This is a genomic window from Paenibacillus motobuensis, from assembly GCF_039521865.1.
Taxonomy (GTDB): domain Bacteria; phylum Bacillota; class Bacilli; order Paenibacillales; family Paenibacillaceae; genus Fontibacillus; species Fontibacillus motobuensis.
Genome location: NZ_BAAACX010000007.1, coordinates 322,147 through 379,817, shown reverse-complemented (window position 1 = coordinate 379,817; position 57,671 = coordinate 322,147). Strand labels below are relative to the sequence as shown.

Genomic DNA, 57,671 nt, shown 5'->3' with positions numbered 1-57,671 from the left:
TCCACTTTCGTTTTTTCAAAACCGACATACACGTGACCTCTACGATAGTCTATAGGTTTATCTATCGTTTTCTCTGTTAAAATATGAAACTAAGGGATACACGTGAAAGATGTAGTTATGTTGTTCATTAAAATAAGATGTGAATTCCCCCCTCCTTTAGGCAACTACTTATTGTTATAATCAAATATGAATCTATTCAGTTCAGCTGACCTGTAAGTATAGTCGGTTATATCTCGTTTGAGGAGGTTTTTATTATGGAAGATATCAAAAAGCAGTTGTCCCCAGATCAGCGCGAAGAACTGCTTAAAACATTGAAGGTTCGTTTTGAGAAAAACATGGACCGACATATAAATCTTGAATGGGCTGGAGTACAAGAAAAGTTGGAAACTAACGCTGAAAAACTGCGGTCACTTTATGAGATGGAGCTCACCGGAGGAGAACCGGATGTTGTTAGCTATGATGCTGAGACGGACGAATTCATCTTTTTTGATTGCTCAGCAGAAAGTCCTAAAGGCCGCAGAAGTGTCTGCTATGACCGTGAAGCACTGGAGTCCAGAAAACAACATAAGCCGGAAAACAGCGTTATGGATATGGCAGCTGCCATGGGCATAGAGCTTCTAACGGAAGAGCAGTACCGGGAGCTGCAGAAACTTGGAAATTTCGATACAAAAACATCAAGCTGGTTGAAAACCCCTTCTGACATTAGATCACATGGCGGCGCCATATTTGGTGATTTCCGCTACGGAAATGTCTTCGTGTATCATAACGGTGCAGAATCTTACTACGCCGGCAGAGGGTTCCGCGGCTCACTAAGGGTGTAATTTGGAGGATCTATTTTATGGAACTAAGACGCATAACAGATCGTGTATTTTATACTATGTTCAACAAAGAGTCAGACAGGCCGATCCTTGGTTATATAAATGGGTAAAAGCGTTCATTAATGTGGTAACTTCTGATATCTCTTTCAACGGAAACATGGAAATCGATCTCGGAGGCATTACTGCAGAATTACATCATATTCCCTCACCGCATAGTGATGATTCTGTTTGCATCTTTGTACCTCAAGAAAGAGTATTGTTTATTGGCGACGCGGTTGGAGTGGATTATTATATTAATTGCTACTTAGATAAAGATAAATTGCGTTCTTTAATTGATGCAATTGAAGGATTTGATTTTGATACTTGTGTAGTAGGACATGCTGAACCAATTAGTAAACAAAGCATTGTTAATATCATGAACTCTCTTATGGAACGTTAAGAGATCTCAGGAGGGCACATACGGCCCACCCCCTTTATAGTTCTTTTTCCGTATACTTCCTTGCTTCAAGTTCTACCAATCCCCTCGATATGATGTAGAATATGGGGTATAGGTTATTTTGGAAAAATGAACACTGGAGGACCACATGGCAACTCTCGATCATCCCTTATTAATGACAAGATATCATATGTTCCATGCGGATTCGGCTCATATATCTTCAGAGGCACTTATCATTCATGGTGTTGATTTGCTTCATCCCGAGGCACTGGAGGAATTTCTATCCGCTTTCGGTCAAGCGATTCAGTCCCCGCGTAAGGAAGTTACAGGCTCCATCTTCATGAAACGTTACGTTTCCGTCATCGCCGGAGCACTGTACGCCTTCTCTTACTACGATCGCTGCTTGGACATTTCCCTTGAGCAGCTTAGGATCGTCTTACAGAAGGATAAGCTGCATTTCCTATTGGCAATCGAGGAGGAATTGCCAGGTATCTCGATGATTCCAGAACGGGAGGAGCGGCGGCGTCTGCTGCTGCAACATATGTACCACACCAATATGAAGCCAGTATGGAGTGCAATTATTCAAGCCACCGGTATCGGCGGATCAACGTTATGGGCTACATTGTCTTATCTCGTTGCTTATTGGAAGCAGGAGGATATCGACAAGCTTGAAACTGCTGAAGCAAGACGATGTCTCGAAGAGGATTATCGTTACTTCACGGACTATGCTTGGATTGACAGCTTTGCAGACTGCCCGATTAACCCCATCTTCTCTCGGTTCAAGTCGGTTGAGATCGATGATCACTCCGTCTTGGTAAGAGCGAAGTGCTGCTTACAGCACTGTCTACCGGGAGATGATCGCCATTGCTATACATGTCCGCACATCAGCGAGGAGAACCGAACACGCAAGTATCGCAATCATCACTAAAAAAAACGGCCGTTCCCAAAGGCTTACTTCTGAAGCCAAGGAACGGTCGTTTCTTTTATTACTCCAAATTCGGTTTGCGCCCTTTGCCATGTGGAATCACCATTGGTGTACCAAACAGCGGGTCTTGTGAAATGATACATTCCATGCCGAATACTTCAGCAATCATCTCTTCATTAACGATATCTTCGGGCTTGCCCGCCGCCCATATCGCATGATCCTTGATGGCCACCATATGATGTGCATAGCGGCAAGCGAGATTAATATCATGCAGCACCATAATGATCGTGCGGCCCTCCTTCTCATACAGCTCAAACAGCAGATCAAGCACATCAATCTGATGTGTCAAATCCAGATACGTAGTTGGCTCATCAAGCAGGATCGTGTCGGTGCCTTGCGCAAGCGTTAAGGCGATCCATGCGCGCTGGCGTTGCCCGCCCGACAGCGAGTCCACTGTACGCTCGGCAAAAGCAGCCATGCCCGTAGCCTGAAGCGCTTGCGTTACTTTCTGTTCATCCTCCTTCGACCATTGGCGCAGCCATGACTGATAAGGATATCGCCCTTGCTTGACTAACTGCAAAACGGTAAGCCCCTCTGGGGCAATCGGACCCTGCGGCAGGATGGCGAGCCGCTTCGCGATCTCCTTGGTCGGTAGTCTGGCAATTTCGCTACCGTCTATGAGCACAACTCCATCCTTCGGCTTAATGAGACGCGCCAAGGAACGAAGCAGCGTCGATTTGCCGCATCCATTGCTGCCGACAAAGACCGTAATCTTCCCCTTCGGGATGGAGAAATTCAATTCATCAAATACGATTGCATCGCCATAGGCAAGACATAAATCCTTTGTTTCCATTGCGATCATACATAGATCCCCCTCAGGTGTCCGATTATTGGTGTCGATGACGGTAGAGTAAATAGATAAAAAACGGAGCCCCGATAACGGCGGTGAACACTCCCGCGGGAATATCGAGCGGTGTAAATACCGTTCGACCAATCAAGTCTGCGATAAGCAGCAGCAGTGCGCCAATCAAGGCCGAACAGGGAAGCACCCCGCCGAAGGACGGACCTACCAGGCGGCGAGCAATATGCGGTGCCATGAGCCCGATGAAGGCGATGGCGCCGCCAATCGCAACCCCGGCGCCCGCCAAGGCTACCGCCAGAATCAGAAGCACGAATCGATGCTTCTGAACAGGACTTCCGACGCCTGCCGCTACATCGTCGCCCAGCTCCTGCACGTTCACATGACGTGCATACAGCATCGCTGCCGGCAGTAGTATCACTACCCATGGCAGCAAAGGCAGGACATCGTTCTTCCATGATGTACCGTAAATGCTGCCCGTCATAAATGTAAGCGACTTCTGGGCTAGAATGAACGGCGCAGACACAAGCAGCATATACGTAATAGCGTTAAACGCTGCATTCATGCCGATGCCAATCAGCACCATCTTGAGCGGCGACACGCCCTTGCTCCACGCTAGCAAATAAATGACGAACGTAGCTACAAATGCGCCAATAATAGAGCCGATGGGCAAGAAATGAATGCTAACTGTGCCTGCAAAGTAATAGAAATAAAGCACCGCACCCAATGTCGCGCCACCTGAGATTCCTATAATATCAGGAGATGCAAGCGGATTGCGAATCATGCCTTGTAGAATAGCTCCGGATACCGCCAATGCGGCACCTACAAGAATTGCAACAACAATCCGCGGCATTCGCAAATTAAAGATAATGACTTCGTGCGAGCTGTCCTTGGCATGACCAAAGATGGCCAGCACTGTATCGAGCACCCCAATCCTTACACTGCCTAAACCCACGCTTAATATAATAACGGCAATAATCACGGCTAATAGGACTAAGCAAGACCAAAGCACCTTACGGCTAATAAGGAACGAGTACCATGGACGTTGGACTGAAATATATTTGCTCATTTTCCATTTCCTCCTTTGCGTGCAACGTAGACGAAGAAAGGAACGCCCACTATAGCCGTCATGACGCCAACCGGTACTTCCTTTGGCATCACGATGTACCTGGCACCGATATCCGCCGTGAGCAGCAGCAACGCACCCAGCGCAATACTATAAGGAATAACCCACTTGTAATCGGTTCCGACCAGAAAACGAGCGAAGTGCGGAACAATAATACCGACAAATGCAATCGGTCCCGCTACGGCAACTGAACCGCCGGCGAGCAGCAGAATAACGATAACCGCCACAATCTTAATCATCCATGTGCGTTGCCCAAGCCCAGTTGCAACATCATCACCCATGCTAAGCACGTTCATCTGCCCAGCCAAGAGCAGGGCGACAATAAGAGCTGCCAGCATATACGGAGCAACCGCCTGCAGCATGCTAAGCTCACGGTCGGCTACTGAGCCTACCAGCCAGAATAAAGTCTGTTCAAAAGCTTTCCCACTCGTTAACTGAATCCCCTGTGTTAAGGAAGAGAAGAAGGCGGTCATCGCTGAACCTGCCAGCGTAATCTTAATGGGCGTCATACCATCTCTGCCTAATGAGCCGAGCCCATAAACTACCGCAACCGCTACGGCTGCACCGAAGAAAGCGACCCAAGTTAGGACGTTATAGGAAATATTCGACACGAGCGCATGGACCGTCACGACAAAGAACGCAGCTCCCGCATTCACCCCAAGAATGGAGGGTGATGCTAGTGGGTTGCGTGTCAGGCCCTGCATATAGGCGCCTGCTACTGCCAGCCCTGCGCCAACAGCTGCCGCAATCAATGCCCGCGGTACCCGTGTGTGCTGGATAATTAAATGCACGTTCGAGCCATTAAATGCAGTATACGATTCTATCACGTTATGAAGCGAAATTTGTGTAACACCAAACAACACACTGCATATCATCGCAACAGCTACCATGACAAATAATAAGATGAGGACCAAAGCCCTGAATCGGCTTGCAATTCTACCACTATTCATGTTGATCTACTCCGTCTACACGCCTTTAATGGCTAATATGTGATACTACCATGCATTAGCTTTGTCATAGATTTCCTTCGTTATTTGGATAACGCGTAGATCATGAGCAAGCCAAATCTTTATAACAACATCTTGACACCTCAAAAATTATACCATACTATTGCCTAGTAATGATAATCATTTTCATTTGAATTTTAGGAGGATTTTCTTCAATGTTTACGAACAGACATCCCGTACATTTAACAAAGCTGTTTGCTGCTTTATGTTCTATCGTTTTCATACTATCTGCTTGTGGACAAGCGAATAACAATTCGAAGCTTGCAGGAGATTCATCTGCCGCTTCGGATGCATCCTATACAATTCAACATGCTATGGGTGAAACGCCAATAAAGGGTACGCCACAGCGTGTCGTTATCTTAACGAACGAAGGCACCGAAGCACTGCTTGCGCTAGGTGTGAAGCCAGTTGGCGCCGTTAAGTCCTTCACAGGCGATCCTTGGTATAAACATATTAAGGACGATATGGAAGGCGTCACCGAGCTTGGCGAAGAATCACAGCCTAATATCGAGCTGATTGCTAGCTTGAAGCCGGATCTTATTATCGGCAATAAGATGCGTCAAGAGAAGATCTATTCGCAGCTTAGCGCTATTGCACCAACAGTATTCTCTGAAACGCTGCGCGGCGAATGGAAGAATAACTTCACCTTATATGCGAAAGCCTTGAATAAGGAAGCCGAAGGCCAGAAAGTGATTGCCGACTTCGACAAGAAGATTGAAGATTTCAAGGTAGCGGCTGGCGACAAGCTGAAGCAAAAGGTATCTGTCGTTCGCTTTATGGGCGGCAAGACGCGGATTTATCTGGAGGATACATTTACGGGGATTATTTTCAAGCAAATTGGCATTGCTCGTCCGGAAACCAACTACAAAGATACGTTCGTTGAAGAGATTTCAAAGGAGCGTATTCCAGAAGTCGATGCAGATATGATGCTGTACTTTACTTACGAGACCGGTGACAACAAAGGTACGCAGCAAGCGGAAGAGTTTATGAAGGATCCGCTCTGGCAGAACCTCAATGTTGTGAAGAACGGGAAAGCTTATCAAGTAGACGATGCAATCTTCAATACAGCAGGCGGTGTTCGCGCAGCAAATCTGATGGTGGATGAGCTGTATAATATCTATGGCATTCAGAAATAAAGAATGAACGAATGAAACATCATATCGAAGGGAAGGAAGCATCCATTGCTCCTTCCCTTTCTTCATGTTAATAGCTTCTTGCACATTCCTCAACTGCGCGATTCACGAACCAATCTCCTTCTAGAGACGGAGGTTAAAATACATCGGCTGCAGGATGCAGGTTTTCTTAGTTGGTATATTATGGATACTAGGATTTAGACACCCCGCAACTAAGATGAGTAGTGTCTGAAACCAAGTTTGCAAAATACTCGACGAGGAGCTGTAGCAAGTGAACAAATTAATCGAATTCAAAGACGTAACGAAAGAATACAAAGTGGGAGAAATATCTATTAAAGCTCTTAATGGAGTGGATTTCTCCATATCCGAGGGAGAGTTCATCGTGATTTTGGGGGCGAGCGGTGCTGGTAAGAGCACGATTCTGAACATATTAGGCGGAATGGATACGGCAAGCTCAGGTCAAGTGTTTGTCGGAGATCATGAAATCACAAAATGGAACGAGCGAAAATTAACTGAATATCGCGGACAAAATGTTGGCTTTGTATTTCAGTTCTATAACTTGATTCCGAATTTGAACGCTCTAGAGAACGTTGAATTCGCCACGGAAGTCTGTAAAGACCATTTGGATGCCAAAGACATATTACATAAAGTTGGATTAACGAATCGCATCAAGAACTTTCCTTCCCAACTCTCAGGGGGCGAACAGCAAAGAGTCGCGATCGCGAGAGCAGTTGCCAAGAATCCCCTCCTATTACTCTGCGATGAACCTACCGGTGCTTTGGACTATGTCACAGGTAAAGCTGTCTTGAAGCTTCTTCAGGATTTGAACAAGGACACGAAGAAGTGCATCGTTATAGTCACCCATAATTCTGCTATTGCTCCAATGGCGGATAAAGTAATCAAGGTGAAGAGCGGAAAGATAGAGAGCATTACGATGAATAAGGAGAAACAAAATGTCGAAGGGATTGAGTGGTAATGATGAGATTATTCATCAAACTATTAAGAGATATTAAACATTCTGTCGGACAGTTTACAGCCTTTGTTCTGGTTATCGCGGTAGGAGCTTTTTTCTATACGGGGCTAGTTACTTTGAGCGGCAATCTTAGCGGCTATACGAAGGTTTACTTTGAAGAACATCATCTAAGCGACTTAAATGTCTATTACGACCAAATCTCCAAAGATGATATTACTGATTTAAGCAAAATTAAAGGTATCAATAGAATCGAAGGACGTTATACCTTTGATGCTACGCAGGTCTTCAAGGATGATAAGACCTCCTTAAAAATGCATTCGCTCCCTGCAATAAATGAAATTAATACACCTGCAATTATTGAGGGCAGTATGCCGTCGCAAAAAGATGACCTCTTATTGGATTCCCATTATGCCAAGGAACGTCATATTCAAGTTGGTGATAAAATCACCATAACTACAAATGAAAAAAACTTGGAATTTATTGTTAGCGGCTTGATTGAAAATGTTGAATATACCAAGAAGAACGGAATCCAGGATCATAAAGGCTACGGGGTAGCTTATATGACTGAAGAGGCGATACCTGAAATCGTGGACGGATTCTACTATAACGAAATAATGATAGAGGCTGAGAAAGGCTACGATATTGAACAATTAGCCGGGTCCATTGAGGCTCAGTCCAAGCTTCTCCCCTATTTGGATCAAGTAAGTAAAGAGCGAACTTTCAACTACTCGCAAGTAACTCAGACAATACATAACAATAAGTTGATGAGCAGGGTTATTCCCTTCGTCCTCTTTATAATTGAAGCAGTTATCCTATTTTTGACGATGTCGAGGATGATAGATTCGCAAAGAAATCAAGTGGGGATTATGAAGGCGTTGGGCATTAAAAATAGAAGCATTATGCTTCATTACATGGGCTATCCTGTGCTGGTAGGAATCATTGGTTCCATTCTAGGTACTGTCATTTCTGCAATCGTATTTATTCCATTAATTACGGCATCGATTGCAAGGTCCTACTCCCTGCCCGACATTACATTCTCACTTTCTTTATTTTCTGTCGTTCCCCCCATCTTATTCTCAAGTGCTTTTGGAATTGTGGCTTGTTACTTAAGTGGTCGATCCATATTAAAAGAACGTGCAGCTATGGCGATGCGTCCTAAACCGCCGAAGAAGATGAGACAGTTGCTTATCGAAAGAATACCGGGGATCTGGAACCATATTTCCTATAGCTACAAGCTCATAATAAGAAATATATTTTTGAATAAACAAAAAGCGTTAGCAAGCTCCTTTGGCGTTGTTGTCAGCACGATTCTATTGATAACGGCCTTTGGCACTCAATCTGCTCTGTTAAAAGTAGCTAATCAAGTGGAAGATGTCTATACGTATGATTTAAAAGTCGATTATGCGCTAGGGACCTCCTCGGATCTAATCAGCCTTCCGACGGGTATTAAAAGCAGTTATGGGTTATCCAACTTCCCCGTGGAGTTGATAACAAATGATGAGAAAGAAAATGCCACCTTAGTCGTTACCGAAAAGGAAAACAATCTCATTCAATTCTTCGACGGAAAAGGTAATCGAATACGACTAGAAGATGGGGGTGTTCTGGTCCCGAAATCTTATGCTGACCAATATCATATTTCAACAGGTGATATGATTCAACTAAAGTTTACAGCACCAGAGCTTAAGGATAAATCTGTGGGTATGAAGGTGTTGAATATTTCTACCCAGTATTCGAATCCATCGTTTTATATTACGCCAACCTATTTAAAGAGCCTGGACATAAATTACAGTCCAACTTCCTTGTTAGTTGAAGCTGATAGCTCCTCAGATTTGGCAAGCATTCGCAGCTTCTTTGAACAAGATCCTTATGTAGATGCCATTGCAGATAAGAGTGATCTCAAGAAGTCAGCTCAATATATTTTGAAGCAGAACAGTTTTGTATTTATCATGTTTATCATTTGTGCTGTCATTCTCTCCTTTGGCGCCATATATACGATCTCTTCCATCAACATTTATGAACGGAGTCGCGAACTGGCAACACTTAAAGTATTAGGGTATCAAAAAAACAAAATCAACCGGCTCATATTTTTTGAAAATATAATATTGACCACATTTGCGGTTATTGTTGCTTTACCAATAAGTGGCTATGTCTATACAATAGTAGTCAAAGCACTGTCTAGTACCCATCAGCAAATCCCGGATCAATTAAACATTCTTATGACTCTGGCCTCTATCCTCCTGGCGTTCTTGCTTACCATTCTATCTAACCTGCTGCTTAGAGGAAAAGTGAACAAAATCAATATGACTGAATCCTTAAAGAGTATTGAATAACTTATGGGTGGTGTCGCCTATGGAGAAGTATGCTAAAGCAACAAGCGTTATTGTTATACTAGCGGTCGTCTTATTTGTAGTCTGCGGTATATCCTTTAATTTAATATTTAGGCATATTTCTTATTCTTTTTACAAGAATGCAGAGCCATCGACTACAAGGGATACATCCATCTCTAGATTAGAAATTGGAGTCAATAAAGATTTAATCGGTTATATCAGAAAAGGAGAAGCCAATAGGACAATCCTTTATTTTGGCGGCTCGGGAGAGATAGCTTACAATGCGGTATTGAAATATGGTGAGATTTTTAAAGATTATACATTGGTCTCCGTAGATTACCCTGGCAGTCAGGAAAGTAAAGGCTTTATGAACCTAGAGACGATGCAGGAAGCTGCGGTAAGGCTTTATGATTATGTGCTTGATTTGGATTCCGCTGCTAAAGACAATATTTATGTTGTAGGATACAGTTATGGTACCGGAATCGCTGCCTATCTTGCCAGCCAAAGAGACTGCGTCGGGTTGGTCTTAGTCGCACCTTACCGTAATGTGATTGATCTTTACAATGCGATCATTCCCGTCTTTCATAGTCCGTTCGGCTGGTTTATTACTGATAACATAAATACCAAGGAATATGCTAAAACAGTATCTGCCAGGACTTTGATCATCACATCCAACTCGGATACGACTATTAAAAGTTCAATTTCGTATTCATTAGCTGATGATTTCAGCCATGCTAGCGTTAGCGAATTCTCGGGTTTAAAACATGAGGAATATTGGTCAAATCCGGAGGTTATATCCACAATCCTAAGTTTTTGTGAGTAATTATAGAATAACTTTTGCCCGTGTATCTCGTTCTATAGCAACAGTATCGTACAAACTGACCATCTTCCCTCATTTACGGTGCAAACAAAACAATAGGACCTGAATTGAACTTGTATATGCGTAGGAAACAAAAGGAGTAACAGAGGAAAAGAATTGGAGGGAATAAAATATTACATTAAAATAGTAATGTAAATTTTAATTTTTAACTAGGAAGTGTGCTCTATGAACAGCAATTTACATTCTAATTGTGAACAGTGCTTTGGATTATGTTGTGTGGCATTACCGTATGCAAAATCAGCGGATTTTGCATATAGCAAAGCAGATGGGGTCCCTTGCCGTAACCTGGGCCTAGATCATCGCTGCACCATCCACGAGCATTTAAGAGACAAAGGGTTTCGTGGATGTGTCACCTATGAATGCTTCGGTGCTGGACAGCATGTCTCGCAGGAGATCTACAAAGGAAATGACTGGAGCGTTAATCCGGGGCTATCTAAGGAAATGTACGCTGTATTCCCCATTGTTCAACAATTGCATGAGATGCTCTACTATTTAGATCAAGCATTGGATTTGGAAGAGACTCGAACCATTAAGAGCGAGCTGCAAGGTATCTATGAGCTGACACTGTCTTTAACTAGACTTAGCCCAGCGGAGATTCTAAACCTCGATGTATCCAACCATCGAAAAATGGTTAATTCGTTGCTGCTCCAAACTAGTGAACTCGTTCGAAAAGATTTTGTCCAAAGCAGCAAGAAAAACATGTCACACCAAGATTTTATGGGAGCGAATCTAAAAGGTGCCGATCTGCAAGGTGTGAATTTGAGAGGCGCATTCTTGATCGCAGCTAATTTGAAGAACGCTGACCTAAGAAAAGCCGATTTTATAGGTGCGGACTTAAGAGATGCTGACTTATCGGGTGCTAATCTGATCGGAAGCATTTTCTTAACCCAGGCTCAAGTGAACTCGGCAAAAGGCAGTAAAAATACCCGATTACCTCATGACCTGAAGGTTCCTGATCATTGGTTGAATTAACTTGATACTATAGTAGTAAAAGGTAATAGACCGCTATACTTGATAGCCAGCCTGGATTAGTAACAATCATTTGATCACCGAATAGCGAGTACGAGCCTGATGAGAGACCGTGTCTGGAGTTCTGCATGAATGACCCTTCGACCGACCCGGAGGGGAAATGTAAGGTGGATTTATATATCCCAATTAAGAAGGGGCGGAATAAGGTTCCGCCCTCTCTTCATTTACTCGTTCTCCTTAGGCCATCCGCCCCATACCCCCAAGTAATTCCCACTCGGGTCGAAGAACTGGAAGGAGTATCCGCCTCCCTGTTTATAAGCCATTTCTTCAACTTCCACGCCTTTTTGAATCATTTCTTCATGAAGCTCTTTAATATTGTCGACCTGAAAAGTAAAAAACAGCTTCCGTTCACCTGATGCCGAGACAAAATTCATTTTCGGCTGTTCATCTGAGCGAATCAAGCCAAATCCGAGACCATTCAAATTTAACCATGCTTCATCATCGCCCTCATTGTACGGAAAACATAAATCAACGCCAAACAGATCCGTATACCACTGCATAGACTCCTTTACATTTCTTACCGGCAGCTCAGCAATCTGAAGATGAAAAGATTTGGCTGTCAAATTCTCCCCCTCCTCCATAATTTCATTCCCGTTAAACCAAGTTGTTTCCTAATAATACCATATAGGAGATGGTAAAAGTACAGTTTAATCGATCCTAAATTCGTAACCTACATATTGATATGTAACCTGAAATCCAAGACTTTCTACGACCGCCACCGAAGGCTTGTTTACTTCCATGCAATCCCAATATGGTACCTGACCATGGTTCAGACAGTCTTTAACAAAACAGTGGGCTATCTTTTGCCCCAGCTTCCTCTTCTGATGTTCTTTAACAGTCTCGATATCAATACAGTGGATATTTCCAACCACGAAACCGGAGAAACACACACTTACGACTTCTCTTTGGTGAACGATACAGTAGCCAATACCTTTATTGATGAAATCTTCAGGACTGGACCAGAATTCATCAACTTTAGAGCGTAGAAAACCAGCATTTATAGCGGTCTTATTCGATAGAAGGTCAGCGTTTATTTTTACAACCTCATATCCTTCCTCAAGCTTAGGCTCATTACTGCTGTTATAATCGTCCGAATGCAACCGATAAACCCTCTGATTCCAGCTTCCTAAATCTCGATGTGCAAACACTCTTTCAATCGTACCGTACCACTTATCATGATTGCCTATAGCTTCGAACCATTCTAATCTAACTTGCTGCGCTTCTGGAATGATAACTGAGTCTATGAAGTTGTTCAGTTCTTGATTGAATAGCTCATTCTGCCCATTGCCTATAAATAAGAATCCGTCATTATTGCCTAACCAGATCATCCCTGATGTCGGAGACATTCGATCATCAACAAATATTCTCCCCGGATTAGCTCCCTCCACAACGGCTACTGCTTCCAATTGTCCTTGTGGATTAAGCAAGTGTCTGCATCGTGTGAACTCACTTCTATCTAGTTCCCATATCATAGTCTTCCCGCCCTTTTCTATTATTCTGCAAAAATCTAGAATTTCATTGAATACTGCGATTACTTCAGACATTAGCATATTGTTCAACAGACCGTTAGGTATTGTATGGTTATAGTTCTTCTTGACATATATGGTGGCCAAACTAGGCTGGGGCTTACTGTGATCGGTATATAGACGTAAAAATTTTGTAGTTGATGAGCTAATCTAAGTTCTAACGGAAATGAGCGACCTTAATAAGGGGATTTATTGTGAAATGGAGCTAATCGGTGACAATAGCGGCAGCAAAAAAGACGGACTGCCTTCCCCTCCTCACCCAGATAAGGCTAGGTAAAGTAAGGGAAGGCTCACATTTCACAAACCTGACGGGTCCACTCTAGTGGATCAACCCTGGATTCTATCCTGAATAATCTGCGACGCTTGATTCTTCAAATCGCTGATTTGCTGCATTAATGAGGACACCTTATCGGCATACTTCTGCTTCAATTCCATATCCTTCAGCGAGGCTAAATTGATATCAATGGTCAGCAGAGCTGATTGAGCAGCCGCTTCGAACAAAATGGCGCTGATGCCGAGATCGGAGATGACATTTTTGTTCGAGGTCTCTGCGATACTATAGGCACATTCAATACCAGTCCTGCACACCTCCATAAGCTGAACCGGGACTTCGATCGCGTTGATCGTAGCCTCATAGATCGTTTGCTTACGGGTTAGCTTCTCTTCCTCCGTCTCCTTCGGCAGCTTCAGAGCAGCCATATAATTGTTAAAAGAGGCGATATCGCCATCAAACAACTCCCTGCACTCCTCGCTCAGGCGGTTCATCGTATGGATCACTGCGAAGATTTGCGGTTCGATATCGGCAAACTTCTCCCCTTGCGACAAATTCCCTACCATCGAGGTCATTGCGGTACCGAGTACAGCTACAAGCGCTGCGACACTGCCACCGCCCGGTGTAGGACTCGAACTGCTTGCCTTACTTACGAAGCTATCAATGGAATCTTGCCATGTAATCTCACTCATGCTTGTCAGCCTCCTCACATTGAATCTCCATAGCCTTCAGTAGATTCTCGTACAAAATAGCGGTTGTTAATGTACCCACACCGCCCGGTACAGGCGATATCGCTTGAACATGGTCAGCCACGTCAGTCGCGACATCCCCTACCATCTTCCCATCCGCTTCATTAATCCCCGCATCAATAATAACCAGGTTTCCATGAACCATTTGCTTATTCACCACTTCGGCTCGTCCAACGGCTACGAAGGCGATCTCGGCATGACTTAAATGCGAAGCGATGTCTGGGGTACGAGAATGACATACGGTCACCGTGGCATTCTCCTGCTGCAGCAAATGAAATAACGGCATTCCTACCGTTTGCCCCCGACCAACCAATGTAACGTTCTTGCCTTCCAGGCTGTAGCCATAATGCTTAAGCAGCTTGATGCATGCCTGTGGTGTAGCAGGATAAAGCCCGGCTTCTCCAGTCACAGTAGCCAATTTATTCGCCGGTGTTACGCCGTCCACGTCCTTCTGTGGTGAAATCGCCTGTTCGATTTTAGCCGCGGAAATTTGCTTAGGCAGGGGTAGCTCCAGCATAATCCCGTGTACCTTCGGATCCTGATTCAACTTAGCAACCAGCTGCAGAACCTCCGCTTCCGTTACCTCCGCCTTAAAATCATGAAGCGTGAACTGAACTCCCAACTTCTCGGCGATTCTCTGCTTGGCCTTGGCATAATAGGCAGAGGCCGGATCTCCTTCAACCAGGATCGTTGCCATATGAGGCTGAATCCCATGGGTTTTCAGTTCCTCTACTTTTGCCCGAATCGTCTCATATTCTTGATCGGCCGCCTCTTTTGCCTTCATAAGCAATGTCATTTTAAGCATCCTCTCCATCATTTTGTTGGACTAATCTATCTACTTACTGCAGAAAAGCAAAAAAAGCATCAACGACCGACCCGTCAAATTGACGAGACGTCCGAAGATACTTTTCCCCAGGCGAACGGAAACGTTTATCAGCCGTATGCTCCCTCGTGGTTAATTCCACTTGCTTCGCCAGTCGCATACAGCACTATTTCTTTCATATTAGCAAAAATTTGAACGAATGAAAACCTGCAGTCGAAAAAATCCCATTTTAAACCAGTCTATGGTCGACAGAACCATTTTTCTATGTTATCTTACCTATTAATAAGGCATTTCGTTCCACCGAGAACGAAGTGCCTTAGCGCGTATTTATACGACTTTTTACATTAAATGTATTAAGGAGGGTGATGTGATGGTGCTCATGCTTCCCCAGCTACGGGGGGCGAAATCCGTAGTCATATAGACGATAGATTTTGAGGGCATTGAATACCAACTATTTCAGAGGAGTGTAGTACAATGAGAACATGTTTTCAAGTTGAAGAACGTATACCTATGAATCGAACGGGATTGAAGCGACTGAGGAACTCGGGGCGGCTTCCTGCTGTTGTATTCGGAGCTGGCACAGACAATCAGAACATTCATTTGTCGACGAAGGAATTCGGAAAATGGATAAGACGAGGCAGTGGCGGTATTATTGAACTGAATCTTGAAAATCATGACTCGATTCCTGTTCTTCTGGAGGCGATTCAGCGCGATCCGGTAACACAGGAATATATTCATGTGGATTTCCTGCGTGTCAAGAAAGATGAGCTTGTACGGACCAAGGTCAACATCGAGTTCGCTGGTACTCCGAGAGGTACGAAGCTGGGGGGAATCGTCCAAACCCAAAGTACCTTTATTGAAATCGAATCCTTCCCGGACAAGATTCCAGGTTCGATTATCGTAGATATCAGTCATCTTGAAATCGGGGAATCCATCCACGTTGGCGACATTGAGCTTCCAGATGGGCTCGTCCTGATCTCGGCCACGAACGAGCTGCTTGTCTCGGTAGTGACTCCGAAGGTTCAGACAGAGGATATCGAGGCAACCGTCGAAGCTTAATATATATCAGGAATTTTATCTCAGGCCCTTCGGATTTCCGGGGGGCCTGATTATTAGGAGGATACATCAGATGGGGAATGTTCCTTCACCCTATACCAATATTTATAAATCTCCGAATACCCTATCTTCTCATATAGTCGCAGGGCAGGCGCATTATTAGCAACCACCGCTAAATAGCTGTACCTAGCTCCATGCTGCTTGCCCCATTGCAGTAAATGAAGAATCATTTGTCCCGCATAGCCCTGATTCCGGTAATCCGGGTGCGTAACGATATCGAATAATCCGAGGTATTCCCTCTCTATCACTCCGAAGCCACAGGCCACGGCTCTACTATCAGCATACAAGCTAATCATAGTTTTACAGCCCTTGATATTGTCGAGCATTGTTGTCATCGTCGGTATATGCCGCTCCCCAACCTGACTCATTTGACAAAAATCATTGATCCACTCCAAGTCAGCCTCTTGGCTTAGCTTCACCGATCTCAATCGCGGCTGCCTGACATGCTTCAGATCCAGCACCTGAACACTAGTCATATCATGTTTTAAATATCCCCGTTCCGCTAACACTTCGTCCAAATGCGCCGGGTGTACAAATGGAGTTATTTTATAAATCACAGGGAGCTGTTGACCCCTGTACATTTTCTCGCACTCGTCTATCTTCAGTTGTAGATCATAGGTACAATCATAGATTGGACTTATCGAATTGGCTCGCTTTGTATAACCATTCGCGAACCGCAGCAGCCATCCATCATACAACAACGTCGATAACGATGGCCAATGATTCAATGATAATTCCTCAATCGATTTACTATCCATCAATGATCCCCCTCTAATCGCATTGAATTATAATACAATTATATGAATAAATATTCAATATATCAAAGCTTCACCTACTCCAGCAATCTTGCATAATCTTAAATTTACTGTTATATTACCAAAGATAGATTCCTAGATAGGAATCATTATTTTTACACAAGCAGGTGAATTGAACGATGGGTATTCTCAAAGAATTTAAAGAATTTGCCTTAAAAGGCAATGTACTTGATCTAGCTGTCGGGGTTGTCATCGGTGGCGCATTTGGTAAAATTGTTGCTTCTCTTGTCAGTGATGTGATTATGCCGCTGGTTGGTATTCTTCTTGGCGGTGTCGATTTATCCGGATTGGTGCTTAAGATTGGGGAAGCAAAGCTGACTTACGGCGTATTCCTACAGACAGTGATCGATTTCCTGATTATCTCAGCAGCTATCTTCCTGTTCATCAAGGCTATTAATAAATTCAAACGCAAAGAAGAGACTCAACCCGCTGCGGAGGAAGCTCCTAAGCCATCGAATGAAGAAGTCTTGCTCACGGAAATTCGCGATTTGCTCAGACAGCAAAATAACAAAGCGGCCGAATAACGATCAGCCAGATATCCTATTAAAACAGGATTTCTGGCTGTTTTTTCGGAAATACTAGAATTTTTTTACTGTAAAATATAGTAATATGTATAGCTATATGGTATATTCTGGATAGGACCAGAGAAAAATGTCGATATTTTAAGACAGCGCGTCCCCTACTTTTATGGAAAGTGAGGTGAACGGGCTTTTTTGTATTGTCATGATGAATCTCTTCTCTGCCAAATCACAAGATGAACCTATTTCATGATCTCACCTGCAACCTGCAAACCCACGCTTATAATCTGTAATTACAATGAAGGAGGGACAAGACAATATGAGAACGTGGATCAAGAAGAGCTGCTTGCTATCATTTAGTTTTTTGTTAGCGCTTACAGCGTATTCGGGATTCTCCTCATCTTCCCCTGTCGCCAATGCTTCCTCTGCCGACTACAACTACGCTGAAGCCCTGCAGAAATCGATCTATTTCTATGAGGCACAAAGGTCCGGGAAGCTACCAGCCAATAATCGCGTTGAATGGCGCGGGGATTCCGGACTACAGGACGGAGCGGATGTAGGACATGACCTGACCGGTGGCTGGTATGATGCCGGAGACCATGTCAAATTCGGCTTGCCCATGGCGGCAACCGCTACGATGCTAGCTTGGTCAGTATATGAATATCGCGAAGGGTATGAGAAGGCTGGACAACTGGATGAGATATTAGACAATATTCGTTGGGCAACAGATTATTTCGTCAAGGCCCATACCGCACCGAACGAATTATACGGACAAGTCGGCAACGGAACGACAGATCATAATTGGTGGGGCCCTGCCGAAGTTATGCAAATGCAGCGCCCATCCTATAAGATCGATGCGACGCATCCTGGCTCCGATCTAGCTGGTGAGACAGCCGCTGCGCTGGCCTCTGCTTCCATCATCTTCAAGGATAGCGACCCGGCATATTCGGACAAGCTGCTTCAGCATGCCCGGCAATTGTACAATTTCGCCGATCAATATCGTGGTAAGTATTCCGACAGCATTACCGATGCTAAGCAGTTCTACAATTCCTGGAGCGGATATGAAGATGAGTTGAGCTGGGGAGCTGTCTGGCTGTATCTTGCCACAGGTGAGCAGACCTATTTGGACAAAGCGATTGCGGCTAGCGATACATGGGGAACCAATCAGCAAGGCCTCTGGGATTACAAATGGACACATGCCTGGGATGACAAGCACTATGGTGCCCAGTTATTGCTCGCTCGAATTACCGGCGATCCGAAATTCGTAGCATCGGTTGAACGCAACATTCAGTTCTGGACGACCGGGATTAACGGAGAACGGGTCACCTATACCCCTGGCGGACTGGCTCATTTGGACCAATGGGGGGCGCTGCGTTACGCAGCTAATCAAGCTTTTATCTCATTTGTGTATTCCGATTGGGTGTCTGATTCTGCGAAGAAAATAAACGCGCGTTCATTTGCAGAACGACAAATTCTTTACATGCTTGGAGATAATCCACGTAACAGCAGTTATGTCATCGGCTATGGCAACAACGCTCCGCAGCACCCGCACCATCGAACATCTCACGGTTCCTGGGCTGATAGTCAGAACCTGCCGATCAATCATCGTCATATTCTGTATGGAGCTCTGGTCGGCGGCCCTGGAAGCAACGACGCTTATACTGACTCGATCAGTGACTATGTCTCGAATGAAGTTGCTACCGACTACAACGCCGGGTTCACCGGGGCGCTGGCGAAGATGATGATTCTGCATGGCGACGGACAGCAGCCTCTCGCGGGCTTCCCGGCTCCCGAAGTCCGCGATGATGAGATGTTCGTGGAAGCTTCCGTGAATGTCAGCGGCAGTAATTTCGTAGAGATTCGGGCGCTCCTTAATAACCGTTCCAGCTGGCCAGCGCGCGTCAGCGACGCGATGTCGTTCAATTATTATATCGACATTAGCGAAGCCATTGAAGCAGGTTATGGTCCGGAGGACATTACCGTATCCGCTGGTGGCTATAATCAGGGCGCTACGGTCTCTCCACTGCTTCCCTATGATGCAGACAACCATATTTACTATACAAAGGTAGATTTCTCAGGTACTCCGATCTATCCCGGAGGGCAATCCGCATACAAGAAAGAAGTTCAATTCCGGATCGCCGCCCCGCTAAATACCAACTTCTGGGATAACAGCAATGACTTCTCTTATCAAGGGATGCCGTCTAACAGCGTCGGACCAGCCAAGTCCCTCTATATTCCAGTCTTTGATGCAGGCGTACACGTCTTCGGCGAACTGCCGCAAGGCGGAGGCAATCCAGGACAACCTACGGTGCCCGCAGCCCCGAAGAACGTCAAAGCCACGGCCGGCAATGCACAGGTCCAGCTCACCTGGAATGCGACTTACTCAGCGGATGACTACTTGATTCAACGCTCCACAACAAACGGTGGCCCATATACTACCGTCGGAACGGTCAACTCTCCATCATTCACGGACACCGGACTGACAAACGGGACGACTTACTACTATGTCGTCGTTGCCAGAAATAGCGTCGGCAGCAGTCTGCCCTCCGCCCAAGCCATCGCTAAGCCGCACGAGGCTCCTGCACCGATCGAAGGCGATTTGAAGCTGCAATACCATGCCAATGATACGAATCCGAATGACAATCAGATTCGAGCTCAATTCCGGATCGTCAACACTGGCTCCGAGAGCATCGCCTTAAGCAATGTGAAGCTGCGCTATTATTACACCATCGATGGGGACAAGCCGCAGGAGTTCCATTGCGACTATGCCTATGTGGGCAGCGGCAATGTAAACGGCAACTTCGTTAAGATGAGTCCCGCAGCTCCGGGAGCCGATTATTACCTGGAGCTCTCCTTCTCGAGCGGAGCCGGCGTTCTCGCCCCGGGATCCAGCAGCGGAGACATCCAGGTGCGCTTCAACAAGACGGATTGGAGCAATTATAATGAGAGCGATGACTACTCCTATGACGGGACCCAGCAGTCCTATGCGGACTGGGAGCGGGCCACTCTGTACCAGAACGGAACGCTCATTTGGGGGATTGAGCCTTAATTCTTGTATACACGAATGTCTCATTAGAGGATTCAAATAATTTGAAGAAAGGTTGGTGACAGCTATGAAATCGACCGTATTCAAAAGATCCGTATCCATCGTCATGTCCGCCGCGCTACTCGTATCACTCATGACCGGCGTCTTCGGAATGGGCGCGAATAAAGCTTCCGCAGCTTCTCTGGAGGAGACCCGCTTCCTGCAGCTATATGCACAAATCAAAGATCCCGCCAATGGCTATTACTCCGCAGAAGGGATTCCTTACCATGCCATTGAGACACTGATGAGCGAAGCGCCTAACTATGGGCATATGACAACCTCAGAAGCGTACAGCTACTGGATGTGGCTTGAAGTGTTATACGGCTATTATACCGGTGACTGGAGCAAGCTCGAAGCAGCATGGGACAATATGGAGACTTATATTATTCCTATCAATGAAGGCGATGGTGTTCAGGAGCAACCGACGATGAACTACTACGATCCTAATAGCCCGGCTACCTACGCAGCCGAGTACGCTCAGCCAGACCAATATCCAAGCCAGCTTAGCGGTCAATACTCCCCTGGCAAGGACCCGCTCGATGCCGAACTGAAGGCCACCTACGGGAACAACCAGACCTATCTTATGCATTGGCTCGTGGACGTGGATAATTGGTATGGCTACGGTAACCTGCTCAATCCATCCCATACTGCAGCATATGTTAACACCTTCCAGCGGGGCGAGCAGGAATCAGTGTGGGAAGCGGTCCCCCACCCTTCTCAGGATGACAAGACTTTCGGTAAATCGGGTGAAGGCTTCATGACCCTGTTCACTAAGGAGAGCAACGCTCCTGCAGCGCAGTGGCGTTACACGAATGCGACCGATGCCGACGCCCGCGCCATTCAGGCCATGTATTGGGCAAAGGAACTGGGATATGATAACGAGGTTTATTTGCAAAAAGCCGAGAAAATGGGCGACTATTTACGCTACGGCATGTACGATAAGTACTTCCAAAAAATCGGCAGCGCCGCAAACGGCACCCCATCCGCCGGCACCGGCAAGGATGCCAGCCATTATCTGATGGCTTGGTACACAGCCTGGGGCGGCGGACTAGGACAAACCGGTAACTGGGCATGGCGCATCGGGGCAAGCCACGCACACCAAGGCTATCAGAACGTCGTTGCAGCCTACGCCTTATCCAATCCGGATGGCGGGCTCATTCCAGCTTCTCCGACAGCAGGGCAGGACTGGGCTACCTCCCTTACCCGCCAGCTTGAATTCTACACCTGGCTGCAATCCAATGAAGGAGCGATCGCCGGAGGAGCAACGAATAGCTGGAACGGTTCTTATGCGGCATATCCAGCCGGTGCCAGTACATTCTATGGAATGGCGTATGATGAAGCTCCAGTCTATCATGATCCTCCATCGAACAACTGGTTCGGCATGCAAGCCTGGCCAGTAGAGCGGATCGCAGAGCTGTACTATATCCTTGCTTCGAACGGCGATACAAGCTCAGCTAATTTCCAAATGGCCAAGCAGATCACACAGAAATGGGTAGACTGGTCCCTTGATTATGTCTTTGTGAACGAGCGCCCGGTAACGGACAGCGAGGGATATTATCTGGATGGTCAAGGCAACCGTGTGCTCGGCGGCAGCAACCCGCAGATCGCCACAGTCTCCGCTCCCGGCGAATTCTGGATTCCTAGCAATCTTGAATGGCAGGGTAAACCGGATTCCTGGAATGGCCTCAGCAGTTATACAGGCAATCCGAACTTGCATGTCACAGCCAATAATCCGGGACAGGATGTTGGTGTATTAGGCAGCTACATCAAGGCCCTTACCTTCTTCGCCGCGGCAACCAAAGTGGAGAATGGCAATTATACCGGATTGGGGTCGCAGGCCGAACAGGCTGCCAAGTCGCTGCTTGATACAGCCTGGGCCTACAATGACGGAATCGGCATAACTACTTCAGAGCCACGTGCTGATTACTATCGGTATTTCACTAAGGAGATTTATTTCCCAAGTGGATGGAGCGGCAAGTTTGGACAAGGCAATACAATTCCCGGCAGCAATACGGTTCCTTCCGACCCGGCCAAGGGTGGAAATGGTGTATATGCCAGCTACATCGATGTTCTCCCGAATATTCAAAATGATTCCTCATGGTCGTATTTATTGAATAAATACAACACCTCCTGGAACCCAACCACACAGAAGTGGGAAAATGGAGCGCCTGAATTCACCTATCACCGCTTCTGGGCTCAGGTAGATATGGCTACAGCCTATGCAGAATATGACCGCTTGATTCACGGCGGCGGCAGCGGTCCAGTAAATCCGACCGCCCCGAAGGCTCCTGCTAATCCCAAAGCAACTGCAGGAGATGCCAAGGTCGACCTGTCCTGGAGCAAAGCATCCGGTGCAGACAACTATACGGTTCATCGGGCAACTGTAAGCAGCGGCCCTTACACAGCAATAGCGACAATTACTGGCGCTTCATACACAGATACGAATGTCGTGAATGATACAACTTATTATTACGTCATCAGTGCAGCGAACGCCTTTGGTGAGAGCCCGTATTCCGCGGAGGTCAGTGCTACTCCGAAGGCGATTCCGGTACCTGCTACCGGTGATCTGGTCCTTCAGTATCGTACAAATGACACCAATCCGAACGATAATCAGATTCGCGCCCAATTCCGCATCGTAAATAATGGTGACACGCCAATCGCTCTAAGCAACGTCAAATTCCGTTATTACTACACGATCGATGGAGATAAGCCACAGGAATTCCACTGTGACTATGCCGCGCTCGGCAGCGGTAATATCATCGGCAATTTTGTCAAGCTGAATAACCCGGTAGCCGGAGCAGATTACTATCTGGAGGTCTCCTTTGGGCCGGGAGCGGGCAGTCTCGCACCTGGAGCAAATACCGGGGAAGTCCAAGTTCGGTTCAATAAGACCGATTGGAGTAATTACGCTGAGAGTGACGACTACTCCTATGACGCAACCAAATCGAATTACACCGATTGGGAGCGCGTTCCTGTATATCTGAACGGAGCACTCGTATCCGGCTTAGAGCCATAATTGGCTAATAAGTCCAACTTTAAGCAAGCAAAACCGTCCGGTAAGTTATTTACCGGGCGGTTTTGCTTGGAAAGAAATCCTTTACTTATAATTAGATATATATTAAATTAGATGTATGTTAAATTGAATTTAACAGCACTATATTGGCAGAGGTGATAGCTGTGCAACTAGATAAAATCGTTGCTTACCATAAAGCGTTGGCTGACCCGACCCGGATCAAAATATTGATCCTGCTGGCCGAGGGCGAGCTGAACGGGCAGGTGTTAGCCGAGAAGTTATTCGTTACGCCGGCCACGATCACGCATCATGCGGCCAAGCTTCGCGCCGCAAGTCTGATCCATGAACGCCGCGAGAAGAATACGATCTATTTCTCATTGAATCACTATTTCATCAACGCTTATGGAACCGCGACGGCCAACATCATTTATAAGAATGCGAATCAACTGCCTGAAGGAGAGGATCATCCAATGGAAGATCACAATCAAAAGCTCAAGCAATCTGTAATATCCAATTTCTTCACGGCAGCGGGAAGATTACAGCATATTCCGGCTCAACTGAAGAAGAAGTTAATCGTGCTGGAGCACATGATCGGCGGCTTAGAGCCAGGACGTAGCTATACTGAGAAAGAAATCAATGAATTCATTAAGCAATATCATGATGACTTTGCTACGATCCGGCGAGAGTTCATTATGCATCAATTCATGAGTCGCGAGAACGGAATATACACCATGAACCCTCTGGAGATGTGGATGAAATGGGAGACGTTGAAATAAACGAGACCGCCATTTTCGAATCCCAGTAAATCATACAGATGCCTCAAAGCAAAAAAACAACCACAATCCCTTAATCAGGACTATGGTTGTTTCTTAATTTATCTGCAGGTATTATTTACGTTCAATGATAATCCAGCCATCTGCATCCTTAGTTACTGTAGCTCCTAGCGATTCAGCAATGAAGCGAAGCGGTACATAGGTAGTACCATCACTATGAACGAATACAGGCTGTGGCAGTGTAACAGACTGACCACCGATTGTTGCCTTGTCGGAGCCAACTGTCAACACAATCTCCCGGCCGTTGAGATCATCGATAATAACGATTTGTTTGGAGCCCTTGGTCCACTTCACTTCTGCATCCAGTTGTTCGGACAAATAGCGCAGCGGTGCAAAGGATACATTTTTCTTGGAAATGATGCCGTCGTACTCATCCTCGGGATCAAGCCAAATCAGTTTCTCCGTGATCTTCAGATCATTCATGAGCGTCTTATACATCAAGGAGTCTGCTTCGAAATTACGCAGCAGCTGTCCTGGAGTAAAGTCTCCCTCTGTAATATCAAGAACACCCGCACTTGTATCGATCTTGTCGATCGATACTTCAGCGCCGTTATTCCAGATTTCGCTCTCCGTATGAAGCTTGATGGCCGAGAACGGAATATACTCATCTGCAGGAAGTGCGATGGCAAGATCAAGGTTTTGTTTGCGAATATTTTGTTTACCATCGAGGTAGAGATCCAAGTTCAGTGTGGAATTTTTGCCGAGTACCGTCGTCAGCTCTGGAGTTTCCTTCAGGACTTCTTCCAGACTGGCATCATAATCGTTCAGGAACTTATTCAGGCTCTCAATCAATTCACCATGGATCGCCCCAACAGCAGCTCCCTTAGAGCCAACCGGAAGATCCGTTCCTACATCATAACCCTCTTCTTCCATCGAAGTGAAGACCGGATAGAAAGTATCGTAGAAAGCGTTAATCAGTTCCTTTAGACCTGCCTCATCTTTCACTACTTCTGTCAAGAAAGGCTTAACCATCGCCAGCAGCTCTTCACCATTCACTTCAACGTGAAGATTCGTCAGAGCCAATGATTCTCCATTCACTTTGTCTTGAACCTGCTTCACAGACAGCTTCGTCGGATTAGGAGCATGGTTGATAGCGAATTGAACCACCTTCTGGGAGAAGCCTTGGATATTCTCTTCATATTGACTCATATCCGGGTATCCCAACTCGCTGTCATCCAGCGATATGTAGAGCGGTTGCTTAGCTCCTTCCAATTGAATAACCATTCCATGTTTGTCCATGGACAATTGATAAGGCAATTCCTTGCCTTGGAATCCAACAGACCCTTTTATTGATGCGGTATTTTTATCTTGAACTTTACCGCTGTCAATCGTAAGATACAAAGAATTAATCAGATCAATCATTTTCTGGTCTTCAGCAGATATGCCGGCCGCAGGTACGAGTTCGATCGAGATCTTCTGCTTCGACTCACTGGACGACGGGTTCATGCTGTTCGCGAGCGCTTTGTTGATATCAAGCCCTCCTACAGCCTGACAGCCAGTCAACATCACCAACAGCAATGCCATTGGGATCGCTAACCATTTCATTCTTTTGATCATTATCAATGAGTCCCCTTCCCTAGTTAATATATTCCATTATGTTTCAACGGACTTTACTTGTAAATAGATTTTCGAATTTTACGTGTCCATATGATAGATTCCATAGATTATCACATTCCCCCTCATATAAATATGCTATAATGACTGCGTATCAACCCTAAAAATTGAAGAAGTTCATGCAGCATCTGCATGAGAGAGGTTCGCGAACTCCCTCTATAAAAAACTAATGGCGCCCTGCCTTTTATTTCGCATGGGCTTGTTTTTTGTAATAGAGGTTGTTCAAAAAAGTTCTGACTTTTTGAACAAACACTAGTACAGTTCAAGAACTCTCTTTCTTCCGATTTCAAATTCAAGAAGAATGAGAGGTTTTTTTATGCTGAAAAATGAAAAGGCCGTCGTCGTCTTCAGCGGCGGTCAAGACAGCACCACCTGCCTATTCTGGGCACTACAGCAATTCCGTGAAGTGGAGGCCGTCACCTTCGACTACGGCCAGCGACATAAGCTGGAGATCGAATGTGCCAAAGGAATCGCCGCCGAACTTGGCGTGAAGCTGACCGTCCTGGATATGAGTCTGCTAGGCCAAATTACGCAGAACTCACTCACGAACAGCGACATGCCGATCGTTCAAGAGGAAGGCGAGCTGCCAAGCACTTTTGTCGAAGGACGCAACCATCTATTCCTGAGCTTTGCGGCAGTATTCGCCAAGGGCCGTTCCGCCCGGCATCTCGTTACCGGCGTATGTGAGACGGATTTCAGCGGGTACCCCGATTGTCGGGATGCCTTTGTGAAGTCGCTCAATGTCACACTTAACCTGGCTATGGACTACAATTTCGTCATCCATACCCCGCTGATGTGGATCGATAAGGCCGAGACATGGAAGCTGGCCGATGAGCTGGGAGCTTTTGATTTTGTCAGAGAACGTACATTAACTTGTTACAACGGAATCATCGGTGACGGCTGCGGGGAGTGCCCTGCCTGCAAGCTAAGAAAAGCCGGGCTGGAGAAATACCTAGAAATGCGCCAAGGGGAGATGTCCTTATGACCCGGTCCCCTGGAGAATTTCACATTGTAGACCGCCTGCAAGAATATGGACAGGATATACAACATGAGCAGCTTAGATACCACCAACGCCGTGTGCTAGTGAGTAAAGAATTCACCTTTGATGCTGCTCATCATCTACATGCCTATGAAGGCAAATGCAAGAATCTGCATGGTCATACCTATAAAGTAGTCTTTGGCATCAGCGGCATACCAAATGATATCGGCATTACTGTCGACTTCGGAGCGATCAAGACAATCTGGAAAGAAGAGATCGAGGGCTTCCTGGATCACCGCTATTTAAATGAGACGCTGCCGTTAATGAATACGACAGCCGAGAATATGGTCGTCTGGTTGTTTGAACGGATGGAGAATGCTCTGCAATCCGATGCCTACCGTTCTTCCATTCTTGGAGGGCGTACGGAATTCGTCCGTCTGTACGAGACGGGAACAAGCTATGCTGAAGCCAGACGGGAGTGGATGTATTGATGGGCGCGGTAAATAAGTCCCTGATTCCTGTTCTGGAGATCTTTGGACCAACCGTTCAAGGTGAGGGCATGGTCATCGGTCAAAAGACGATGTTCGTGCGCACCGCCGGATGTGACTACCATTGCAGTTGGTGCGACTCGGCCTTCACTTGGGACGGAAGCGCCAAGGAATCGATTCGACTGATGACTGCGGCGGAAATCTGGGAAGAGCTGCGGCAGATTGGGCAAGACCGCTTCTCTCATGTCACACTTTCTGGAGGCAACCCGGTTCTACTTCCGCAGCTGCAGTCTCTGATTGAATTGCTTCATCAACAGGGTATTACGCTAGCTATAGAAACCCAAGGCTCACGTTGGCAAGATTGGTTGGCCGAAGTCGAACAAGTCACCCTCTCTCCGAAGCCGCCAAGCTCCAAAATGAATACGGACTGGTCGAAGCTGGACGAGATCGTGAATAAACTTCGCAATCGCCCTGCCTCCTATATTATGAGTCTGAAGGTTGTCGTATTCGATGATCTTGATCTGAATTATGCCATAAAGGTGCATCAGCGTTATTCTGATATACAAATGTATATTCAAGTCGGCAATCCGGACGTGAACCGCATGGATACCCGGGACCATGCCAGTGATTTGCTGCAGCGCTATGAGCATTTGATCGATCGAGTTATGAACTCGTCAGAGCTCAATGACGTTAGGGTACTACCGCAGCTGCATGCCTTAGTATGGGGCAACAAACGCGGAGTCTAACTACCGAACTTTTTGAACACACTTCATCACATGACTCATATTTGAGGAGGATGTCTCTATGTCAGGAAGACAGCAGGAAGAAATGCAGAATGTTACCCTACTAGGTAATCAAGCCGTTAAATACCCGATGACCTATACACCAGAAATTTTAGAGAGCTTCGATAACAAGCATCCGTACCGCGATTATTTTGTAAAATTCAACTGTCCGGAATTCACGAGCCTCTGCCCCATTACTGGGCAGCCTGATTTCGCCACGATATATATCAGCTACATTCCCGACCTGAAAATGGTTGAGAGCAAATCGCTCAAGCTGTACCTGTTCAGCTTCCGCAACCATGGCGATTTCCATGAGGATTGCGTCAACATTATCATGAATGATCTGATTAAGCTGATGGAGCCCAAATACATTGAGGTATGGGGTAAATTCACCCCGCGTGGCGGCATTTCCATCGACCCATACTGCAACTACGGTCGTCCAGGGACGAAATATGAAGCGATGGCTGATCACCGACTGATGAACCATGATATGTATCCGGAGAAAGTCGATAACCGATAAATTAATAACCCAGATTCAGGAGGTACATCTATGTTACCGCAAATCTATATCGCCAGAAAAATACCCGTCGAGGTAGAAAATTATATTGCTGAACACTTCCGCTATAAAAAATGGGATCGCTTAGAACCTATTCCACGCGAATACTTATTTGAGCAGCTGGCTGATTGTGAAGGGTTGTTAACCTCTGGAACGCGGATCGATCAAGAACTGCTAGAACGCTCTCCAAAGTTAAAAGTAGTCAGTAATATTAGCGTCGGCTATAATAATTTCGATCTGGAAGCGATGCGGGGACGGAAGATCCTTGGAACGAACACGCCGAAAGTGCTTGATGATACGGTTGCTGACTTAATCCTCTCCCTGATGCTGTCTGTAGCACGCCGTGTCCCTGAACTAGATCGCTATGTTAGGGCCGGACACTGGTCAAGCAAGGACGATGAGAATATATTTGGTGTGGATGTTCATCACAAAACATTAGGCATCATCGGCATGGGTAATATCGGGCAAGCGGTAGCCCAGCGGGGCAAATGGGGATTTGGCATGAACATTCTATATCATAACCGTCATCCTAAGCCTGATGTTGAACAAGCCTTAGATGCAGCCTATCGTTCCAAAGAAGAACTACTGCGCGAGTCCGATTTTATCGTACTGATGACGCCGTTAACTCCAGAGACTAGACACTATATCGGTGAACGCGAATTCGCGATGATGAAGCCTTCTGCTGTATTTATCAATGCTTCCCGTGGAGCTACAGTGGATGAAGCCGCCTTGATCAATGCCCTTCGCCAGAAACAGATCTTCGGTGCTGGTCTGGATGTATTCGAGCAGGAGCCTGTCGATCCGAATAACCCGCTGCTAACGATGGACAATGTTGTGGTCCTGCCGCATATCGGCTCAGCGACCATGCAAACCAGGCTTAAAATGGGGATGCTTGCAGCGCGGAATTTAGTAGATGCCCTCTATGGCAGAAAGCCGTCCCATTTAGTTAAAGAGCTTCAGGAGCTATACGAATCATAAACGTCTCTAACGATCCTCGTAAAATAAAGCCCGCCTCTTCTGCGCCCCTGTCGATTCAGCTTCTAGAGCATCGGTCAGGGGCAGCAGCCAGGCGGGCTTCTCTTCATTTTATTTACACATGCTGTTCCGTAACTTCAGCAGCTTTCACCGCTTTCGGTTTAATCCGATCCTTCGGCATCAGAATGACTACAACAACGGACAATGCAGTAGGAATCAGGGCCCACAGGAAGGTATGGGCGATCGATGAAGACAATGCTCCAGTTATTTTCTCCAAAATCGGTGCTGGAATCAATGCCCTCTTCTCAGGACTTAACATATCCCTCGTATCTCCAAAGCTCTGTCCGGATTGCCCCATTCCTGCAAATGCCTCGGCCATATTATTCGCCAGCAGATTACGCTGAACGATCCCGAAGATCGTAATGCCGAGCGTCATACCAAGCGATCTCAGGAATGAGTTCGTTGAGGTAGCTGCTCCGCGCTGGCGGGCATCAAAGTGATGTACCGCAGCCATCCCAAGTACAGAGAACGAGAAGCCTACCCCGAACCCGGTCAAAATACTGTACAAGGTCAACAGAGTACGGGATGAATCGCCAGTTAGCGTACTCAGGGCAAATATCCCCCCTAAGAAGAACACCACAGAGATCATCATTACACTGCGGTAGGACATTTTTGAGGTTAAGATTCCGCCCATCATACTGCCAAATACAGAGCCCAGCATCATCGGCATCAGAATGATTCCTGAATTCGTCGCCGTTCCACCGTATACCCCTTGCACATAGATTGGAATATATACCGTTGCAATAATAAATACACTACCATAGAACAGCGCTAGCAAGCTGCTTGTAGCATACAATGGAATTTTGAACATGGAGAACGAAATGACTGGCTCCTTAGCCCGTACCTCCACTAGCAGGAAGGCAACGAACAATACTGCGAATCCAACAAACAGGCTGATAATGACAACGGAATTCCAGGCATATTTCTCTCCGCCCAGTTCAAGAGCAAACATCAGGCACACGACAGCGCCGACCAGCGTAAACGCTCCGCCCCAGTCAATCCGTTGTTTCTCATGCGTCAGCGATTCATGATAGAACGCGATAATCAAGCCAAGAGCGACAATACCGATAGGTACATTAATATAGAAAACCCAGTTCCAGCCAAGATGATCTGTAATGAACGCACCGAGCAGCGGACCGAATATACTCGAAGTACCGAATACAGCCCCCATTAGGCCCGTCATTTTACCACGCTTCTCAATCGGAAAGATATCGTAAATAATCGTAAAAGCAATCGGCATCAGCGCACCGCCGCCAATCCCTTGAATCGCCCGGAAAATACTAAGTTGAACAATACTCGTTGCAATTCCGCATAGCACTGAACCGAGAATAAACGTCACGATACCAAAAATAAAAAACCGTTTCCGTCCGTACATATCGGACAGCTTGCCGAAGATCGGCGTCCCTGCCATAACTGCTACCATATATGCGGAGGTGACCCATACGAACTGATCCATCCCGCCTAGCTCGGAGACGATCGTTCCCATCGCCGTTGTTACGATCGTATTGTCCATGGCTGACATTAGAATGCCGAGCAGCAACCCGAACAATATGAACTTGGTCTTGTCCTTTCTCTCAGCGATCACTTTGCATCCTCCCAATAACTAAAATTTGAATAACAATCTCATTGTATGTAGGAATGCAACAAATGTAAATAACTCTCAAACATTTTTTGTCAATCCTTATGACCAATATCATGATGCATTAGAACTATATCGGACTCTCCCCACACACATCCTTTGTTGCCAGAGCCCTCCATTCATCGAACTACCGTGAACGACTCAATTAGCCTATAATAATATTGAATAGTTATCTGAGAAAGGAAGTATCAATCAACCATGAATTCTAAATGGTCTGGACTTGAACAAAATATGAAGCAATCCGGTATCGACACTATGCTCATTACGGATCCCAAACATGTATATTACTTAACGGGCTTTCTAAGCGATCCCCATGAGAGATTCCTGGGAGCCGTGTTGCAGACTGGCCATGAGCCTTTCCTGCTCGTTCCCGCCCTCGATGAAGAAGCCGCCCGTACGGCGTCGGATATTACCGACATTATCACGCATCAGGATACCGATAATCCTTATCAAATATTAGCGGCAAAGGTACAAGGTAAGATCAGTACAATGGGCCTCGAGAAAGAAAACCTGTCCATGGCGCGCTATGAAGCGTTGCAAGAAGCCCTCTCCTTCTCAGCAAGCTTCGATGTAGGTCCTTGGCTTCGGGAGCTGCGGATGCATAAGTCTCCGGAGGAAGTCGGCAAGCTGCGCCACGCCATTTCCCTGATCGAGCAAGTATTGCAGGAGGCTCTCAAGCAAGTGAAGGAAGGAGTGTCCGAGAATGAATTGGTAGCTGAGGTTGAATACCAGATTCGCAAGCTTGGAGCAGACGGTCCTTCCTTCGACTCGATGGTATTATTCGGTGAGAATGCCGCACTTCCACACGGAGTACCAGGCAAAAGACAGCTGCACCGTGGCGATCTAGTCATGTTCGATATCGGGGTCTACGCAGACGGTTACGCTTCGGACATTACTCGTACCTTCGCCTATGGAAATATCACGGAAGAACAGACCCGAATCTACAATACTGTACTTGCCGCTAATGAAGCGGCGATTGCCCAGATTCGCCCTGGCGTTACTTTCGCTTCGATCGATAAAGCTGCCCGAGATTTGATTACCGAGGCTGGTTACGGGGAGTATTTCCTGCATCGCCTTGGTCATGGGCTCGGCATCGATGTTCATGAATTCCCATCCGTACATGGATTGAATGAGCTCACGCTCTCAGCTGGCAACGTCTTTACCGTCGAGCCTGGTATCTATGTTCCCGGTATCGCCGGCGTCCGGATTGAAGACGATGTGCTTGTTACCGAATCCGGCGTTGATGTGCTGACTCAATTTCCGAAGCAGCTCACTTTTATCGACTAATCTACAAAAGCAAGGGCTGTGCTTTAGCAACAACAAAACCTCCAAGACACGCGAATGCGGCCCTGGAGGTTTTGTGATTTTATTTGACTTGATCGAGTTCCGGTTCACCGTCTGGATGGAAGTTACGCGCGATGTACAGAAATGGCGTACCCACCGCAGTCAGCGCAAATTTTATTATATAAGTAGTGAACAGGATTTCGAGCCATACGTCGAAGCTGTATTTACCAATGAAGGCAATCGAACAGAAGATCAGCGTATCGACAAAGGAACTGATCATCGTGCTTCCGTTGTTCCGGATCCAGAGTTGATTGCGCAAAGGATAGAAACGGCGAATCCAAGAATACAGGCGGACATCGAGAAACTGACTGATGAAATAAGCTGTCAAACTACCCAGCGCCAATCTTGGCATTAACCCGAAGATCGTCTTAAGCGAATCTTGCGCCAGATCACCTGGCTGCGGCTGGAACACAAGAACCATCTGCATAAGAATCGTCGTCATTATCAGCGTGAAGAACCCGAACCATACCGCCTTCTTCGCCTCTTGACGCCCATACTTCTCATTCAGTAAATCACTCGTCAAATATAGGCTTACATACATCGTATTGCCAAGCGTCATTACAATTCCGAACATATCAATTGTCTTAACGACTTGAATATTGGCGATGACCGTGGCAACCCCGATCCAGGCATATAACCCCTTCTTTCCGAACCAGCGATAACAGATCAAGAAGAAGGTTAAATTTACGAGCATATATATAAGGCCCCAGAAAAAGTTAAACATAACATGCCTCCTAGTTTTGGTTACGCGGGATGGTTACGAACCGCGGCTGATTTTCAATCAGCATTTTCTACGATAACATAGCTTTTCGCAAGTTGCCACCCTATTATTTCTTCCATTATAGAGGTTGTGCAGAAAGTTCGTTTTTAATCAAATAAAATTGATTCAGGAAATGGTCAAAATTCACTTTCTCGAAACAATGAAATCGCTATCATTGAAAAAATGAATAATATCATTGTTTAAACGTTTCATTTTGTCTTACAATACTTTTATATGTCTTTTTTTCCAATTGAACTACATAAACAGGAATAAAGAACTAGATTAATAGAAACTCAGGGGGATATAATGCGAAAATTCAAACATTCCATTGGTCGCAAATTTATGCTGACATTTGCGGTCATCACAATCCTGTCATCCATTTTATTCAGTACAACTTTCTACTTTATCGCCATGAGCATTATTGACGAGAATGTACTTCCTCAATTCGATGAGGTTCTGCATACAAGCTCCAGGGATATTTACAAAGGACTTGATAATTCGCAGGCTCTCCAGCTTATTAAAGGAAGCGAAAATTCACGCTTTGCCGTAGAGTCCTATCTCAGCAAAAAGGTTGAGGAATTCCATCTGCATACCGCCTATATTCTCGATGTCAAAGAAGATAAGGCCATCGTGATTGGAATTAATAAAGATTCGATCATGAAGGTTGGGGACGAGCTTGATATCCAGGAAGCGATGAAGGTGAAAGATCCTGGCAAACTGAGCGTTAGCGACCTGTACAGTGATCAATATGGCGTGCACAAAACTGCATATATCCGCCTGTCTGGAAGCACAGCTGTTCTAGCTGTAGGTATGGATGCGAACTTCATCAAACAGAAGGAAGATCAAATTCTGTGGACCGGAATCGTAATCGCTGCCATTGTTATCGTTCTGGCTCTGATCGCGGCTTATGCGAACAGCAGACGCATCATCAAACCGATTAAGAGATTGGCCGCCGTAACTACGCAAATGGCACAGGGAGATTTAACTCAACAGATTACCATTACGGGACGTGATGAGATCGCTGAGCTCTCTGCCAGCTTCCAAACGATGATTACGGAGCTAAAAGAAATGATCACCAAGGTTCAAAATAGCTCCCATGGCGTTATCCAAGGCTCCGATCAGATCTATCAGTCTGTGAACACCTTCCAGCAGTTGATTGAGCATTCCGGCAACTCGATGCAGGAAATTGAAAAAGGCAGCACCGTAATCGCCGGGGCGGCCGCAGAGAATGCCCGTGCAATGGAAGAGATTTCGCTAGGGATCCAGCATATCGCCGGTTCCTCCGCTGAAGTAACAGAGCGCATTGGTCAAGCTTCAAATGAGGCTGACAACGGGAATGAGCTGGCCAAGTCGGCGACTGGGCAGATGCGCCTTGTCGAGCAGGCCGCAGCATCATTGCTCACACATATTTCAACCTTGAACGAACGTGCTTCATCCATCATTCAAGTCGTAGACCTGATCTCAAGTATTACGAAACAGGTTCATATCTTGGCTCTGAATGCGGCGATTGAAGCAGCACGGGCTGGAGAGCATGGCAAAGGCTTCTCCGTCGTCGCCGAAGAAATTCGCCTGCTTGCTGAACAGACGAAGGATGCCACAACGAAGATCAGCGAATACTTATTAAGCATCCAGGAAGAGACTGTAAGCTCGATGCAGACGATGCAGCGTGCTACTAATGAGATTAGTTCCGGTACGGAGCAAGTGAATCAGGCAGAGCTGGCGTTCAGCCATTTGACCGAGCTGATCTCGGAGATTAACTCAAGTGTTCAATCTGTCTCGGCGGCAACCGAGGAAATCTCGGCCAGCACAGAAGAAGTAACTGCCTCTGTTGAGGAATCGGCCAATATTACCGGAAAATCTCTTCTCAGTATCGAAGAAATCTCCAATAACACCAGCCGGCAAATCGAAGAAATGAAGAACCATGTCGGAGCTATTGAACAGCTCCATCAGCATGCTCTTTCCTTGAGAGAGGCTATAAATAAATTCAAAGTTTAAGAGGGACAGATCATACAAGAAGAACCGCCGGAAATAGGATTCCGGCGGTTCATTGGCGTTAAAAGATCTATAATCTTCTTACAGTTCATTCACCGAGACGGCCTCGGCCAATTTCTTCTCAGGCTTCTTCCAATACGACTCATTGCCGGGAAGATCATCAAACCAGGCTGCATCCTCTGGACATTCAAGCATCATGAACTTCCCATACTCATCATCACGGGACTGATGATACTTCAAATACGCCATTCCGTTCTCGATCGCCAATATTTCGATTTTACCGGATGTATGGCTCATCGATAAGCGAACGCGCTTGCCTAAGCCGGAAGTACGGGCCTTAGCCCCTTCCACCAGTTCATATGCCCGCCGCAGCGGAATAACAAAATCGGAATTTCCGGCAACCGGACGGTTGATGAAGAAATAATAAGGCGTTACACCTGCCCAGGACAATTTGTCGAGCAGTTCCCCAAGCACCTTCTCATCATCATTGATCCCCTTCAGGATCGGCGTCTGATTCACGACGATGGCTCCAGCCTTATGTAGCGCCTCGAAGCATTTGCGCGCTTCCGCCGTAATCTCCCGCGGATGATTAATATGCGCCATCACATAAATGCGCTTATCCGCTGAGGAAAATTCAGAGATCAATTGCAATAGATCAGGATCCTCATAGATCCTCATCGGATTGAAGACAGGGATTTTCGAGCCAAGTCGGATGATCTTCACATGTTCGATCGCCCGCAGCTGTTCGAGGATATTACGCAGCTTGGAAGTCGCGAGAATCAGACTGTCCCCGCCCGTCAATAACACATTGTTGATCTCAGGATGCCTGGAGATGTATTCAATCCCCGGTGTTACATCGGCCATCGCTTCCTTCACATCATTGCGGAACAACCGCTTGCGGAAGCAGTAGCGGCAATAAGCACCGCATACCTCAGAGACGATCAGAAGCGCCGTTGTCCGGTACTTATGCTGACAGCCAGGAACGACATAATTCGTATCCTCGTCAGAAGCATCCCAACGCCCATATTCGCGCAGTTCCCCGGTATTCGGAATAACAAGCTTACGAATGGGGTCATTTGGATCGTCCCAGTCAATCAGATTCAAATAATAATCATTCACCCGGAACACGAATTTGTCAGTAATCGGACGAAGTTGATCCCGTTCGATTTGAGACAACTGCGTCACCTTATCGATATTTGTAATGTACTTCGGGCTTGCCATACACCATCTCCTCCTTTATCTCTACAACATCGCCGATTCGTAAAGAAGAAGCCTGGAAACCAAAGATGACAGTGCAGCGCAAGGCATCACATGCCGAGTAATAACGGGTCATATCCATATAAAAAGATCCATATAGAGGTAGTTCAAAAAGTCCACTTTTGATCACGAAGTGAATCACGGAGTAACTCGGCATCGAATCTTGAATTCACCCGGGTCTTCCGGTGCTCACGTACCTACTACGTACGCTTCGCTCCTCAGACCCTAGCTTCATCCAACCTTCTCGGTGCTGAAAACCGACCTTTTTGAACACATATATTAACACAAAAAGACCCGTAGCAGGGTCATTGCAAAGCAGTATAAATGATGACCCATCCACTGCTGACGAGGTTAGCTGACGGACTCGGGAAAGATGGTTCCCTACGTGTACTATACACAACGATTCGCCCCAAAAAATGGTTCCCCCGCTTTTCGACTTTACCATTCGAAAATTAAGCGTATATTTATCGTATTACAAATGTAAGCGTGTGTCAAAACTGAGGATTCTTTGGAAGGCCTGCAATCTCATATATTTGATCCATATCCAGATGCCCTCTTACATGATCGGCAAGTCGGTCAAATGCAATCTCTCGCCTTGCGGCGGCGGAGAATGTCGCAGCCAGGGGCTCCAGCCCCTTGGCTTGCCTAATTCCATCCAACCAAGCCCGGCGATAACCATCACTATTGAATAGACCGTGCAAATACGTGCCGAACACTCGCCCATCAATGCGACAGACTCCCTCCATCCGTTCCTCTTCATCAACGCTTTGAACTAGGAATAAGGGTGCTACATCTTTCCCCCGAGAAGTGGTACTTGCCGCATCATTTGTATGTGCAACAACGTATGAGCCATAAGTAACTAGCCCAAAACCAACTTGGCTTGAGTACACCGTCTCCCCGGAGTGAATTTCGTAGCCACCAACGGGGATAACAGGCTCCATCGTATAAAGGCTAAGCGGGGCATCAGGTAGAACATGTCCTGCGGTGCGGATTGTCTTTTTGCCAGGAAGAAACGTCGTCGTCAGCGGCAGCCAGCCAAGTCCACGGGATTGCTTCACTTTGCCGGATTCAACTGCTTCTGGATCAAGGAGTACATCGCCAAGCATCTGATATCCGCCACAAATACCGACCAGTTGCGAATGAGTGCTGCTCTCCATATACTGCTCAATCGCCCCGTCCAGCCCCTGTTCTCGCAGAAATGCCAAGTCGCTAATCGTATCCTTGGAGCCTGGAAGGATGATTACATCCGGCTCTCCTAGCTCCGCTGCTCGCTGGACATAGCGCACAGACACGTCCGGCTCTGCAGCCAGCATATCGAAGTCCGTGAAATTGGAAATACGCGGATAACGAATAACGACAATATCGATATCGCGGCCCTGCTTAGGCATCGAGGCGTATGAGTCGAGAATGACTGAATCCTCGGCCTCGATCTCCAGATCCGGCAGAAAGGGCAGCACACCAAGCACGGGAATGCCTGTCCGCTGTTCTAGCCAATCCAGCCCTGGACGAAGCAGTTCCAGATCGCCTCTGAATTTATTGATAATGAAGCCCTTCACCCGGGCTCTCTCCTCGGGCTCCAGCAATTCGAGCGTCCCGACCAGAAATGCAAATACCCCGCCGCGATCGATATCGCCCACCAAAATGACCGGAGCTTCCGCCCACCCAGCCAGATTCATATTGACGATATCGCGCTGCTTCAAATTGATCTCCGCCGGACTTCCCGCACCTTCTAACACAACGAGATCATATTCATCCCTCAATCGGTTCAGAGCCTCCATCACGATCGGCTGGGCCACAGGCAGGAACTCCTCACGATATTTCATCGCGCTCAGATGCTGGTAAGGCTTGCCGTGAACGACGATCTGCGAGTGCATATCTCCTGTCGGCTTAATCAGGACGGGATTCATATCCGTCGTCGCCTCGATTCCACAGGCTTCAGCCTGCACTCCCTGGGCTCGCCCAATCTCCCGGCCATCGGCGGTGACATAAGAATTTAGCGCCATATTCTGTGATTTATAGGGAGCCGTCCTGATTCCGTCTTGAACGAAAATTCGGCATAAGGCAGTCACGATGACACTCTTGCCGACATCAGAAGCCGTACCCTGCAGCATCAGCACAGCGCCTCGATTGCTGGAGTCTACACAATTCCTCTTTGCATCTTTTTCCGTTATATCAACTTGCTCTCTTAATAAATCCTCTTGCCTCATCGATCAAACCTCCACTTCACTCATTGAAAAAGCAAGCAGGCGAGCAGTAGCAGTACCGCTTCCAGCCCTTCATTGATCGCACCATAAGTATCCCCCGTCAAGCCACCCAGTCTTGCACTCATTCGGCTGGCCATCCAGGAACCGACGCCCCAAGCGAGCAAAGGGGCGAGAACATAATAGACCATGGGGATGATCATATTCATATCTCCCCACTGCAGCACAGCAGCAAGCAGAAGCAGTCCAGCCGATAGGACAAGGGCCAATAAAGTCGCAAGCAGTGTATCCTTGCCGCTCTGTCCCCGGAATCGTCCGGCCAGGCCTTCCCCGCCGCGCGCGGTCGGCCAATGGCGCATAGCCAGCGACATGAACCAGCGGCTCCACACTGGAGCCGTCATCATTGCCGCCCCAGATACATACAATCCGCGGCTTAGGAGTGTAGCGAGCATCGACATTTTGAAGAGCAGCAGCAGCACACAGGCTAACACACCCATTGCTCCAACTCGGCTGTCCTTCATAATCTCCAGCATTTTCTCACGAGGACGGTAGCTTAGGAACGCATCCGCGGAGTCCATCCAGCCATCCAGATGCAATCCTCCAGTCAGCCAGACCCAAGCGATCAGTAGAATGACCGAGACTGGCAGCACAGGCAGCGCCAGGCTAGCCACCACGCCGATGATCCATATAACAATGCCAATCGCCGCCCCGACGAGCGGATAATATTTGGCGCTCCTCTTCAGCAACTCCGGCGTAAAATCAAGCTCGGCCCGCACCGGAAAACGCGATAGAAATTGAAAAGCGGCCAAAATTGGCCGTCCTTTTTGTCTCATAATCGATACTCCCTGCTCTTAAGTTCAATTGGAATTCCTACAGTAACGAGAAATACTTGCTGCGAAATCTCAGCCATTTTGCGATTCATGATTCCAGATAAATCCCGATAGACTCGCCCTAGACGGTATTCAGGCACGATGCCATCCCCGACCTCATTCGTTACCAGTACCAAATTACCGGAATAGGCCGAGACGACAGCAGCTAATCGCTCGATCTCGTCCAATACCTGCTGCTCCGCCTCCGGCCCCTCGCCGGACGCCAGCAATATATTAGAGAGCCATAATGTGAGACAATCCACCAGTACAACAGGTTCGTCTGCCACAGGCTCCTCGATAGAGGAAGATATACGATTGTTCGACTGAGCCAACTCGCTTAACAGCGCGGCAAGCCGCAGCGGCTCTTCCTTCGTCTCCCAAGGGAAGCCGCTGTCCACTCGGACACTCTGGTGCAGCCTGATCCGCTGACGCATCTCATCGTCGAATGCTTGTGCCGTAGCGATATAAATTCCTCGCTCCGCATGCTTCATGCACCATTTCTCGGCAAAAGAGCTCTTACCGCTCCGCGCCCCGCCAGTCACCGTAATGATCATACAGATGTCTCCGACTCATCCGCTTCTCCTGTAGAGACTCCGGCACTCTCAAAGGTCGCCATTTCCGACATTACGCGGCAAATCGCATCGATCAGATGCAGCGCCAGTACACCGCCAGTGCCTTCGCCCAGTCGCATGTCCAGATGCAGCATCGGGGCAAGCCCTAGCTCACCGAGCAACTGCTCATGCCCCTGTTCATGCGAGGCATGCGAGGCGATCATATAATGCGCAGTTTCTGGTGCAAGGCGCTTCGCGATTAATGCTGCTGCACTAGAGATAAATCCGTCAATGACGACCGGACAATGGTGAGCAGCAGCAGCCAGAATCACCCCAGTCAAGCCGGCGATTTCTAGTCCGCCGACCTTGGATAAAACATCCAACGGATCGTTTGAATCCGGCTGGTTAATATCAATTGCCTTCTGCACGACAGCAATCTTATGCTGAAGGCGTTCGTCATTGAGACCCGTTCCCCGGCCGACGCATTCCTGCGGTGATTTTCCGGTTAACACGCTCATAACTGCCGCACTGGCCGTAGTATTACCAATCCCCATTTCACCAGTGACGAACAGTCTTGACCCATTTGCTACTGAACTCTCCACCGTATCGATTCCCGCCAGCACGGCCGTTTCCGCTTCCTCACGGCTCATCGCCGGACCTTTGGCCATATTCGCTGTTCCATAGCGGATCTTCTTCATAATAAGCTCCGGGTGCGACAATTCGGCATTTACTCCGATGTCTACGCACATCACTTCGGCTCCGGCTTGACGAGCCAGTACATTCACTGCTGCTCCCCCGGCCAGGAAGTTATGTACCATCTGCGGCGTTACCTCCGCTGGAAAAGCACTGATGCCTTCCTCGCACACACCATGATCAGCGGCCATGACGATGACAGAACGCTTAGATAAATCAGGATGTACATTCCCTGTTATTCCCGCTAGCTTCACGGCCAGGTTCTCCAACTTCCCGAGACTCCCCGGCGGCTTGGTTAACTGATCGAGATGCTCTGCCGCTGCTGCTGAAGCAGCTTGGTCCGGAGCTGAGATTTTATCGATAATTTGTACGATTAAATGATTCATGTATATCCCCTTCCTGGTATGTGATGCGCAATATCACTAGTGTTGCAATATTATGCTGCAAAATATAAACTAGCGAAACGCAGTTCCACTGGTTCAGAATAATCTATCAATCAAGCCCCATCTTACTACTAGTTTCCTTACGCAGCAATAACTGCGGCTCTCCGTGATCTGGGTGCGCAACGATATGCGACTGCACCTGAAAAACAGATTCAATCAATTCAGAATTGATAATTTCCGTCGGTGAACCTTCAGCTACAATTCTGCCCTGATGAAGCACAAGCAAGCGGTCGCAATACAGAGCGGCCAGGTTGAGATCATGCATGACAGATACGACCGTCAAGCCCGCTTCACGCTGCCAGCTGGCAACCAGCTCCATGAACTGCGTCTGATGCCGGATATCCAGATAAGTCGTCGGTTCATCAAGCAGGACGATCTCAGGCTGCTGGGCCATGACTTTGCCTAGGGCAACCCGCTGCCGTTGCCCTCCGCTCAATACATGAAGCGGACGATGCGCTAAATCATTCAGCTCGAGCTTATCCATAATACCGCTCATTAGACGCTGAGCGGCTTCACTATCTTCTCTACCACGCCAATTTTGGAACGGAAACCGCCCCATCTCAATCACTTCCCGGACAGGGTATGCTACTGGTGGAAGCCCATCCTGCTGCAGAACCGCCAGCTTGCGCGACAGCTCCTTGCGCCCATATTCGGCGATCAACCTGCCATCCAGACTGATCTCGCCGCGGTTTGGCTTCTCTACTCCGGACAAGAGGCTAATCAGCGTTGATTTCCCACTGCCATTTGGACCGATAATGCCCCAGAACTGTCCGCGCTGAACCCGCCAGTTTATGTCCTTGAGTACGGACAGACTTCCATATGATTTATCTATATGCCGAACTTCAATCAACGCATCTCCACCTCTCTCTCCTTCTTCTTGCGATACAGCAAATAAGCAAAGAAAGGCGCCCCTACGAAGGCAGTGACAATTCCCAATGGTATCTCGATCGGCGCCAGCAGCGAGCGCGCTGCCAGATCGCTCCACATCATGAAGATGCCCCCGCCGAGCGCGGAGAGCGGAATAATCAGGCGATAATCAGGACCCGTAATAAGGCGAACAATATGCGGTACCACCAAACCAACAAATCCAATCACCCCGGATACCGAGACGGCCGCTGCCGTGAGCAGCGTGGCCACGAATAACACTGATAATTTGGTGAATTCCACATTGAGTCCCGTATGGGTTGCTTGCCGCTCTCCCAGTGCGAGCAAATTCAGCGTCCTGGCCCGGCTCCAGAGGTAAATAATCCCCAGCGCCAAATATGGCAACAGGATGGCCGTATACGACCATCCTCTCAAGCTTAAGGACCCCATCGTCCAATATAAAATTTCATTCACCGTCTTCTTCGACATTGCTGTCAGAAAAGATACAACCGCCCCCAGGAAGGACTGCATCACGACTCCCGATAGAATTAAATTTTCGATCGGTATTTTCCCGTTCTCCCGGGCCAGCCACATTACGATCCACAACGTTAATGAACCCGTTAAAAATGCGATAGCCGGCAGTGTGAACACTCCGATCACGGAGTACTGCCAGCCAAGGAAGATCAGTACTGCGGCCCCTAGCGCTGAACCCGATGACACGCCAAGGGTGAATGGATCGGAGAGCGGATTGCGCAGCACTCCCTGGAAAGCAGAGCCCGCTGCCGCAAGCGAAGCACCGACCAGCAGGCCAAGCATCACTCGCGGAAGGCGAACCTTCATCACAATCTGTTCAGAAGCCATGCTCCAATCCGGAGTGATATGATCGCCAATCCACGGAATATGATGCGCAAGAATGGCGATAATCTCTCCGGCAGGCAAATATACTGAGCCTACCCCGATACAGATCAAGACGGTGATTGCGAGCAAAGCAAGACCTATGATTCCGTATCCGGCCAGCTTCTTCCTCATGGCTGCATCAATTCCGGATAGATTGCTTTGGCTACTTCAATCAGTCCTTGGGTTACGCGCGGTCCCGGACGGCTGAGCAAATTGTCATCCAGTCCAATAACCTGATCATTCTTCACCGCCGTAATTTGATCCCAACCGCTGCGTTCTTTTATAATCTCGGCCAAGGTCTTGTCATTTTCAATGACGCTCTTGGCATACAGAATAACATCAGGATTTGCCTTAATAATATTCTCTTCGTTAATTTGACTCCAACCTTCTATATCGGAAGCTACGTTAGTGCCTCCGGCAAGTGTGATCATCTCGTCCATGAACTCGCCCTTACCAACCGTCCAGCCTGGCGAGAACTCGATATATACCTCTTTCTTATCTTCCTCTTTAACCGATTTAACGGCTTCAGTTACTTGATTCAGCTCATCCTGCATCTGCTTCACAACTTGCTCCGCCTCAGCCTGGTGATCCGTAATTTGTCCAATCATCTTAATATGGTCCATTACGTCAGTCACTGTCTTCGGATTGGATTTAAATACTTTAATCCCGAGATCGGTCAAGCTCTTGATCGTCTCTTCCTTGATCATCGTCCCTGTAACAACGACAAGATCCGGCTCAGCCGCTACAACGGATTCTACATTAACTTGGAAGCCGCCCATCTTCGGCTTGGACAGCGCTGCTTCCGGATAATCATCATTATCCGAGACGCCGACAATCTGCTCGTCCAGCCCGATCGCGAACAAGCCTTCCGTCTCCGATGGTGACAAGGAGACAATCTTCTGCGGAGCTGCATCAAATGTAACCTCCGTACCGAAATCATCCTTTACAGTAAGCGGGTAAGCTGTATGCTGTGCTTCTCCTGCATTTCCGCTATTGCTGCTCTGCTCAGCAGCCTGATTCGTACTATGATTTGCCGCCCCGTTCGTGGCATTATTCGTTGAATTATTGGCGCCACACCCTGCAACGACCATAATTACGAGCGTCAGCAGCGCAGCCGCCCATATTTTTCTCCAGTTCTTCAAGTTTTCCCTCTCCTTTTGAATAAGTTCTTGTACGCCATTGCTTGTGCTTTGAGTCCCGATAAAATAAAGAAAACCCAATCCGTATGGGATGGGTTACGTCTACAAAGTTATGCCTGATCCAAACAGAGCATGGAGTCTCCATACAGATGGGCAATCTTAGCTTAGCAGAACGTTATCCTTTCCTCGAAGGACCGTCTCATATACTCGCGGCAGGTCTCCTGACTTACAGGTTATGACTTGAAGCCCGCCTTCCCATCAACCTGACAGTTGACAGTGGCAAATTGGACTTCGTCCCTGTTTACAGTGGCGGGACCGCGCCGGACTCACACCGGCTTCCCTTTTCACCCGAGCGCATGGCGTATTCGCGCCAACTCAGGACCAGCAAGTATTTATTTAATGGATTAGCTTATAGCAAGGCTATCTTCTCTATTGGATTATAGGTGAAAAGGAGATTGAACACAATATCCAAAACCGTTCATTCACCGTTATCTACTGCTGCAATACTGCAATAAGATAGTCTTACCCTGTTCACTCGCTCCTGCACAGCCACACATTGCGGATAAAGGAACCTTTATGGATTTTTCCTTGATCCATGATCATAAGACCGACCTCGCGAATCTCCTCCTCAAGTGGCTCTGAAGAGACGATAACCGACCGGATGCTAATCCGCTTCAGACTAGTGAGCATTCTAATCCTTTCATCTCGCGGAAGCACCGAACAGAGATTATAAGGCATATCAAGAACAGCGGCGTCATAATGCTCATCTATATCGTTCATATCACCGATCTCTACCAAGTCTATCGAATCATAGCCAAAATGGTGCAAATTCACACGCGCTCCTTTTATCGCGAGCGGATTAATATCTCGGCCGGCGATGTCGATCCCCATCGACAATGCTTCAATCAGTACATTTCCCATGCCACAGCAGGGATCTATCATGCGAAGTCCGTCCGGCCTAGGTGCTGCAAGATTAACTAACGCACGTGCAACGGTGGTGCTCAGTCCAGTCGAGTAGTTTTGCGGCTTATGCTTATGCTCCAGCCAGACCGATTGTGCTTGATAGCAGATTCCCAGTGTCCAGCGCCCGTTGTGAGATAGCAATCCATAGATTAGCTCAGGTGTGCGCATTTCCGCCTTGCCGTGAATAAGGGCCCCGACTTGACGCTCGATTTGTCGCTGCTCATCATAGCTACGTGGATCGCCATTTTTGATATATTTTACTTTGAATGTTCTATCATTAAGTTCCAGCTCGGCAGCCTGCCGCAGCAGTTCCTCCCAAGAAACCTCGCTGATCAATACATCCATCCTCAGCGATAGATAAGGGCTGCGACTCGGATCGATCCGGATGGGTGTATCCACGAATGGATACGGTCCAACAGGATCAATGGTATATCCGAATAGTGCCTGCAGCTCCATCCTGCACAGATCACGTTCCGTCTCATGGCAGGCAAAAGGGTAAATATAGCGGCGGCTGGAACTCTCCGTTTGCTGCTTCAAATCTCTCATTCCTCTTTTGGCGAATTGAATTCCTCAGAGCACCATCATACCCCTTTTCCCCGCAAAAAGAAAAGACGGTCTAAACAGCAAATAGAGGAACCCATTTCCGTTACAATTTAATAGGGTCAAGAGACCTCATAACGTAAAGCTACGAGGTCTCTTCTTCAAATATTTGTCTATCGTCGCACAGGCGCTGAGCTGATTACGCCATAACGCCCCAGCACTTTGCGGCCGAACAGGCCAAACAGGCGGTCGGTAATAAAACCCATCAGGCCAAGGCTAATCAAGCCGACGAATATCCAGTCAGTCCGGAAGAACAAGCGTGAGTTCCAGATTAGGAAGCCTACGCCTTCATTGGATGCAATCATCTCCGCCCCAACAATCGCCATATAGGAGGTTCCCATGGCCAGGCGTACCCCGGTGAACATATACGGCGCGGTTGCCGGAATGATGACATAACGGACGATCTGCCATTCGGAAGCCCCCATACTGCGGGCCGCACGGATCTTATCCTCTTCGACGGCTAACACTCCAGTCAAGGTGTTCATAATGACGATAAACAGAGTTGCATATAAAATCAGAGCGATCTTGGACTGCTCGCCGATCCCGAACCAGACGAGGAACAAGGTAATAAAAGCGATCGGCGGAATGAATCGGATAAAGTTGAGCAACGGCTCTGCAAAGGAGCGGATTGCTGCGACCTTGCCGATGAGCAACCCTAATGGAATAGCGATGAGACTGCCCAGCGCCCAGCCGGTGAATACCCGGTAGAAGCTGATACCGATATATTGTAGAAGTGATCCATCCTGCAGCAGCTCCCGGGCCCCAGCTGCAGTATCGAGCGGACCGGGGATCACCTCCGAGCCATACAGCAGCGAACCCGCTTCCCAGGCCGCCAGAGCGAAAATCCAGATCAGCAGGAGGCTAATGCCTTTATTTCTCCATTTGCGCATATCTCCACTCCTATTCCTCGAAATGCGACTGAATCAGATTGTAATATTCATAAAATTCGGCAGCGGCCACATCGCGCGGGTAAGAGAGCGGAATTTCGTAAATCTGCGATATGTGCGAGGAGGGTCCTGGCGACATGATGCCGATCCTACCGCCAAGCAGAATCGCTTCCTGAATATCATGGGTCACGAACACGATCGTCTTGTTCGTCTGCTGCCAGATACGGACGAGTTCCTTCTGCATCGTACGGCGGGTCATCGCATCAAGCGCACCAAAGGGCTCATCCATGAGCAGAATCTCAGGATCATTAGCGAGTACGCGGGCCAACTGGACCCGCTGCTTCATCCCCCCCGACAGCTCCTTTGGGAACTTGTCACTGTGACCGCTCAATCCTACAAGTCCGGTATAGTAATCACTAATTTCCCGGCGCTTCTGCGGCGGCACCTTCTTCATCTTCAGGCCAAATTCGATGTTCTGCCGCACGGTTAACCATGGGAACAGCGAAGAATCTGCCTGTTGGAACACAACCGCGCGGTCGCGGTCCGGCTTGTGAATATCCTTGCCCCCGACCCGCAGGCTTCCTTCCGTCTTGGAGATGAATCCGGCAATCATATTGAGCAGTGTAGATTTGCCGCATCCGCTCGGGCCCAGAAGAATGAAGAACTCACCGCCGCGAATGACGAGATTTACATCCTTGATAATGTAATGAAGCTCTCCGATACCGCCCTCATTATAGCTCTTGTTCAGGCGCTCGATCGTTATGGTATGAATCGGCTTGGCTGCGGACATTTTTAAATCCCTCCTTAAGGCGTGTAAGCTTCACGATCCGGCAATGCCTCCCGTAAAAACTGCAAATCGATCTTATCCGTCAGATTGAAGTCCTGCTGAATGATGCCATTCTCGACCATATACTTCTTTTGCCTCTCCAGGCTCTCATAGGCCTGTTGCGTGAAGTTCACATCCCAGTTCGTCACCGATAGATCCTTCAGCGTCGACTCCTTGGGCTGCTTCACTTCTTTGTATAGCAGATCGGCCACCTCATCCGGATGCTCCTTGATATATCGGGAGGATTCATCAAGTGCCAACAGGAACCCCTTCACCTTATCCGGATGTTGAATAATGAGTGAATTCGGGACAATAATCTGGCTGCCAATCCGCACTTCGGTCTGTGACATATCTGTTAGCTGGTGCACTCCCTCCAACTCAGAGAATTTTTGCGTCATGGCTGAACCACTGACCCAGACCGCATCGACCTCGCCCTTCTTTAGCGCGATATAGGATTCATCCGATCCGCCCTGTCCCACCAGCTCCGTCTCCCTGATATCAACCCCGTGCTCCGCTAAATACTCATCCCATAAATAAGAAATAAAAGTGCCGCGTAGAAAGCTTAAAGTTTTACCTTTTAATTGCTCGGGCTGCTGGATCTCATCACGTACGAATAGCTTCCATTGAGCGGCATTCTTGTCGGTTGAAGTGCCAGTCGAAGCGATGATCGTATATTCTCCCTTGCTTACGGCGTTCAGAATGGGATAATCCGCCCCCCAGCCGATATCCGCCTGCTTGATGAACAATGAGTTGATTCCTTCTGCAGGTGTTGCGAAGTTAACAAGCTCAGCTTTGATTCCATACTTCTCAAGAAATCCTTGATTTACTGCTACCCGGAACACCGGATTTGTTGAAATATCAGCAATATTCAGTTTCACAGCCACCCCGTCCCCGCTCTTTCCTGAGGCTGCATCCGCCTTTGCCGCCGTTCCCCCACGATTTGAAGCGCAGCCTGCGAGCAAGGTGAGCAAGAGCAGCAGGATGAAGCTGTAGATCAAACCTGTTCCTATATTTCGTTATAACCGCATAGCCCTTCCCTCCTCATCTATTCTATATTCGGCTTCTCGTCGGTTCGGGCTACGCAGGCAGCCCCATCGCCATAGGAGATCGTTCCAGTGACTTCAACGATGGAATGAGCCCCTCTTGGCGCCGCTCCGGGCACTCTGAAATCTGCGATATCAAGCGGTGCAATCGCCTTCTCTTCCGGTCGCGGAAGCTGTGGTACCCACTCGTACGGAACACGGTAAGCCCGGTACACCATATTGGCATTTCGTGTGTTCTTATAAGGTGAAATATATTCCCATACCAATTCATGCGACCGTGTGACTTCTATAATTCGTCCGTCTGCGCCTTCCGTAATTAGCGTATTGCCGTTGGGCAGTCTTGCGCAGAGCTGATATATGGGCTGTAGAACCGATATGAATCAAGCGGCTCCTGGAATCCTGCCTCTGTTGGCGTATATTGCCAGATAATTTCCAAGCTTACCGGATCAATCTCCAGGACGCGGGAATGATCACGTACGGCGTTCTTCGCCCCGTAAGGAGAAGCTGGATTAGGGGCTCCATAGCCGGCCCAACCGCCATTGTCGAACAACAGTAGATTGCCTTCGCCGGGTAATCCGCGTGGAATCAGATGGGCATGATGCTGGCCGATGATCCAGCCTAACCCTTTAAGTTCGGGGGATGAATAATCCGGACCAAGCCGCCAGACGATTTTCCCTGTCCGCTTGTCAATGATGGCTATAATGTTGGACTCCCTTGCATCCCAGATAATATTGTCCGGATGGAAGCGTTCATCCCCTTGATCATAGAAGCGGTTAGGACCGAGTACGGACATGGAATTGATATGCATCCAGTCACCGGCATGATCGCCGAAGAAGCGGGTATTTGGGTCGCGGAACAGAACATTTCTGGCTGATTCATCAAAGCCAAGCTCTTCGAAGTGCTCATTGCAGCTCCATTCCCAGACAATATTGCCAGCATAATCGACTTCGATGATCGCATCATCTAGCAACAGCTTGTCGGAGATAGCCGGGTTATGCACATTTTTATGAACGAGGATCAACGTATTCCCATCGCTTGTCTTCGGATCGGTACCAGGCACATAATAGCCAACTGGATTCCCTTCCCGCTGGTAATCATGGTGAGCCCTGGCCATCCACTGCGGTTCATGCCCCGGGTCCTCAATCCATTCGTAGCGGTTGAAGCGCCATACGATATTCCCTTCAAAATCAACCTGGACGAGATCCGACTCATCCTGAAATCCATACTTCGGATCGCGCTCGGCAGTGCTTCCAAGCACATACCCTCCGGGCAGCAGCTTATTCGGGAACCCGCGCAGCCCCTTCCACAGATGAACCTCTCTTCCGTTCATATCGACTAGCAGTGCCCCCAGATCAGCGGCTTGATAGATCGTATATCCGCTCCAGGCCAGCTCTGGTCTATAGACCGTAGCCCCTGTCGGATAAATCGATGGGTGTCCCATATCCACACTCTCCTTACGTGATTTTTCATAGCAAAAAGGCCTCCAGATCTCTCCCCTAAGAGAGTTCCAGAAGCCTTTGGCGATCCAATCGGCTAGCTTCGTACTATTCTTTCAGTACGAGGCCAATGAAATGAAAATGATTTTTCATCATATTAAACCAACAATTCACACCTGTCAAGTATGAATTGAATTATTTATAGGTAACATGTCCGAACAGCCGCTTACCAGCCTAATTCATTAGAACGAAGCTTTAGTTTCATAATTTCCCCGGGCAAAACCTTGCTGTCCCAGAAGTCGGCATCTGGACTCATCAGCATGTTTAGCGTTGACATCACACCTCCATGGGTCACAATGAGCAGGATAGAAGGATTACCGTTCCCGCTAACCGCAAGCTCTTTTGATTTCTGGAGCAGTTCCCTTTGAAAGTCAGTGATCCTGTTTTGGAACAGCTCCCATGATTCCCCTTCAGGTGGTGTATGCAGCTTGGGATCGTCAATCCATGCACGGTAGAGTGGGTTATGCTCCAGCATTTCATAGGTTTTGCCTTCCCAAGCACCAAAGTTCATCTCTCTAAGTCTTGGATCATAGACAGCTTGTCCAGTCCAATCAGGACGAATCAATTGTAAAGTCTGGCGACAGCGCTTCAGGTCACTGCAATATACACCGGCAAAGGATTGACCAGCCAGCTTACTCCGCAGTGGAGTAAGACCAGAAGCCTCCCCGGGCAACAGCTCCTCATCGCTATGACCTTGATATTTGCGCTGCAGATTCCAGGCTGTCACCCCATGCCGGATTAGCCACCACTCCACCCCGTTATTGCTATTATTCATTGTGTCGCCCCCCCATGTTATGCCTGTGATGGAGCAGCCGCCAGTGAAGTGGTTAAGAAATCCGCTAAATAATTGAGCATTTCCTCGGAATCGACCTTACTCTCTGTCTTGTATATTTCGTTGCGCGCAGCAATTCTCTGTGTCGTTCCCATCATAATATGCGACAGGATTTGCGCCATCATCGGGGGATTTGTCTCCGCTCGAATCGATCCGTCAACCCGTCCTTCTTCAATAATATGTTCAATCAAGTCGATTCCCTGCTTCGTGAAGCTCTGATACCGTTCCTCCAGCTCCGGCGTTGGATAAGAGGACTGATAGAATTGGTCGAACATCGCAGCGAAGCGGAAATAATCCGGACGGGTCTGATACATACGGACAAAGGTTGCGAAATAATCATGTAGCTTCTCCAGTCCATTTTTACCTTTAAGCTTCTCACCTAGCAGATCGCTCATCTCATTCAAAATTCTGATCTGAATATCAAATACAATCTCATGAATCGAGCTGTAATATTTGTACAAGGTTACCCGGCTAATCTCCGCCTTCTTGACGATATCGACAATGGTGATAGAAATCAGCCCGTTCTCTAATACAAGCTCATAAGCAGCATTCATAATTTGTTCCCGCCGCGACTGACGCATCAAATCCAATTCCTGCTCCCATTTCGTACTCAAATGAATTCACTCCTATCCATCACGCTACGTGTTTATATTCGATGTTCATAGTGTTTCCATCACGTAAACAACCTTTATGCTGCCTAGCTTACTCTATCCAGCACCTGAAATCAACAGCTATTGCGACAGATCTAATATCCATACTGGTAAGCAGAAATTTAGATAGGGTTGACACTATGTTAACACCATAATATGATTACAATATAGGGGTTACACAATGTAAATATACTTTATTCGATGTATCCCCTTGTTCAGAGTATTCAGTATTTTAATGCCACACTTATGGACTTATCACATCAATCTTTTTGAATGAATGATTATGGACAATGGAGGAGAATTTCATGAAAAAGGTAACAGCCGTACTTATCGGAGCTGGAAATCGTGGCGCCCTAGCCTACGCCACCTACGCATTGGAACACCCGGAAGAGCTTCAATTCGTCGCTATAGCGGAACCGGATCAAGGGCGAAGGGAAGCCTTTCAAAAAGCCCATAACCTCCCGGACTCCGCCTGCTATACCTCGTGGGAGGAGATGCTGCAAGAACCAAAGCTGGCCGATGCTGCCCTGATCTGTACCCAGGATCAATACCATTTCGATCCGGCGATCAAAGCCTTTGAAACCGGATATCATATCCTTCTTGAGAAGCCGATGTCGACGGACCCTGTCGAAGTCGTAAAGTTAGGGCAGCATGCTGTAAAATACGAACGCATATTCAACATCTGTCACGTGCTCCGCTATACGGAGTTTTTCGGGACGCTCAAAAAAATTATCGAGGACAAAAAAATCGGCGAGCTCGTCTCCATCCAGCATAATGAGAATGTAGCCTATTGGCATCAGGCTCATAGCTATGTCCGCGGCAATTGGAGAAATTCCCGTGAGTCAAGTCCAATGATCCTGGCCAAATCATGTCATGACATGGATATTTTGCTGTGGCTGGCCGGAAGCGATTGCAGAAGCATTTCTTCCTTCGGCTCCCTGTCCCATTTCAAGGCCGAGAATGCGCCGCCTCAAGCTGCTGACCGCTGTACAGACAACTGTCCTCATGCTGAGGAATGCCCGTTCTTTGCCCCAAGATTTTATCTTGCTAACGAAGGCTGGCGTTATGCGCTAACCAATGATGTGAGCGAGGAGGGGACGATGAAGGCCCTCCGGGAAGGACCATACGGCCGCTGCGTTTATAAGTGCGACAATGATGTTGTCGACCATCAAGTGGTCAATATTGAATTCGAGAACAACGTTACAGCAGCCTTTACAATGTGCGCGTTCACGAATGAATACGCCAGAACGATCAAGCTCATGGGTACTCGCGGCGAGGTGAAGGGCATTATGTCCTTCAATAAATGTGAGATTGAAATCACCGATTTCCTCACTGGAAAAAAAGAACTGATCTCTATGGAATCAGGCGTCGACGATCATGGCGGCGGCGACAGCGCGCTGATTGGCAACTTCGCCAATCTGGTACGCGAAGAACGTGTCCATGAAGGCCTGTCCTCAGCCAGCGTCTCCGTACAGAGCCATTTGATGTCCTTCGCGGCGGAGAAATCCCGGCTGGAAAATCAAGTTGTTGTGTTTAAAGACTACGCGGAAGAGATCAAGTCCAGAATCTAGTATTTTAATAAATAGCACAAGGGAAGGACAGCGTAGAACCCCGCTGTCCTTCCCTTTGTTTTGCTGCCCCTTCAGGGTTTAGCTCTCAACGATCGATAAGACAATGTGTAGCCTTCGTTTTAGCGATTTAGAAAAAATCCACGATTTTAATCAAGATTCATCATTCGATAAATCATCGCTGCCGCCTCCGCCCGTGTCGCCTGCATGGCTGGTGCAAACCGCCCCTGTTTGCGCCCGTGCACGAGACCAAGCTCAGAGGCTGCCTTGACTGCATCAAGAGCCCATTGGGCAATAGATTGCTCGTCAATATATGGGACGGTTATTCCGGTCACCGGAAGCTCCTGATGCTGTAAATAATACGCCCGCATCAGCATGACTGCCATTTCCTGACGCGTAATGTCCCGGTCGGGAGCAAATTCTGAGGCGCTTACCCCTAATACAAGGCCCTCCTGGACAGCCGCCTGGACATAACCCCCATACCATGCCTCAGGATCGACATCCTTGAACCCGGTAGCTTTACTTTCAGGCAGTTCCAGAGCTCTTGCCAGGAGAACGGTAAATTCGGCACGGGTAATAGAACGGCCCGGCTCAAAATGGCCCTCCTGCACTCCTTGAAGGATTCCTCTGGATTCCAGATAGGCAATCATCTCGTAAGCCCAATAGTTCTCTGGTACATCTGCAAAGGAAGCAGCTGCGACAAAAGCGCCATAACTTCCAGACCGGAAAATATCAGTGGATATTCCGTTCTCGCTGTAACGCAAATCGGACAGCCTGGTCAGCTTCCCATCCTGAATCGTGTATATAAATGCCGATTTCTTCACTCCCGCTTGAAGCATAAAATGCAATTTAACCGCTTCTTTCCAAGCTGTCAAATCCTTGACTAAGCCGTTCGCCTCGACAGAGACTCCCAACTGCAGCAAGTTCCCTACTGAATGAGCAGGAACACTTCTGGCATCGATCGCCTCAAAAAACCGTTCCCGGGATAATGAAGTCAGCTTTAATATTACCTTCGCTGAAGTCGCTCCACCATCGAATGCCGACTCAATCCATTGGGCAAAAACCTGTCCCGGAATGTCCAGTTCAGTCCTGTCCCATTGTATTGTCAACGTTTCTGTTCCCAATTGCTTAAGAGCAGCCGCTGTTAATACCATCGCTTCGGCATTCTCCCTCATTTTCACCTTCAATTTACCATTATCTGGCGCAACAATATCCTTGGCTTCAACGATCTGGTAGTTCACTGGTGTCGGCTGCAATGGTCCGTTCTTCTGCGGATTTGTGGCGCCTGGATCCGTAATGCCCGTGTCTCCGCTGCCTCCTGCGCCGCTTCCGCCTCCTTGCTCCGGAGGAATAACCGTATTTCTCGTTTTAAAAGAGAGCACGCCGCCCGTGTTGTCTTGTTCCTTGCCGTTGCTCTTTTTCATAGCAATGACCTTCCAGTAGTAGGTCTTGCCTGGAGATAGAGCGGACACCACTGCGGATGTATTCTCTGTCGTATGGTTCCATATGACAGGCTGAAGCGAGGAATTCTCCGAGATCATCACGCGATAGCTGTCTGACCCGGCCGACGGTTCCCATCGAAGCGAAACCTTCGAGGCATCAACTTCTAGCGCCCCGTCAGCAGGCTCGATAATACTGAATGGCCCAGGTTGGGCAGAAATATCTGTACCTGCCGGGAAGATCGATACCGCCTGCCCTGGCAGCAGCGTCAGTCTGACCGAACCTTCATGGACAGGAAGCTCTTGCTCGATTAAATTGAGCCCATCTATTCCGATCGAATAGACGTCAATCGATGCTGTCCCTTTCCATTGAACTGGCAGCTTCCAGGTTTTATTCTCATAACCGTTCTTGCTGTAAGCGATAATCTCCTGATAATCGTCCTCATTCCACAGAGCCGGGAAGAACACATCCCCACCATCCCGAAGCGTCTCTCCTTCCTGCTCTATAAGCAGGCTCCCATCGCTTTGCTTGCGGCTGGTTACCCCTTCCGAGAAAGTTATGATTCCGTTCTGGTCAGAGACCCGGTTCAGACGATTCAGATAATAGGATGGAAGAGTCTTTAATGCAAAATCATCGATGAATCCCTGTAATGTCTCACGGTCGGCCTTAATGATCGATTCTCCTAGCATCCCTGTACCTAGCCGCTCATCGCCTCCGTCGCCTCCAGTATAGATCGAAGCAGGGATCTTGAACTGCTCCGAGGCGCTCCAGCGGATATGCCAGGCCATAGGCTGCAGGCCGATCAACGGATCAACCCGATAATTCTTATCAAATTCAGCGGTTACGTCTACCCCTTTGTCTCGGAAATACCGAATAATCTTCTTCTGCGTCTCGGCTTCCTGCTGCGAAGTTATTCTGTGATACGGGCTGATGAACCCGGCCTCAAGCTTGGGAATATTCTGATGGAAGGCGTCGATATGAATCGTTCCGGCTCGCTGAATCGGCAGCAATTCAAGCAGCTTGTCGATTCTTTGGATGGTCAGCCCTTCCTCCCACTCCCGGGTATAACTGATCGGATATCCCCAGACATACTTCCGCAAGCTACCGTCATTTTCCCTGGCAATGACATCCTTCGCCAGATACGTATCCCAGAGCGGACTTTCGGAACTGGCATCAAGCATATTGATGTGAAGACTTATAGTTGTGTTATATTTAAACGCTTCATCCATTAGCCATTTCAAGCTGTCCTCAGCTCTTTCATCCTGTTCACGCTTCAGTTTAGGATTAACCACATCCAATGCCGGATAACCGGTATCATGTCCATCGAACTGCCAGCCGACAAGATAAATGATTTTGGGAATCCCTCGCGTCAGACTGTCAATCTTCTTGACCGTTGCCAGAGCCTGCTCGAACGTCATGCGGACTGTACCATTATTCTCAGCCATAAACATCTTCATCGTCAGAGTCTGATGATACGCATGCTGAAAAGGCTGATCTGCGGCAAATTGAACGGTAATCGGCACCTCTGCAGTCCTGGTGACGCCGCCCAACGTAACGGTTGCCGTTATGGTCGCGGTTCCCGCCGAGTTCAGCTTCGTCCCTGCCCTTACCTCCGCTCCGGATTCAGTCGGTTGGACTGATGCAAGCACATTCGGATTACTGAGCGAATATTTGACATAGGCATGCTTCAAATCGGCATCTGATCCGTCGCTTAATCGGCCACTCAGCCGCAAATGGGCCAGACCATCCAGATTCAAGCTTGCATGGTCGCTGGTTAAACTGACGGACTCCAGCCTTTTGCCTTCTCCAACGATGGCCTTGGCCAGAAAAGAGAGCACCGACTCATGCAGTTCGGCGGCGGCCTGATTGACGGTGTATTGGCTGGCAGCATCATCCGTATATATCGCCTTGGCCTTAGCAATAGCTCGTCCCAGCTCTTCCTTGCTGCCCGGAGGATATTGCCCGGGCTCCGTCCCTTCAACGGCGTTGTCATAATAAGCCTGCGCATTAGCCAATTCGCTCTCCAGTGCCGTCTTGTTGGCCGATTCTGCAGGCTGGGCTCCCGGCACTAGCACCTGCAGCGGAGCAGTTTCTGCTGTTGTGCCGTCAGCCAGCTTGGTTACCGCCAATACCAATGTCACTGTGACATCGGTGGAGACCGGGAAGATCTGGGCATCCGTCGGAATAATGTCCTCGCGGTCCGAAGCTGCTATAGCCACGGTAAATCCGTCTGGAACATAAGGAAGCCGCAATAAGGTCTGCCCTTTCTCCGGCGGGGCAATGCTTCGAATCGAGGAGGCAACCGATTCCGCTGTCTGGTCTTCCGGGTCTCCATTGATCAGCTTCGCATCCGCCCAATCGGCATAGGATGTAGTCTGCGGATTGGAGCCCGCAGCATACCCTGTCACTTCCAGAGACAGCTCGAGGATCCCTGATACGTCGACATCGATTTTTAATGGAGGGGTGTACGGCTTCGCGGTAAAATGTGGACTTTCGTACAGCTTGTCTCCGTCCCCATATACAGCAAACACGACATTTGTAGGAAGCTTGCTGTTGTTAAGCGCTTCATCGTCAATGCCAATTACCGAGGTAAGACGGTTGTAATCCCCGTTAATTTGGTAAGTCATTTTTGAATCGGCATGAGTCCCGAGTCCTTTGTCATACGTGACCCCTTCCATTTTCATTTTCTGGCCTGTTAGGCTTGCAGCAGCAATCTGGTCCTTCTGTGTCTTTACTTTGCCATGTTTAACTGAGGTCCAATCTAAATCGCTAATATAGATTTCTCCATACGATGCCGGTTCCGCTTCGGCAAATGCATGACGGCCTGAGCCTGTAATTCCCAGACTCGTTAATGCCAGAATAATCGCCAAACTCCCCGAAATACTTCTCCATATTCTCTTCATTGTTCCTGAGTACCCCCCATCGTAATTAAGTATTACGCTATTAAACTATCATAGGGGTATGCGCTTACATAGTGACTCGAATCTACAATAATAAGGGG

General features: G+C 47.8%; 48 protein-coding genes, 2 pseudogenes and 4 riboswitches (1 of these 54 running past the window's edge). Of the genes and pseudogenes, 22 read left to right on the top strand and 28 right to left on the bottom strand.

Features of this window, described 5'->3' with window-relative positions; all coding sequences use genetic code 11:
• A protein-coding gene (locus ABD014_RS06895; RefSeq protein ID WP_343859110.1) for a poly(ethylene terephthalate) hydrolase family protein crosses the window boundary here: on the bottom strand, nucleotides 1–28 show its beginning. Its footprint begins 545 nt before the window's first position; 28 of the gene's 573 nt are visible here — the first part of the coding sequence; its start codon is at nucleotides 26–28; its stop codon lies beyond the left edge, outside the window.
• A 226-nt stretch (nucleotides 29–254) separates the two neighbouring features.
• Between ABD014_RS06895 and ABD014_RS06890 the strand changes: the two genes are divergently transcribed.
• The 3 genes from ABD014_RS06890 (at nucleotide 255) to ABD014_RS06880 (ending at nucleotide 2,182) form a co-directional block, all read left to right on the top strand.
• Nucleotides 255–821: a DUF4256 domain-containing protein gene (locus tag ABD014_RS06890; protein ID WP_343859107.1), complete on the top strand. Its 567-nt coding sequence runs from the start codon at nucleotides 255–257 to the stop codon at nucleotides 819–821.
• 1 nt (nucleotide 822) lies between these two features.
• Nucleotides 823–1,257: an MBL fold metallo-hydrolase gene (locus ABD014_RS06885; protein WP_343859104.1), complete on the top strand. Its 435-nt coding sequence runs from the start codon at nucleotides 823–825 to the stop codon at nucleotides 1,255–1,257.
• A 145-nt stretch (nucleotides 1,258–1,402) separates the two neighbouring features.
• On the top strand, nucleotides 1,403–2,182 hold the full coding sequence (locus ABD014_RS06880; protein ID WP_343859101.1) for an IucA/IucC family C-terminal-domain containing protein: 780 nt from the start codon (nucleotides 1,403–1,405) through the stop codon (nucleotides 2,180–2,182).
• Between the two features lie 58 nt (nucleotides 2,183–2,240).
• On the opposite strand, the gene ABD014_RS06875 is transcribed toward ABD014_RS06880, so the two are convergent.
• From ABD014_RS06875 to ABD014_RS06865, 3 genes are read right to left on the bottom strand one after another with little or no spacing between them, the layout of a single operon-like run.
• Complete coding sequence (locus ABD014_RS06875) at nucleotides 2,241–3,041, bottom strand: ABC transporter ATP-binding protein (protein ID WP_343859099.1); 801 nt, start codon at nucleotides 3,039–3,041, stop codon at nucleotides 2,241–2,243.
• Between the two features lie 25 nt (nucleotides 3,042–3,066).
• A complete protein-coding gene (locus tag ABD014_RS06870; RefSeq protein WP_343859096.1) occupies nucleotides 3,067–4,107 on the bottom strand; it encodes a FecCD family ABC transporter permease in 1,041 nt (346 codons plus the stop codon).
• Complete coding sequence (locus ABD014_RS06865; RefSeq protein WP_343859093.1) at nucleotides 4,104–5,114, bottom strand: FecCD family ABC transporter permease; 1,011 nt, start codon at nucleotides 5,112–5,114, stop codon at nucleotides 4,104–4,106. The genes ABD014_RS06870 and ABD014_RS06865 overlap by 4 nt, the downstream gene beginning before the upstream one ends.
• A 212-nt stretch (nucleotides 5,115–5,326) precedes the next feature.
• On the opposite strand from ABD014_RS06865, the gene ABD014_RS06860 reads away from it, so the two are divergent.
• From ABD014_RS06860 to ABD014_RS06835, 6 genes and pseudogenes are all read left to right on the top strand, one after another.
• Nucleotides 5,327–6,307: an ABC transporter substrate-binding protein gene (locus tag ABD014_RS06860; RefSeq protein ID WP_343859091.1), complete on the top strand. Its 981-nt coding sequence runs from the start codon at nucleotides 5,327–5,329 to the stop codon at nucleotides 6,305–6,307.
• A gap of 268 nt (nucleotides 6,308–6,575) precedes the next feature.
• Complete coding sequence (locus ABD014_RS06855) at nucleotides 6,576–7,280, top strand: ABC transporter ATP-binding protein (RefSeq protein WP_343859089.1); 705 nt, start codon at nucleotides 6,576–6,578, stop codon at nucleotides 7,278–7,280.
• A 2-nt stretch (nucleotides 7,281–7,282) separates the two neighbouring features.
• Complete coding sequence (locus tag ABD014_RS06850; RefSeq protein ID WP_343859723.1) at nucleotides 7,283–9,607, top strand: ABC transporter permease; 2,325 nt, start codon at nucleotides 7,283–7,285, stop codon at nucleotides 9,605–9,607.
• Between the two features lie 19 nt (nucleotides 9,608–9,626).
• Nucleotides 9,627–10,427, top strand: coding sequence for an alpha/beta fold hydrolase (locus ABD014_RS06845; protein ID WP_343859087.1), 801 nt, complete (start codon nucleotides 9,627–9,629; stop codon nucleotides 10,425–10,427).
• A 222-nt stretch (nucleotides 10,428–10,649) separates the two neighbouring features.
• Nucleotides 10,650–11,456 (top strand): pentapeptide repeat-containing protein, encoded by an 807-nt coding sequence (locus ABD014_RS06840; protein WP_343859085.1) that lies wholly within the window; start codon nucleotides 10,650–10,652, stop codon nucleotides 11,454–11,456.
• A gap of 89 nt (nucleotides 11,457–11,545) precedes the next feature.
• Nucleotides 11,546–11,632 (top strand): annotated as a pseudogene (locus ABD014_RS06835) (AraC family transcriptional regulator); the annotation flags it as partial.
• A 45-nt stretch (nucleotides 11,633–11,677) separates the two neighbouring features.
• On the opposite strand, the gene ABD014_RS06830 reads toward ABD014_RS06835, so the two are convergent.
• From ABD014_RS06830 to ABD014_RS06815, 4 genes are all read right to left on the bottom strand, one after another.
• On the bottom strand, nucleotides 11,678–12,076 hold the full coding sequence (locus ABD014_RS06830) for a VOC family protein (RefSeq protein ID WP_343859083.1): 399 nt from the start codon (nucleotides 12,074–12,076) through the stop codon (nucleotides 11,678–11,680).
• 84 nt (nucleotides 12,077–12,160) lie between these two features.
• Nucleotides 12,161–12,985, bottom strand: coding sequence for a GNAT family N-acetyltransferase (locus ABD014_RS06825; RefSeq protein ID WP_343859081.1), 825 nt, complete (start codon nucleotides 12,983–12,985; stop codon nucleotides 12,161–12,163).
• A gap of 381 nt (nucleotides 12,986–13,366) precedes the next feature.
• Nucleotides 13,367–14,002 carry a cyclodeaminase/cyclohydrolase family protein gene (locus ABD014_RS06820; protein WP_343859078.1) on the bottom strand — a complete coding sequence of 212 codons (636 nt, stop codon included), beginning with the start codon at nucleotides 14,000–14,002 and terminating at the stop codon, nucleotides 13,367–13,369.
• Entirely contained in the window at nucleotides 13,995–14,855 is an 861-nt protein-coding gene (locus tag ABD014_RS06815) for a bifunctional 5,10-methylenetetrahydrofolate dehydrogenase/5,10-methenyltetrahydrofolate cyclohydrolase (protein ID WP_343859075.1), read from the bottom strand. Before ABD014_RS06815 ends, ABD014_RS06820 begins: the two co-directional genes overlap by 8 nt.
• 107 nt (nucleotides 14,856–14,962) lie before the next feature.
• A riboswitch (ZMP/ZTP riboswitch) is annotated at nucleotides 14,963–15,050 on the bottom strand.
• Nucleotides 15,051–15,356: 306 nt separating this feature from the next.
• Between ABD014_RS06815 and ABD014_RS06810 the strand changes: the two genes are divergently transcribed.
• Nucleotides 15,357–15,941, top strand: a complete 585-nt coding sequence (locus ABD014_RS06810; RefSeq protein ID WP_343859073.1) for a 50S ribosomal protein L25 — start codon at nucleotides 15,357–15,359, stop codon at nucleotides 15,939–15,941.
• A 53-nt stretch (nucleotides 15,942–15,994) separates the two neighbouring features.
• Here ABD014_RS06810 and ABD014_RS06805 read toward each other — a convergent pair whose 3' ends face one another.
• Entirely contained in the window at nucleotides 15,995–16,756 is a 762-nt protein-coding gene (locus tag ABD014_RS06805; protein ID WP_343859071.1) for a GNAT family N-acetyltransferase, read from the bottom strand.
• A gap of 182 nt (nucleotides 16,757–16,938) precedes the next feature.
• Between ABD014_RS06805 and mscL the strand changes: the two genes are divergently transcribed.
• The 4 genes from mscL to ABD014_RS06785 all read left to right on the top strand — a co-directional run bounded on the left by mscL (nucleotide 16,939) and on the right by ABD014_RS06785 (nucleotide 24,205).
• Nucleotides 16,939–17,337, top strand: coding sequence for a large conductance mechanosensitive channel protein MscL (gene mscL, locus ABD014_RS06800; protein WP_343859720.1), 399 nt, complete (start codon nucleotides 16,939–16,941; stop codon nucleotides 17,335–17,337).
• A gap of 313 nt (nucleotides 17,338–17,650) precedes the next feature.
• Nucleotides 17,651–20,380: a glycoside hydrolase family 9 protein gene (locus ABD014_RS06795; protein ID WP_343859069.1), complete on the top strand. Its 2,730-nt coding sequence runs from the start codon at nucleotides 17,651–17,653 to the stop codon at nucleotides 20,378–20,380.
• A gap of 64 nt (nucleotides 20,381–20,444) precedes the next feature.
• On the top strand, nucleotides 20,445–23,432 hold the full coding sequence (locus ABD014_RS06790) for a glycoside hydrolase family 48 protein (protein WP_343859066.1): 2,988 nt from the start codon (nucleotides 20,445–20,447) through the stop codon (nucleotides 23,430–23,432).
• A gap of 161 nt (nucleotides 23,433–23,593) precedes the next feature.
• Complete coding sequence (locus ABD014_RS06785; protein WP_343859062.1) at nucleotides 23,594–24,205, top strand: DUF2087 domain-containing protein; 612 nt, start codon at nucleotides 23,594–23,596, stop codon at nucleotides 24,203–24,205.
• A 111-nt stretch (nucleotides 24,206–24,316) separates the two neighbouring features.
• On the opposite strand, the gene ABD014_RS06780 is transcribed toward ABD014_RS06785, so the two are convergent.
• A complete protein-coding gene (locus ABD014_RS06780) occupies nucleotides 24,317–25,819 on the bottom strand; it encodes a copper amine oxidase N-terminal domain-containing protein (protein WP_343859059.1) in 1,503 nt (500 codons plus the stop codon).
• Nucleotides 25,820–26,008: 189 nt separating this feature from the next.
• A riboswitch (PreQ1 riboswitch) is annotated at nucleotides 26,009–26,052 on the top strand.
• A gap of 143 nt (nucleotides 26,053–26,195) precedes the next feature.
• On the opposite strand from ABD014_RS06780, the gene queC reads away from it, so the two are divergent.
• Genes queC through ABD014_RS06755 form a run of 5 tightly spaced genes read left to right on the top strand, consistent with a single transcriptional unit; the run spans nucleotide 26,196 to nucleotide 29,659 of the window.
• Nucleotides 26,196–26,861: a 7-cyano-7-deazaguanine synthase QueC gene (gene queC / locus ABD014_RS06775; protein ID WP_343859716.1), complete on the top strand. Its 666-nt coding sequence runs from the start codon at nucleotides 26,196–26,198 to the stop codon at nucleotides 26,859–26,861.
• Nucleotides 26,858–27,346 carry a 6-carboxytetrahydropterin synthase QueD gene (queD, locus tag ABD014_RS06770; RefSeq protein ID WP_343859057.1) on the top strand — a complete coding sequence of 163 codons (489 nt, stop codon included), beginning with the start codon at nucleotides 26,858–26,860 and terminating at the stop codon, nucleotides 27,344–27,346. The genes queC and queD overlap by 4 nt, the downstream gene beginning before the upstream one ends.
• Nucleotides 27,346–28,089, top strand: a complete 744-nt coding sequence (queE, locus tag ABD014_RS06765; RefSeq protein WP_343859055.1) for a 7-carboxy-7-deazaguanine synthase QueE — start codon at nucleotides 27,346–27,348, stop codon at nucleotides 28,087–28,089. Before queD ends, queE begins: the two co-directional genes overlap by 1 nt.
• Nucleotides 28,090–28,147: 58 nt before the next feature.
• Nucleotides 28,148–28,645 carry a preQ(1) synthase gene (gene queF, locus ABD014_RS06760; RefSeq protein WP_343859053.1) on the top strand — a complete coding sequence of 166 codons (498 nt, stop codon included), beginning with the start codon at nucleotides 28,148–28,150 and terminating at the stop codon, nucleotides 28,643–28,645.
• A 30-nt stretch (nucleotides 28,646–28,675) separates the two neighbouring features.
• Nucleotides 28,676–29,659, top strand: coding sequence for a 2-hydroxyacid dehydrogenase (locus ABD014_RS06755; protein ID WP_343859051.1), 984 nt, complete (start codon nucleotides 28,676–28,678; stop codon nucleotides 29,657–29,659).
• Nucleotides 29,660–29,771: 112 nt separating this feature from the next.
• Here ABD014_RS06755 and ABD014_RS06750 read toward each other — a convergent pair whose 3' ends face one another.
• Nucleotides 29,772–31,298 carry an MDR family MFS transporter gene (locus ABD014_RS06750; protein ID WP_343859714.1) on the bottom strand — a complete coding sequence of 509 codons (1,527 nt, stop codon included), beginning with the start codon at nucleotides 31,296–31,298 and terminating at the stop codon, nucleotides 29,772–29,774.
• Nucleotides 31,299–31,553: 255 nt separating this feature from the next.
• On the opposite strand from ABD014_RS06750, the gene ABD014_RS06745 reads away from it, so the two are divergent.
• The gene (locus ABD014_RS06745; protein ID WP_343859049.1) at nucleotides 31,554–32,642 is read left to right on the top strand and encodes a M24 family metallopeptidase; all 1,089 of its coding nucleotides are present in this window, start codon (nucleotides 31,554–31,556) and stop codon (nucleotides 32,640–32,642) included.
• Nucleotides 32,643–32,721: 79 nt separating this feature from the next.
• Here the strand turns inward: ABD014_RS06745 and ABD014_RS06740 are convergent, their stop codons facing one another.
• Nucleotides 32,722–33,423 carry a queuosine precursor transporter gene (locus tag ABD014_RS06740; protein WP_251408394.1) on the bottom strand — a complete coding sequence of 234 codons (702 nt, stop codon included), beginning with the start codon at nucleotides 33,421–33,423 and terminating at the stop codon, nucleotides 32,722–32,724.
• A gap of 342 nt (nucleotides 33,424–33,765) precedes the next feature.
• Here ABD014_RS06740 and ABD014_RS06735 point away from each other — a divergent pair, with 342 nt between their 5' ends.
• A complete protein-coding gene (locus ABD014_RS06735; RefSeq protein ID WP_343859046.1) occupies nucleotides 33,766–35,454 on the top strand; it encodes a methyl-accepting chemotaxis protein in 1,689 nt (562 codons plus the stop codon).
• A 78-nt stretch (nucleotides 35,455–35,532) separates the two neighbouring features.
• Here ABD014_RS06735 and ABD014_RS06730 read toward each other — a convergent pair whose 3' ends face one another.
• From ABD014_RS06730 to ABD014_RS06660, 15 genes and pseudogenes are all read right to left on the bottom strand, one after another.
• Nucleotides 35,533–36,672 (bottom strand): KamA family radical SAM protein, encoded by a 1,140-nt coding sequence (locus ABD014_RS06730; protein WP_343859043.1) that lies wholly within the window; start codon nucleotides 36,670–36,672, stop codon nucleotides 35,533–35,535.
• 361 nt (nucleotides 36,673–37,033) lie between these two features.
• Nucleotides 37,034–37,177, bottom strand: a riboswitch (cyclic di-AMP (ydaO/yuaA leader).
• Nucleotides 37,178–37,199: 22 nt separating this feature from the next.
• On the bottom strand, nucleotides 37,200–38,819 hold the full coding sequence (locus ABD014_RS06725) for a cobyric acid synthase (protein WP_343859712.1): 1,620 nt from the start codon (nucleotides 38,817–38,819) through the stop codon (nucleotides 37,200–37,202).
• 116 nt (nucleotides 38,820–38,935) lie between these two features.
• Nucleotides 38,936–39,742, bottom strand: a complete 807-nt coding sequence (cobS, locus tag ABD014_RS06720) for an adenosylcobinamide-GDP ribazoletransferase (RefSeq protein ID WP_343859040.1) — start codon at nucleotides 39,740–39,742, stop codon at nucleotides 38,936–38,938.
• The gene (gene cobU / locus ABD014_RS06715; protein ID WP_343859038.1) at nucleotides 39,739–40,332 is read right to left on the bottom strand and encodes a bifunctional adenosylcobinamide kinase/adenosylcobinamide-phosphate guanylyltransferase; all 594 of its coding nucleotides are present in this window, start codon (nucleotides 40,330–40,332) and stop codon (nucleotides 39,739–39,741) included. Before cobU ends, cobS begins: the two co-directional genes overlap by 4 nt.
• The gene (gene cobT / locus ABD014_RS06710; RefSeq protein WP_343859036.1) at nucleotides 40,329–41,408 is read right to left on the bottom strand and encodes a nicotinate-nucleotide--dimethylbenzimidazole phosphoribosyltransferase; all 1,080 of its coding nucleotides are present in this window, start codon (nucleotides 41,406–41,408) and stop codon (nucleotides 40,329–40,331) included. Before cobT ends, cobU begins: the two co-directional genes overlap by 4 nt.
• Before the next feature lie 106 nt (nucleotides 41,409–41,514).
• Nucleotides 41,515–42,315: an ABC transporter ATP-binding protein gene (locus tag ABD014_RS06705; protein ID WP_343859034.1), complete on the bottom strand. Its 801-nt coding sequence runs from the start codon at nucleotides 42,313–42,315 to the stop codon at nucleotides 41,515–41,517.
• Nucleotides 42,312–43,358, bottom strand: a complete 1,047-nt coding sequence (locus tag ABD014_RS06700) for a FecCD family ABC transporter permease (protein WP_343859032.1) — start codon at nucleotides 43,356–43,358, stop codon at nucleotides 42,312–42,314. Before ABD014_RS06700 ends, ABD014_RS06705 begins: the two co-directional genes overlap by 4 nt.
• The gene (locus tag ABD014_RS06695; RefSeq protein ID WP_343859030.1) at nucleotides 43,355–44,368 is read right to left on the bottom strand and encodes an ABC transporter substrate-binding protein; all 1,014 of its coding nucleotides are present in this window, start codon (nucleotides 44,366–44,368) and stop codon (nucleotides 43,355–43,357) included. Before ABD014_RS06695 ends, ABD014_RS06700 begins: the two co-directional genes overlap by 4 nt.
• Nucleotides 44,369–44,559: 191 nt before the next feature.
• Nucleotides 44,560–44,767, bottom strand: a riboswitch (cobalamin riboswitch).
• A 129-nt stretch (nucleotides 44,768–44,896) separates the two neighbouring features.
• The gene (locus tag ABD014_RS06690; RefSeq protein ID WP_379337868.1) at nucleotides 44,897–45,874 is read right to left on the bottom strand and encodes a TRM11 family SAM-dependent methyltransferase; all 978 of its coding nucleotides are present in this window, start codon (nucleotides 45,872–45,874) and stop codon (nucleotides 44,897–44,899) included.
• A gap of 167 nt (nucleotides 45,875–46,041) precedes the next feature.
• A complete protein-coding gene (locus ABD014_RS06685) occupies nucleotides 46,042–46,818 on the bottom strand; it encodes an ABC transporter permease (RefSeq protein WP_343859025.1) in 777 nt (258 codons plus the stop codon).
• 10 nt (nucleotides 46,819–46,828) lie between these two features.
• Nucleotides 46,829–47,605, bottom strand: a complete 777-nt coding sequence (locus tag ABD014_RS06680; protein WP_343859022.1) for an ABC transporter ATP-binding protein — start codon at nucleotides 47,603–47,605, stop codon at nucleotides 46,829–46,831.
• Between the two features lie 14 nt (nucleotides 47,606–47,619).
• Nucleotides 47,620–48,639 carry an ABC transporter substrate-binding protein gene (locus tag ABD014_RS06675; protein ID WP_343859019.1) on the bottom strand — a complete coding sequence of 340 codons (1,020 nt, stop codon included), beginning with the start codon at nucleotides 48,637–48,639 and terminating at the stop codon, nucleotides 47,620–47,622.
• Between the two features lie 47 nt (nucleotides 48,640–48,686).
• Nucleotides 48,687–50,125, bottom strand: a pseudogene (locus ABD014_RS06670) (aryl-sulfate sulfotransferase).
• A gap of 221 nt (nucleotides 50,126–50,346) precedes the next feature.
• Nucleotides 50,347–50,955: a histidine phosphatase family protein gene (locus ABD014_RS06665; RefSeq protein ID WP_343859016.1), complete on the bottom strand. Its 609-nt coding sequence runs from the start codon at nucleotides 50,953–50,955 to the stop codon at nucleotides 50,347–50,349.
• 17 nt (nucleotides 50,956–50,972) lie between these two features.
• On the bottom strand, nucleotides 50,973–51,626 hold the full coding sequence (locus ABD014_RS06660) for a TetR/AcrR family transcriptional regulator (protein WP_343859013.1): 654 nt from the start codon (nucleotides 51,624–51,626) through the stop codon (nucleotides 50,973–50,975).
• A gap of 341 nt (nucleotides 51,627–51,967) precedes the next feature.
• Between ABD014_RS06660 and ABD014_RS06655 the strand changes: the two genes are divergently transcribed.
• Nucleotides 51,968–53,233 (top strand): Gfo/Idh/MocA family protein, encoded by a 1,266-nt coding sequence (locus tag ABD014_RS06655; protein WP_343859011.1) that lies wholly within the window; start codon nucleotides 51,968–51,970, stop codon nucleotides 53,231–53,233.
• Between the two features lie 146 nt (nucleotides 53,234–53,379).
• Here the strand turns inward: ABD014_RS06655 and ABD014_RS06650 are convergent, their stop codons facing one another.
• Entirely contained in the window at nucleotides 53,380–57,573 is a 4,194-nt protein-coding gene (locus ABD014_RS06650; RefSeq protein WP_343859008.1) for an NPCBM/NEW2 domain-containing protein, read from the bottom strand.
• Nucleotides 57,574–57,671 lie beyond the last annotated feature (98 nt).

Excerpts from the sequence above, each read along its gene's own strand:
- ABD014_RS06890 (WP_343859107.1), top strand. The coding sequence starts at position 255 with ATGGAAGATATCAAAAAGCAGTTGTCCCCAGATCAGCGCGAAGAACTG.
- ABD014_RS06880 (WP_343859101.1), top strand. The coding sequence starts at position 1,403 with ATGGCAACTCTCGATCATCCCTTATTAATGACAAGATATCATATGTTC.
- ABD014_RS06875 (WP_343859099.1), bottom strand. The coding sequence starts at position 3,041 with ATGATCGCAATGGAAACAAAGGATTTATGTCTTGCCTATGGCGATGCA.
- ABD014_RS06870 (WP_343859096.1), bottom strand. The coding sequence starts at position 4,107 with ATGAGCAAATATATTTCAGTCCAACGTCCATGGTACTCGTTCCTTATT.
- ABD014_RS06865 (WP_343859093.1), bottom strand. The coding sequence starts at position 5,114 with ATGAATAGTGGTAGAATTGCAAGCCGATTCAGGGCTTTGGTCCTCATC.
- ABD014_RS06860 (WP_343859091.1), top strand. The coding sequence starts at position 5,327 with ATGTTTACGAACAGACATCCCGTACATTTAACAAAGCTGTTTGCTGCT.
- ABD014_RS06850 (WP_343859723.1), top strand. The coding sequence starts at position 7,283 with ATGAGATTATTCATCAAACTATTAAGAGATATTAAACATTCTGTCGGA.
- ABD014_RS06845 (WP_343859087.1), top strand. The coding sequence starts at position 9,627 with ATGGAGAAGTATGCTAAAGCAACAAGCGTTATTGTTATACTAGCGGTC.
- ABD014_RS06840 (WP_343859085.1), top strand. The coding sequence starts at position 10,650 with ATGAACAGCAATTTACATTCTAATTGTGAACAGTGCTTTGGATTATGT.
- ABD014_RS06825 (WP_343859081.1), bottom strand. The coding sequence starts at position 12,985 with ATGATATGGGAACTAGATAGAAGTGAGTTCACACGATGCAGACACTTG.
- ABD014_RS06820 (WP_343859078.1), bottom strand. The coding sequence starts at position 14,002 with ATGAGTGAGATTACATGGCAAGATTCCATTGATAGCTTCGTAAGTAAG.
- ABD014_RS06815 (WP_343859075.1), bottom strand. The coding sequence starts at position 14,855 with ATGACATTGCTTATGAAGGCAAAAGAGGCGGCCGATCAAGAATATGAG.
- ABD014_RS06810 (WP_343859073.1), top strand. The coding sequence starts at position 15,357 with ATGAGAACATGTTTTCAAGTTGAAGAACGTATACCTATGAATCGAACG.
- ABD014_RS06805 (WP_343859071.1), bottom strand. The coding sequence starts at position 16,756 with ATGGATAGTAAATCGATTGAGGAATTATCATTGAATCATTGGCCATCG.
- ABD014_RS06795 (WP_343859069.1), top strand. The coding sequence starts at position 17,651 with ATGAGAACGTGGATCAAGAAGAGCTGCTTGCTATCATTTAGTTTTTTG.
- ABD014_RS06790 (WP_343859066.1), top strand. The coding sequence starts at position 20,445 with ATGAAATCGACCGTATTCAAAAGATCCGTATCCATCGTCATGTCCGCC.
- ABD014_RS06780 (WP_343859059.1), bottom strand. The coding sequence starts at position 25,819 with ATGATCAAAAGAATGAAATGGTTAGCGATCCCAATGGCATTGCTGTTG.
- queD (WP_343859057.1), top strand. The coding sequence starts at position 26,858 with ATGACCCGGTCCCCTGGAGAATTTCACATTGTAGACCGCCTGCAAGAA.
- queE (WP_343859055.1), top strand. The coding sequence starts at position 27,346 with ATGGGCGCGGTAAATAAGTCCCTGATTCCTGTTCTGGAGATCTTTGGA.
- queF (WP_343859053.1), top strand. The coding sequence starts at position 28,148 with ATGTCAGGAAGACAGCAGGAAGAAATGCAGAATGTTACCCTACTAGGT.
- ABD014_RS06755 (WP_343859051.1), top strand. The coding sequence starts at position 28,676 with ATGTTACCGCAAATCTATATCGCCAGAAAAATACCCGTCGAGGTAGAA.
- ABD014_RS06745 (WP_343859049.1), top strand. The coding sequence starts at position 31,554 with ATGAATTCTAAATGGTCTGGACTTGAACAAAATATGAAGCAATCCGGT.
- ABD014_RS06740 (WP_251408394.1), bottom strand. The coding sequence starts at position 33,423 with ATGTTTAACTTTTTCTGGGGCCTTATATATATGCTCGTAAATTTAACC.
- ABD014_RS06735 (WP_343859046.1), top strand. The coding sequence starts at position 33,766 with ATGCGAAAATTCAAACATTCCATTGGTCGCAAATTTATGCTGACATTT.
- ABD014_RS06730 (WP_343859043.1), bottom strand. The coding sequence starts at position 36,672 with ATGGCAAGCCCGAAGTACATTACAAATATCGATAAGGTGACGCAGTTG.
- ABD014_RS06725 (WP_343859712.1), bottom strand. The coding sequence starts at position 38,819 with ATGCTGCAGGGTACGGCTTCTGATGTCGGCAAGAGTGTCATCGTGACT.
- cobS (WP_343859040.1), bottom strand. The coding sequence starts at position 39,742 with ATGAGACAAAAAGGACGGCCAATTTTGGCCGCTTTTCAATTTCTATCG.
- cobU (WP_343859038.1), bottom strand. The coding sequence starts at position 40,332 with ATGATCATTACGGTGACTGGCGGGGCGCGGAGCGGTAAGAGCTCTTTT.
- cobT (WP_343859036.1), bottom strand. The coding sequence starts at position 41,408 with ATGAATCATTTAATCGTACAAATTATCGATAAAATCTCAGCTCCGGAC.
- ABD014_RS06700 (WP_343859032.1), bottom strand. The coding sequence starts at position 43,358 with ATGAGGAAGAAGCTGGCCGGATACGGAATCATAGGTCTTGCTTTGCTC.
- ABD014_RS06690 (WP_379337868.1), bottom strand. The coding sequence starts at position 45,874 with ATGAGAGATTTGAAGCAGCAAACGGAGAGTTCCAGCCGCCGCTATATT.
- ABD014_RS06685 (WP_343859025.1), bottom strand. The coding sequence starts at position 46,818 with ATGCGCAAATGGAGAAATAAAGGCATTAGCCTCCTGCTGATCTGGATT.
- ABD014_RS06680 (WP_343859022.1), bottom strand. The coding sequence starts at position 47,605 with ATGTCCGCAGCCAAGCCGATTCATACCATAACGATCGAGCGCCTGAAC.
- ABD014_RS06665 (WP_343859016.1), bottom strand. The coding sequence starts at position 50,955 with ATGAATAATAGCAATAACGGGGTGGAGTGGTGGCTAATCCGGCATGGG.
- ABD014_RS06655 (WP_343859011.1), top strand. The coding sequence starts at position 51,968 with ATGAAAAAGGTAACAGCCGTACTTATCGGAGCTGGAAATCGTGGCGCC.
- ABD014_RS06650 (WP_343859008.1), bottom strand. The coding sequence starts at position 57,573 with ATGAAGAGAATATGGAGAAGTATTTCGGGGAGTTTGGCGATTATTCTG.